A 56,511-nucleotide genomic window follows, 5' to 3' on the forward strand; every position below is an offset into this window, starting at 1 on the left:
CTCGGCAAGTGGCAGCAAATGCGCGTACAGGCGCGTATCGGCAGGTTCCTGTTCAAGGTTCACCGAGAGCTCGGGCAGGTCCGAGTGGATGGGTAGCAGCGGTGCGATGGCACTGACGGCTTCGATCAGTTGCGCCTTGCCCGATTGCGGTACGCGCAGGCCGTCGCCGATGATCCTGGCGATCTGGCGCAGATCGCTGTTGACCGGATAGAGCTGCAAGCGGGTCGGTGTCTGCTGATCAATGTAGAAGGTCTCGGCGGTGACGACGCCCGGAGGCTCGAGACGCAGATGGATCTGTCCGTCCTCGGCCTGAAGGTGCAAGCTGGCTTCGCCTGCCTGGAGATCGATGCGTGTGTCAGGGGCATCTTGCCAGAACAACGCCGGATGACCGACCAACCTGGGCAGGGCCATGCCAAGCGGCAATTCGTACTCGGCGTGGTAGTAGGACTGGCTGACTTGAATCGCGCTGATCACCTGGCGGTCTTGCTCGCAGAGAAAGTCCAGGCTGTCGCCCTCGTCCATGAGGCGTTTGAGTGCCACTGGGCGGCCCTTGCTCCATTGTCCCTTGGCCCCCAGTTTCTGCTCGCGCGGCTCAAGCTGGTTGCCGTAGCGATGAAGATTCAACAACCACGCCAGGCGGGTGCTCTTCTTGCCAGCCGCGGTGACCGGTGCATTGGCCGGTTTCAGCTGACTCAATGCGCTAAGGGCATGCTGCCAGGCTTCCTGGCGCTGAAGCAGCGCAGTCAGTGGTTTGAAACCTGCATCGTGATGCAGGTCGTGAAGTTGCCGGGGCACGCCGAATTGCATGGCGATCAGGGCGTCGAATTCTGCCGCCAGCCAGTTGTAACCCTGTTGATCGAGTTCGCCTCGGTAACCTTCCAGCTTCGCGCGCCAATCGGGCCCACGCGCGAGTGGGGCATCCAGCCAGTACAGTGCCAGGGAGAGCATCAGCCCATCCAGGCCATTGAGGGTGGTTGACCGTAGGTAGGACAAGTCCGGCGTGTTGCCTTGCAAGCGCTCGAACACTTGATAGAGCGCCGGATAAGCGCTGCCGTAGTTTTCCTTTGTGCCTAGAGCCAGTGCCTGTTTGAGCGCAGCGTAGTGCTGGCTGTCGTTTTCAGCGATCAGCGCCAGGCAGTACAGTGCATTGTTCAAGGGTGGCAGGTCGATTTTGCGCTTCTTGGTCTGTTTGCGCTGGTCGGTGAGCCAGGCTCGCAGCAATCGCAGGGTCTCGTCGGGCTGGCCGCGCAGCAGCGACTGCAGGCACTGTGTCGTCAGCGGCAGCTCTTGCTCGCCATAGTGTTGCAGCGCCGCCCAGTCGCCACGCCAAAGCGCCTGTTGAACCAGTTGCAGGCGCAATGCGAGAGAGGGCTTGAGTGCCATCTCCTGCTTGGCCAATGCATAGCTCTCGTCTGCCGGCCCAAGCAGGTCGTTGTTCAGGCGCAGGTGATCCTCGATCAGCAGCCTCCGCACCGTCTCGTCCAGTTGGCCGATCACTTCCCGCCCGGCCGGATCGCACTGCAGCAGGCGCATAGGGTGCTGGGCATGCCACTCGCTCACCGGGAGCAGCCTGTACGACAGGTACAGCGAGTCGGGCAGTCGCTGACTGTCGCCGCTAAGCAGGCGTAGCCAGAGTTCTTGCAGTACTCGGGGTCTGCCAGGCATTTGCCATTGCCCAAGTGCAGGCAAACTGGCGTTGATCTGATGCAAGCGCAGGCTCCCCTCGGCTGTGCCCAGCAGGCTGAGGAGCACGCTGTTACGACACTGTGCCGTCACGCAGAAATATTGCCCTTCGTTGCGCTGCTCCACTTCGACCCAGCCCTGGCTTTGCAACCACTCCAGCAAGGCGGGCAAGGTCGTGGCGTCAAGCAGCCTGCCACCATCGTCACGGATCTCCATGGCCCGCAGCAGTTTGAGCAGCGAGGTCTTACCTTTGCCAGGAACCGAGGTTACCAGCGCATAGAGAACAGCCTTGCAATGATCAGGCAGCGAATGGGGGGAGAGGGTGCTAAGGGACATCCTGGATCTCTTTGATGCGGTTGTGGCACGGGTGCCCTGGGTCAAGTCGCCTGGTGATACCCGCGCTGAGGTCGGCCTTGGCAGCAACTTGGCTCTGTATCTACCTGGTGCAGTACTTGATTCGGAATGCGAAAAATCCGGTGAAAGAGGATAGCACCAGGCATCGCTTCAATGCGGGCGTTTGGACGGTGACTTGGCCGCACGCTTGCGGGGCTGAAATCGCCGGGACCGCTTTGCGGTCCTTTCGCGACGCAAGGCCGCTCCTAGAGGGGGCGGCGTATGTCTTGGGTTAGGCTATTGGTAGTAGTTCATAGTCGAAAGGCAGGTTCGGGCCTGTTCGGGAGCAGGTGATTGCTGCGGCATGGATTGCGTAGGCGAGGATCGCATCGATGGTTTTAGGGGGGAGCATCGCTACACCGGCCGGGCTGTCGGCTCCTAGGCGAGCCAGATAGGCGAGCATGGCGGCTTGGAAGGTGTCACCGGCGCCGACGGTATCGCATACCGGCAATGAGGTATCCGCTGGGCGCTGCCATGAACCATGTGCGCAATGCACGCTGGCTCCGTCTGCTCCATGGGTGATGAAAACGAGTCGGCAGCGATCGTTCAGCCAGCCTCGGGCCACGTCACGAGTCTCCCGGTCCGGATAGAGCAAGGCAATGTCTTCCTCACTGGCCTTGATCACATGCGCATGCCCGGCAAAGGCTTCCACCTGCCGCCGCCATAGCGCCACATCCGGCTGCGGATTAAGCCGCACATTCGGATCAAGGCTGATCAACCGCCGGTCCCGTTCGCGCTCCACCAGCGCCATCAGCGTATCGGCCACGGGTTGCACCACCAGGGTGTACGAGCCCACATGCAAGCCCCGCACACGCTCATCCAGCACCGGCAAATGCTCCAACATCACCTGCCGATCCGCACACCCTTCACCGCGAAACTGATACTGCGCCGAGCCATTGGCATCCAACCCAACCATGGCCAAGGTGGTCGGTGCATCGCTGGTCACCACATAGCGGCAGTCCACCCGTTCCTCTTCCAGCACCCGGCGTAGCCGCGCACCGAGGTAGTCGCTGGACAACCCGCCAAACAACGCCGATTCCACGCCCAGCCGGCGCAGGCCGACGGCGACGTTGAACGGCGACCCGCCGGCAATCGCGGTAAACCCCAGCTCGCTGCTGCGGGTGCTGTTTTCCAGGCTGAAGACATCGAACAGGGCCTCGCCACACACCAGGTACATGCAGTTCTCCAGAACGATAGATAAGGGCAGGATACCTGTGCTCAGTGCGCAGGCAGTTGATCCCGGTAGCGTTGATAGGCGACCTCGTACTCGGCCTGTTGCGCCGGGCGGGGCAGGGTTCGGGTGCTTTCGTCGAGGGCGACGCAGCGGTGGCACAGGGTTTCGAGGCTGTCGCCCTGGCCCAGCTGGCGGCCGAGGCTCCAGGCGGCCTGAATTGCGGCGCCGAGGGCGGCGGCTTCGGTCTGTTGGGGGCATACCACCGGCAGGCCGAGCAGGTCGGCCAGCACCTGTCGCCACAACGGACTTTTCGCCGCGCCGCCGACCAAGCGGATTTCGCTGCCTGGCAGGCCGCTGGCGCGCAGCAGGTCGAGGCCGTAACGCAGGCTGAAGCAGGTGCCTTCGAGCACGGCGCGGCAGAGGTTGGCGCGGGTCAGGTTGGCGCTGGTCATGCCGTGCAGGCTGGCCGTGGCTTCGGGCAAGGCGGGCACGCGTTCGCCGTCGAAGAAGGGCAGCATCAGCAGGCCGTCGGAGCCGATCGGGGCTTGGGCGGCGAGCTCAGTGAAACGGTCAAGGTCGAGTTCCAGCAGGTCGCGCACCAGGGCGCAGGCACTGGTGAGGTTCATGGTGCAGATCAACGGCAGCCAGCCGCCGCTGGAGGCGCAGAAGGTCGCCACTTCGCCCAAGGCGCTGACGTGGGGCTGGTCGGCATGGGCGGCCAGGGTGCCGGAGGTGCCGAGGCTCAGGGTGATCATGCCGGGGGCGATATTGCCGGTGCCGATGGCGCCGAGCATATTGTCGCCGCCGCCCGTGGCTACCCAGGTCTGTGGGCTCAGGCCGAGTGCCGTGGCGGCCTGTTCGCGCAGGGTGCCGATGCAATCGCCGGATTCGACCAGCTCGGGTAGCGCGGCCAAAAGACGTGCGCCTGGCTCGATGTGCTGAAGGATATCGGGCGCCCAGGTGCGTCGGCGTACATCGTAGTAGCCGGTGCCGGAGGCGTCGCCGGGCTCCGTGCAGGCGCGACCAGTCAGCCAGTAATTGAGGTAATCGTGGGGCAGCAGGATATGGGCGAGGCGGGCGAACATCTCGGGATGTTGGCGCTGGGTCCACAGCAACTTGGACACGGTATAGCCCGGCGCGATCACCAGCCCGAGGCGTTCGAGCGAGCCCTGGGCGCCGCCGAGGGCATCGAGCAACTCCGCGTTATCAGGCGCGCTTTCGGTGTCGCACCAGAGCTTGGCCGGGCGCAGCACCTGGCCTTGGGTGTCGAGCAGCACCAGGCCGTGTTGTTGGCCGGACACCGCCAATGCGCGAATGGCCTGGCCATCCACGCCGGCATCGCGCAAGGCAGCGGACACCGCCGTGCGCAGGGCTTGCAGCCAGTCGGCCGGGTCCTGTTCGCGCCGGCCATCGCGACCTCGGGGCGGCGCATGGGCGGCGCTGCCCAGGCCCAGCACCTGGCCGCTGCCGGCGTCCAGCACCAGGGCCTTGGTGCCCTGGGTGCCGCAGTCGATGCCGAGGAACAGTCCGTCCATTTCGAAAACCTCCGTGTCAGTCGCCGAGGACCTGGCGCAGGGTTTCACTCACGCCGACTTCGCGCAAGCTGTCGTACAGGCGCTCGAATGCGCTGACGAAGGCTTTGGATGCGGGGATTGCACTGCCGAAGATCGCCTCGTCGCCGAGCACCCGGGCGGCCAGGCCGTCGCGCTGCGCCACCCGGGCCTGGCAGTCGGCGGCGCGGGGGTCGGGGATGCTGTAGCGGGTGCCCTGTTCGTCCTCGCCGCGCAGGTACAGGGCCCAGGCGGCCACCACCAGGGCCACGCGCTCCAGGGGCTTACCGTCGGCGATCAGGCGGTTGGCGGTGGGCACGATGAACTTGGGGAACTTCGACGAGCCGTCGGAGCACACGCGCTCCAGCTGGTCGGCGATGGCGCGGTTGGCGAAGCGTTCGGTGAGGCTGTGCTTGTAGCGCGTCAGGTCAATGCCCGGTACCGGGGCCAGTTGCGGGGTTACGTCCTGGTCCATGAAGGTGCGCATGTAGCGCTGCAGCAGCGGGTCGGCGAGGGTTTCGTGGACGAAGCGGTAGCCCTGTAGAAAGCCCAGGTAGGTAAGGGCCAGGTGGCTGCCGTTGAGCAGCTTGATCTTCATTTCTTCATAGGGCGTGACGTCGTCGGTGAACTGCACGCCGACCTGCTCCCAGGCCGGGCGGCCGGCGACGAATTTGTCTTCCACCACCCATTGCAAAAACGGCTCGCACACCACCGGCCAGGCATCGTCGACGCCGTGGCCCTCGAGCAGCTGCTGGCGGTGGGCGGGGCTGGTCATCGGGGTGATGCGGTCGACCATGGCATTGGGGAAGCTGACGTGGCCGTCGATCCAGCGGGCCAGGTCGTGGTTCTGCAGGTGGGCGAAGGCCAGCAGGGCCTTGCGGGCGACGTCGCCGTTGTGCGGGAGGTTGTCGCAGGACATCACCGTGAACGGCCCACTGCCGGCCTCGCGGCGGCGGCGCAGGGCTTCGCAGAGGAAGCCGAACACGCTCTGCGGGGCTTGCGGGTTGGCCAGGTCGTGCTGGATCTGCGGCAGGTCGGCGCGGAATTCGCCGGTGCTGTCGTCGATGCAGTAGCCGCCTTCGGTGATGGTCAGCGAGACGATGCGGATGTCGGGTTCGGCCAGTTTGGCCAGCAGCGCTTCGGCGCCGTCCTCGGCCAGCAACATGCCGTTGATCGCGGCGATCACGCGGACCTGGGTGTCGGGTTGGTCGCCCAGCTCGAACAGGGTGTAGAGGTGGTCTTGCGCGGCCAGGGCATCGCGCATGGCGCGGTCTTCGCGGCGCAGGCCGGCACCGCAGATGGCCCAGTCGAGGCCTTCGCCCAGGTTCATCAGGGCGTCGGTGTAGGCAGCCTGGTGGGCGCGGTGGAAGCCGCCGACGCCGATGTGCACGATGCCCTGGCGCAATTGGCTTGGGTCGTAGCTGGGGCGGGCTACCGCCAGGCGGGGGAGGTTGTGTTGGTTGAGTTTCATCCTGAAGGTCCTTAGGCCGCCTGTTGCAGGCGCTTGTCGAGGGCTTGGCCGTTGCTGTCGAACAGGTGGCAGTGGGCGGGGTCGAAGGTCAGCTCCAGGGCCTCGCCGAAGGTCGGCGCAAAGTCCCCGCGCACGCGCACCGTGAGCATCTCGCCGGACGCGGCGCGCACATGGCAGTAGCTGTCGCTGCCCAGCCGCTCGCTGACATCGGCGGTCACCTGCAGCGACCCCGGCGCGCCCTGGCACACCGGGCTGATGCTCAGGTGCTCGGGCCTGATCCCCAGGGTCACCTGGCTGCCGGTATGTAGCTCGCCCGCGCACAGCGGCAGGGCGATGCGCGCACCGCATTCGAGTGCCACCTCGCACTGGTTGCCCTGGTTACGGCTCAGGTGGCCACGCAGGAAGCCCATCTTTGGCGTGCCGAGAAAACCCGCGACGAACAGGTTGGCCGGATGGTGGTACAGCTCCAGCGGCGAGCCCACTTGCTCGACGCGCCCGCCGTTGAGTACCACCACCTTGTCGGCCAGGGTCATGGCCTCGACCTGGTCGTGGGTCACGTAGATCATCGTCGCGGCCAGCTCCTGGTGCAGACGCGCCAGCTCCAGGCGCATCTGCACGCGCAGGGCGGCGTCGAGGTTGGACAGCGGCTCGTCGAACAGGAAGATCTTCGGGTTGCGCACGATGGCGCGGCCGATCGCCACCCGCTGGCGCTGACCGCCGGAGAGCTGGCGCGGCTTGCGTTCGAGCAGCGGTTGCAGCTCGAGTATGCGTGCGGCGTTGTCGACCTTGGCGGTGACCTCGTGCTTGGCGACGCCGGCCAGGTCCAGGGCGAAGGACAGGTTCTTGCGCACGGTCATGTGCGGGTACAGCGCGTAGGTCTGGAACACCATGGCCAGGTCGCGCTTGGCCGGGGCGGTGTCGGTGATGTCGGCGCCGTCGAGGGTGATGCTGCCGCTGCTGACCTCCTCGAGGCCGGCGATCAGGCGCAGCAGGGTGGACTTGCCGCAGCCGGAGGGGCCGACGAACACCACGAACTCGCGGTCGCGCACGTCCAGGTCGATGCCCTTGATGATGGCGTGGCCATCGAAGCCTTTGTGCAGGTTGCGGATTTTCAGGTCAGCCATGGCTAGTCACCTCTGTGGTGGCCGGTTGATTGAATGTGGGTCTGTGGGGATCACTGGCTTGCAAAGGGGCCGCTTTGCGGCCCATCGCTGGCAAGCCAGCTCCCACAAGGGAATTGCAAAGCCAGGTCATTTCACGGCACCGAAGGAGAGCCCGCGAACCAGCTGCTTCTGGCTGATCCAGCCAAAGATCAGGATCGGTGCGCAGGCCAGGGTCGAGACGGCCGAGAGCTTGGCCCAGAACAGCCCTTCGGGGCTGGAGTAGGAGGCCACCAGCGCGGTCAGCGGGGCGGCGGCGGACGAGGTCAGGTTGAGCGACCAGAACGCCTCGTTCCAGCACAGGATCAGCGACAGCAGCAGGGTCGAGGCCAGTCCGCCGCGGGCGATCGGCAGCAGCACGCGGACGATCTCCTGCCAGGTGCCAGCGCCATCCAGGCGCGCGGCTTCGAGGATGTCCACGGGGATGTCCTTGAAGTAGGTGTACACCATCCACACCACGATCGGCAGGTTGATAAGGGTGTAGACGATAACCAGCGCCAGGCGCGAGTCGAGCAGGCCGAACTGCTTGGCCAGCAGGTAGATCGGCATCAGCACGCCCACCGGCGGCAGCATCTTGGTCGACAGCATCCACAGCAGCGTGCGCTTGGTGTGGCGGGTTTCGAAGAAGGCCATCGAATACGCCGCCGGCACGGCGATCAGCATGCACAGCAGGGTCGCCGAGAACGAGATCAGCACCGAGTTCCAGGCGTAGGCGAAGTAGTCGCTGCGCTCGTTGATGTGCAGGTAGTTCTCCAACGTCGGCGCGAAGATGAACTGCGGCGGCGTGGCGAAGGCGTCCAGCTCGGTCTTGAAGCTGGTCAGCAGCATCCAGAAAATCGGGAAGAAGATCACCAGGGCGATGGCCCAGCACAGCAGGCCGAGCAGGGCGTTCTTCAGGGTGCGGGTTTGCTTGAGTGTCAGCATGGCGGGCTCCTCAGCTGCGCGCGGTGAGGTTCTTGCCGATCATGCGAACCAGCACGATGGCGGCGATATTGGCGATCAGCACGGCGATCAGGCCACCGGCCGAGGCCATGCCGACGTCGAACTGCAGCAGCGCCTGGTTGTAGATCAGGTAGGCAAGGTTGGTGGACTCGTATCCGGGGCCGCCGCTGGTGGTGGTGAAAATCTCGGCGAATACCGACAGCAGGAAGATGGTCTCGATCATCACTACCACGGCGATGGGCCGCGCCAGATGCGGCAGGGTCAGGTGCCAGAAGATCGCCAAGGGGCCTGCGCCATCCAGGCGCGCGGCTTCCTTCTGTTCCTGGTCCAGCGACTGCATGGCGGTCATCAGGATCAGGATGGCGAACGGCAGCCACTGCCAGGAGACGATCAGGATGATCGACAGCAGCGGGTAGTGCGCCAGCCAGTCCACCGGTTGCGCGCCGAACAGGCGCCACACGGCGGCGAGGATGCCCGACACCGGGTGGAAGATCAGGTTCTTCCACAGCAGCGCGCTGACAGTGGGCATGATGAAGAACGGCGAGATCAGCAGCACCCGCACCACGCCGCGACCCCAGAACTCGCCGGCCTCCAGCAGCGCGGCGATCAGCACGCCGAGCACCACGCTGATCGCCAGCACGCTGCCGACCAGGGTCAGGGTATTCAGGGCGCCGGGCATGAAGCCGGCGTCGATGACGAAGAAGGCGAAGTTCTCCAGGCCCACGAACTGGTTTTCGCCGGGGTACAGCAGGTTGTAGCGGATCAGCGAGAAATACAGGGTCATGCCCAGGGGCACGATCATCCACAACAGCAGCAGCGCCACCGAAGGGCTGACCAGGAACCAGCCGGGGCCGACGCGGCGTTTGCCGGGGCGCGCGGTGGCGAGGCTCGGGGTGTCGAGGGCCGATGTGTTCATGGCGACTCCGTGTGCGGCAAAAAGGGGCGGTCACCGCGCCGGGGTTCGGCGCGGTCGGGGGGCGCTGCGGGTTACTTGGGGTAACCGGCGCGCTTCATCTCGCGTTCGGTGGACTGCTGGGCCGAGGCCAGCACCTGGTCCACTTTCATCTGCCCGGTGAGGGCTGCGGCGAACAGCTTGCCGACCTGGGTGCCGATGGCCTGGAACTCGGGGATGGTCACCAGCTGGATGCCGACGTAGGGCACGGGCTTGAGGGTGGGGTGGTTGGGGTCGACGCGCTTGAGTGATTCGAGGGTGACCTTGGCGAATGGCGCGGCGGCCAGGTACGCGTCGTTGTAGGTCGAGGCGCGGGTGCCGGGCGGCACGTTGGCCACGCCTTCTTTCTCAGCCACCAGCTTGCCGTAGGCCTCGGAGGTGGCCCAGGTGGCGAACGTTCTGGCGGCGTCCTTGGATTTGGAACTGGTGGGGATCGCCAGTGCCCAGGAATACAGCCAGCTGGCGCCCTTGTCGGTGACTTCCTTGGGCGCAAAGGTGAAGCCGACCTGGTCGGCGACCTTGCTCTGGGTCTTGTCGGTGACGAACGAGCCGGCGACGCTGGCGTCGACCCACATCGCGCACTTGCCGCTGTTGAACAGCGCGAGGTTTTCGTTGAAACCGTTGCTGGAGGCGCCGGGCGGGCCGTATTGCTTGAGGGTGTTCACATAGAAGTTCAGCGCGCTCTTCCACTCGCTGCCGCTGAACTCGGGTTTCCATTGCTCATCGAACCAGCGCGCGCCGAAGGCGTTGGCCACGGTGCCGATCAGCGCCATGTTCTCGCCCCAGCCGGCCTTGCCGCGCAGGCACAGGCCGTACTGGCCCTGGTCGGGGTGGTTGAGCTTGGCGGCGAACTCACCGAGCTGGGTCCAGGTCGGTTGCTCGGGCATGCTCAGGCCGGCTTGCTGGAACAGGTCCTTGCGGTAGTAGGTGATCGAGGCTTCGGCGTAGAAGGGCAGGGCGTACAGCGTGCCATTGGCCGAGAGGCCGTTGCGTACCGAGGGGAACACGTCGTCGAGGTTGTAGTCGGCGGGCAGGTCGGTCATCGGTGCCAGCCAGCCCTTGGCGCCCCACAGCGCGGCTTCGTACATGCCGATGGTCAGCACGTCGAACTGGCCGCCCTGGGTGGCGATATCGGTGGTCAGGCGCTGGCGCAGCACGTTCTCTTCGAGCACCACCCACTTGAGCTGGATGTCCGGGTGCTGCTGCTCGAACACCTTGGCCAGGCGTTGCATGCGGATCATGTCGTTGTTGTTGACCGTGGCGATGGTCAGGGTGTCGGCGGCCTGGGCATGCAGCGGCAGGCTGAGGCAGGCGGCGGCCAGGCAGGCCTTGATCGAGTCGTTCATCAGTGAACTCCCTTATTGTTTTTGTATCGCTCGGCGCTGATTACACCCGTGCACGGCGATGCCGACAAAGCCTTGCCTGCACCTTGGCTGATACTTTTTTGCAGTGCTTGCACAGAGGCCGATGCGCGCCCCATCGCCGGCAAGCCGGCTCCCACAGGGATGGCGCTGGCTTGAAGGCGCTGCGGTCGGGGTGGGAGCCGGCTTGCCGGCGATGGGCTGCAACGCAGCCCCAAGGCTCAGGCGCGGTTCTGCTCGGTCAGCCGCTGGGTCACCAGGCTGCGGTAGTCGGAAGGGGTCATGCCCTTGAGTTGCAGGAAGCGCCGGTTGAAGTTCGACAGGTTGCTGAAGCCCGATTCGAAGCACACCTCGGTCACCGGCAGCTCGCCCTTGGCCAGCAGCTCGCACGACTTGCTCACCCGCAGCCGGTTGACGAACTCGACGAAGCCGCGCCCGGCAGCTTGCTTGAAAAACCGCGAGAAGTAGGTCGGCGTCATGCCCAGGTGCTCGGCGACCTGGTTCTGGGTCAGGTCCTGTGCGTAGTGCTGGAAGATGTAGTCCACCGCCCGGTTGATGCGCTCGACGTTGTGTTCGTCGGCCAGCTGCGAAGAGGTCACGGTGGACAGCAGTTGGTAATCCTCGCAGGCGGCGAGCTGTTCCATGAGGATAAAAAAGTATCCCAGGCGGGTCATGCCGCGGCTGTCGGCGATGCGTTGCAGCAGTTGGCGGCTCTCGTTGATCAATGCCGGGTCGCGGAACTCGATGCCATAGCGCGCCCGGGCCAGCAGCGGGGCCAGCTGGTTGAGCTCGGCGAACACCTGGCTGCCGTGTTCAAGTACCTGGTCGGTGAAGTTGACCAGCATGTCGCGCTTGCCCACCACCTCGTCGGGGCCGACCTGGCTGATCCAGTTGTGCGGCAGGTTGGGGCCGGTGAGGAACAGCGTGTCGGGGGCGAAGTTGCCGATGTAGTCGCCGATGAACACCTTGCCGGCGCTGGCCACGATCAGGTGCAGCTCGTATTCCTTGTGGAAGTGCCAGCGCACCAGCGGGCTGGGGAAACCGTGCTGGCGGTAGATCAGCGAGGCGCCTTCGTGGTCGTCCATCAGCTCGTAGGACGGGTCGGTGACTTTACTTGTTCTGGGCATGGCGGTGGCTGGGCCTGGAGGGGCGAGGTGTCATCCTAGCCTGAAGTGGCGAAGCAGGGCAGCGCACAGTTCTGTAGGTGCGTGCCTTGCGATGGACTTATGCGGCCGCTTGCTCAGGCAGATTTTGTAGGTCCTACAGCCATTCTTCCGTTGTTCGTGTAGTCCTTTTCCTAAAGGTACCTTTTCCACTCGCCGGGCCGTTGTAGCGAGTGGGTAGGCCCTTTAGTCTCGCCCTGCTCGTCGTGTTTCGCCGTCCGGGGTTGGCCGGGCCTTTGGGCAGAGCGCCGCGCAAGGATCGCGCGGTTTGGCCCGCTGGCCCCGGGCGGTGAGACGCGGCGGGCTCTTTCATTTTTCAGGGGGTGGGTCATGGACAAGGACGAACAAGCAAAGGGCAGCGGCGAACTGAAAATCGTCAGCCTGGTCGGCCGTACCCGACGCCGGTCGGTACGCGACTGGGTGCAGGCGATACCGGGGTTGCCGACGGCCGAGGTGCTGCAGGAAACGTCGATCATCCTGGGCTGTATCACCGCGCTCACGTACCAGGCGTTGAGCCAGCCGAAACAGGCACAGACGCTGATGCGCGCAACGTACTACCTCAGCGGGATGGCCAAGGCGATGATCGACGGGCAGTTGCCGGCAAGCAAGGAACAGGGTGACAGTTGAGCAGGGCTGCAAACGCAAGAGCCGCTTTCGAGCAATCGAAAGCGGCTTTTTGTTTACTGCAGGCAAGCGATCAGCCGTGCAATCAACTTACCCCGGCCAACCGCTTGATCTGCTCGGCGAAGTCCTTCTCGGCAATCTTCACCTCCACCAGTACCGGCCGCTGCACCACCATCAGCAACTGCGGCAGCAAGCGCTCCAGCTCGTCCACCGTTTCCACCCGATACCCCAGCGCGCCATACCCGCTGGCCAGCGCGGTGTAGTCCAGCGCTGGCAGGGTATCGAACGGCGCGAATTCACCTTCGGGCGTGAACGCATCAGGGTCGACGAAGGCCTGCTCGATCGCATACACCTGGTTGCTCATCACGAACACCACGGCATTGACCCTGTTGCGCGCCAGCGCCGCCAGCGACTGGCTGACCATCATGAACCCGCCATCACCGGCCACCACCACCGGGCGCCGGCCACTGCCCAGCGCCACGCCCAGGGCGCAGCCGGTCTCGTGGCCGAGCGAGCCCCAGATGGCATCGGAGATGAAGCTGCCGCGGGGCATGCCGTTGATGTTGCTGGCCACGTACAGCGACGAGCTTTCGCCGAGGATCAGCGTGCTGGTCTGCCACAGGCGATGCTCCTGGGCGAAGTTCACCAGGCTGTCGAAGAAGCTTGCATAGCTCAGCGCGCTGGGCACCGCGCCGCTGCCCAGCAGCGGGCGCGAGGCGGCCAGGGCCGTGCCTGGGCGGGGGAACTGGGTATCCACCTTCAGGGCCTTGAGCAGGGCGTCGACATAGTCGGGCAGGCGCACGTTGGGGTAGTAGTCGGCGCCGGCGCGGGCCAGCTCGCAGTTCACCTGGACGATTTCGCCATAGCGGGCCTTGAGCAGGTCCAGGTAGTCGTCGGTGAAGATCACGCCGATGGCCAGGATGCAGTCGCAGGCATCCACCTGGGCCGAGGTTTCCGGGCGCGAGGCGGGGCCGGCGTAGGTGCCGATGAACGGCGCCTGGCTTTCGTCGAGCACGGTCTTGGCGTCGAGGGTGGTGGAGAAGGGCAGGCCGCAACTGTCGATCAGGCGCTGCACGGCGTCCTGCAGGCCGTAGCGGATGATTTCCACGCCCAGCAGCACCAGCGGCTGGCGCGCCGTGGCCAGACGTTGCACGGTGGCCTCGACCAGGCTTTGCAAGGCTTGGGGGTTGGACGGACGCGGGGCTGGGGTCAGCTGGCCGTGGGGGCGGCTGACCTCGGCGCCCCAGATGTCCTGGTAGGCTTCCAGGTAAATGGGCTGGCGGTGGGTGAGGGCGGCGATCAGCGCGTTGTCGATCTGCCAGGGCGCGCGGTGCGGGTCGGCGAGGATCTCGCAGGCCACGGTCACCTGCTCCAGCACGTTGCGGTCGGCTTCGAAGTTGCCGGTGGAGTGATGGAACAGCACGTTCTGGGCATTGGCCTTGAGCCGGTCGCTGGTCGAGGGGCTGGCGGAGATCACCACCACCGGGTTGCGCTCCACGTAGGCGCCGGCGATGGCGTTCACCGCGCTGAAGGTGCCCACGCCGTACTGCAGCGACACCGCGCCCAGGCCGTGCACCCGGGCGTAGCCGTCAGCGCTGTAGGCGGCGCCCATCTCATAGACTTCGCCCACGGCGTCGATGCCGTCGAAGGCGTCCAGCGCGCTCATGAACCTGGAGCAATAATCCCCCGGCACCTGGAACACCTTGTCCAGGCCCAGTTCCTTGAGCCGGGTCAGCAGGTAGTCGGCTACGGTGAAGGTGCTCATGGCTTGACCCCCGCACAGATGGCCTGGGTGATTGCTTCGAGCACCTGCGGCGCGTGGCCGGGCATGGGCGGGGTGGCGTAGTCGATCTCTTCCGGTGCTGGGGTCGGTAGCAGCTGGTAGCTGGCCGGCAGCCAGTTGGGGCGCGGCAGTTCGAAGAACTCCTGCAAGGCGGACTCGGCGGTGGTCAGCGCGCCCTCGACCCAACCCTGGCCATAGGAATAGGCCTCGCCGACGATGAACACCTGCTGGTCCTTCACCGGGTGGCGCATCTTCTGGATGATCAGGTCCAGGCGGTAGTTGGCCTTCCACTCGTGCCAGCCGCCACCGTAGGGGTCGGCATCCCAGGCGTGGTACACGGCGCTGTAGGGTGCCGGCAGCTCGACCTGGGCGTGCAGCTGAGTGACCTGGCGCTGGGCGATGCGCACCATCTCGTCGCTGATCTGGAACTGCGTGCGCGGCACCACCGCGTCACTGGCGATGCGCCCTTCGAGGCTGCGCGGGGTGTAGCCGATGAATTCGGGGCCGTCTTCCAGGCCTTTCCAGAACGGTACGGTGCCGATGTCGTTGTAGGAGGCCATCAGCAGCGAGTTGAAGGTGTTCTCGCCACCTGCCTGATCGCACTCCGTGCCCATGTAGTAGCACTGGCGGATCGGCAGGTCGGTGACCGAGCGCCCGGCCACCAGGCCCAGGTTGCGCCACCAGGGTTGCTCGTAGGCCAGGAACAGCTTGAACGCTGACTGCACCAGCACCGAGCCGAGGTTGTCCTTGAGCCATGGATCGTCGAACAGCGGCGAGTCGATCAGCTCCAGCGCGCGGCGCGGCAGGGCGAGGATCACCTGGCGGGCGTGGACGATGTCCTCGCCTTCGAGGTCGTGGGTCTTGCCGTTGACGGTTTCGGTGTGGCGCAGGTGCAGGCGGTAGGGGTACTCGGTGTCGTCGCTGTAGCTCAGGGCGGCCAGGCGGCGGTTCATCTGGATGCGCTGGTCGGCGGGCACCAGGCCGCCGGCCTGTTCGCTGAAGCGCTGGGCCAGGGTCAGCGGCAGGCTTTGGAAGCCATCCTTGAGCGTGCGGAACACGGTGGCGTCGCTGTATTCGGTGGCGGGCAACTGGGTTACCGCGCTGGCGTTGGCGACGTTGGCCTCGTAGCCACCGGCGTCCTTCATGAACTGGTAGCCCTCGTTGCTCAGCACGCGGTAGAGCAGGTCCCAGAAGCCGTAGCGCCAGATCGGTTTGCCGAACACCTGCACCTGCATCTGCTCGGCCAGGCCCAGCTTGTCGAAGCCGGGGTAGATACTGTTCATCACGTTGACCTGGAGGTCTTCGGGGTTGTAGCCGCGCTCGGTCCAGCCCAGGTCGTAGGGAATCTTGTGCGGCGCCTCGACGAAGTCGCGGAAACGGAAGCGCTGGCCGCGCAGGTAGAACAGGTTGTCCTGGGCGCCGATGGGCGCGTCTTTGGGCAGTTCGTTGCCCATGGGGAAGTCCTTGCTCGGCAGGCCCAGGTGCTGCACCAGGGTGTCGACCATCACATGGCCGTCGGCGCCGGGCATGTAGCGCATGCCGCCCACCTCGGCGACCACGTTGGGCAGGCCGGGCAGCTTGACGCTGAACAGCCGCCCGCCGATGCGGTCGCCATATTCGAATAGCTGGATACGCTGGCTGTCGCCGTGGGCCTGTTGCAGGCGCCAGGCGCTGTAGGTACCGGAGACACCGCCGCCGATGATGGCGACGTCCAAGGGTTGGGGCTGGCTCATCGCAAATTCCCTTTTGTTGTTGTGGGCAAGGAATCCATGTGACGAGCCAGTATTGTCGAGGTTTGGCGGAATGCCAGTTTGCCATCATCGATTTTTCAACGTGGTCCCGGCGCTGTTACAACGAGATGTGCGGGGACCCAGGCGATGGTCATCTCGGTGTAGAGGTCGTTGGGGTAGGCACTACGGTGGCGTGGTATCGTTTTGGCATTATTTGTTGCCAGAAGCCTGCCAAGGCATGCGATTTTGATGAGGATGGGTATGGACGTGCTGGAAACGCTGTTGCTGGCAGCGGTAAGGGAATGCTGGGGAGAGCAAGTCGACTTTGTTGGCGTTACCCGGGATGTGCTGGCCTGCGTGCTCGATGAGCGCGAGCTGTTCGAGGCGTTGCCTGAGCGTATGGCTGTTGAAGTCATTCCAATAGAAGATTGCGAGCCGGGCTCCCCCCGTACCCATTCAATGGAAGAGTTTCACCCCTCCAGGGCGGTCCTGCTGTTCGATGGCCTGACGGGGGCTGCGTTCGGCAGGAAATCCTATATCTACAAAAGCAAAGGGCTTCGGGTCTATCTATTCGAGTCAGGTGAAGTCTGCACGCTCACCCCACGTTGTACGATCGATGACCGAGGTTTCTCGCTGAGCAACGAGCTCTGGGATGCCCCTTACGATTTTCATGTCCCCACGCTACGCACTGTTGAACCGGTCGCGGATCTCTTCGAGATGATCAGCGATAATTTCCCGACGTTTTTACCTGAAACACGTATCGGCCTCGGGTTGATAAAGATGATCACCACCCTGCGCAGGACATTCCTTATCGATTACTGCCTGGAGTATGTGATTGTCCCGCCGGATGTCGACATCCTCTCCGACTTTTCCCAGTGGGCCAGGCGAGAGCTGTGGGATGTGTGTCTTTCCCGCAGGTTCGAGCGGGAGGCCGGGCATGAGGGGCAAACGCGAGCTATTGCCTTGCTCATGGAGGCCGGCATAAGCCCGCAGCCTGACCAGATACTGGATTATCTGCAGAGAATCGGTAGGTCATCGTCTTCCGAAAATCTCCTCCAGCGCATGGATGAACTGAAACTCGCAGTCCTTGGTCGCATCGATCAGCTCACCGAAGACTTGAGTAATCCGCTGTTCTGGAAACGGCTTGGCAGGGAGCAGCGTCGCTTGCTTGACGAGGTGGTGGAGCAGTTCCGGGACGACCCCTGCATACGCACGATGGGTGATGTGGTGCTTGAGATTCTTGAAGTATTCAAGGCGCAGATCGAAGTGCACGGACTGTGGACTGAGCTTTGGGATCGAGACCAGCCCAAGCACGAGCGCACCGTGCAGAAGCTGTTCTTCAGCAGTGCCGTGAGTTTTTGCCGTGCGTACGACCTGGATATTTCGCCTGAATCGGACGGTGGAAGTGGGCCGGTTGATTTCAAGATATCTGCCGGCTGGCATGACAAGGTCGTGGTGGAGTTCAAGCTGTCGACCAACACCAGAGTCGTGCATGGTTATGAGTGCCAGTTGGAGCGCTACAAGGATTCGGAAAACACCGAGCATGGGATTTTCGTGCTGGTGGATGTTGGAGAACTGGGTGGAAAGCTTGAGGGGGTCCGCTCGTTGCAAGCTGCCAAGGGCGACAGGGCATCCGATATTGTCTATATCGACGCACGGCCCCGGGTGTCGGCCAGCAAGAAACGCTGAAATCCAGCAATGCCCCGCGCTTGCGCAAGTGCGGGGCAGTCTGCCCATTGTGGCTTGATGTCAGCGCATTTCGGCTTCGAATTGCATCAACAGTCGCATTTTCTCCAGGATCGTGTCGATTACCACGCGTTCGTCGAAGCTTTCCAACTTCCATTCGAAACCGATCACGCGCCGGCCTTCGATCCACGGCTGTCTTGTGGTATCCACGAACAGATGGCGGCCAAACTCCATCTGGCGCGTGTCGACGTTGATCAGGTACACGCGGATGATCGGCCGCAGTGGCGCCTGGCTGCCGTCCAGGTAGAGCACCACATCCGACCACTCGACCCAGTCGTTGCAGGCGTAACGTAGCGCCGGCCCGTCCACCCAGGTTTGCCGGCGAGTGTAGGTTTCGAAGCCGTCGATCTCGGCCTGCAGGTGGGCGATGATCTTGCTATTCAGTGCCTCGAGCGCCTGTTCGCGTAGCTTGTTCAGCGCATTGATCTGCGGCAGGTGTTCGAAGATGAAATCAATGCTTTCAGGGTTCATGCCACGCTCCACGGTGATGTTTTCCAGATGCAGCAGGAACTCGTCGGCCAGCACGCGCCATTTGTTCAGGCGGCTGTGCTCGACGTTTTGCGACAGGGCTGTGCGCAGGGCGCCGAGCAGGTCGGCATAGCTGAGCCCTGTCCAACCATCGGCGACGTTGCTGCCCGACGGTGACAGCACCGTGAACAACACGCGTTTGTCGCGGCCACCCACCAATGTTTCGGCATAGAGTTCGTAATCGGCGAACGGGTTGACCTGGGCGTGGAAGATCTTGTTCTCGAGGATCAGCAGCCAGTCCTCGCCCTGCAGCAGCAGGTCGATGCGTTTGCCATTGGTGGTAGTCACTTCACGTTGCGGAGGCAGACGTAGGGTTGGCTCGGGGGGCGACTCCTTGCAGATGCAGCCCAGCAGGGCGCTGAGGAAGCAATCACCAAAACCATGGACCTGATTGGGGTCGAGAAAAAATGCGAGCAGGTCAGTGGTGGGGTTTTCGTAGTAACCGCGCCCTCCCAGGGCAAAAATGCTTGGCTCATAGGCCGGCTGGTGATGCCGTTCAGCCTCGGCAAGCAGGGCGCGTGCCTGATCCAGATCCATGGTATTTCTCCGTGTGTTCGCCTTGCGGGGGTATCAAAGTCGGCGACATCGATGTGCCGCCAATTGCGGCAGCTTCAGGTACGCCCTTTCAACAGGGTTGCCAGGGCGATGGTCAGGCCAACGGCGATCGCCATCGCAACCAGCATGGTAATGGCGACGCCCGCCTGTTCGAGCAACCCCGCCATCGCCAGGTAGAACGCAATCACCCCCAGCGCACCGATGGCATTGCCCCGCACCATTGCCGCCATCCCGGCGCGGCCGCCCTGCATGTGAGCGAACACCACCAAAGGCCAGGCGATCACCGGGATTGGTGCCAGCATGCCGCTGGTCGCCGGCCCCAGCCAACTGGCCAGGCCGGTGGTGAGCATCAGCAGCGAGGTGGCGGACACCATGCGCAGCGGGATCTCCCAGTAGCGATGCCGGGGCCGGGTGAAGGTGTCGGGACTGGGCTCGCGGCCGCTGACGCGGATCAGCACGCCGATCAGCAGCAGCGCCATGCCGATCGACAGGTACAGCTCACCCCAGTGGGTGAAGGCATAGGCCGCGAGGCCATAGAACAGGATCGCCAGCGATACCGCCGCAGCGATGCCGAGCTTGCGCGTGGCGAACAGGTAGAACGCGTAGGTGGCCTGCACCGCGGCCAGGCCGCCCAACGCACCCGGCACCGCGCCCAGGGCGAAGGCCGTGCCTTGCTCCAGGCACAGGAAGGTCATCACCAGCGCCGAGGTGATCGGCAGGCCGGACAGCAAGCCGCCGAGCAGGCCGCCCCAGCGCCGCGAAGCGAGTGAGATGGCCCACATCAGCAGCGGGGTGACGAGGAGTTTCAGGTAGAAGAGGGTCATTGCGCGCAGTTCCGGTTCTGCAAGGGGGCGCCCGCCGTCGGTATTGGGTGGGGCGCGGGTGGATCAGCCGCGGCTGGCCTCCAGGGCCTGGGCGAGGTCGGCGATGATGTCATCGCTGTGCTCGATACCAATCGACAGGCGCACCATGTCTCGCGGCACACCGGCCTTTTCCAGCTCGTCGTCGTTGAGCTGGCGGTGGGTGGTGGAGGCGGGGTGGCAAGCCAGCGACTTGGCGTCGCCGATGTTCACCAGGCGCACCACCAGTTGCAGCGCATCGATGAAGCGCGCCCCGGCGGCCTGGCCGCCCTTGATGCCGAACGACAGGATCGAGGCCGGCTTGCCGCCGGTATAGCGCTGGGCCAGTTGGTGCTCGGGGTGATCGGGCAGGCCTGCGTATTTCACCCAGGCCACCTGGTCGTGTTCCTGCAGGTAGCGGGCAACCTTGAACGCGTTCTCGGTATGGCGCTCCATGCGCAGGGCCAGGGTCTCCAGGCCTTGCAGGATCAGGAAGGCGTTGAACGGCGACAGCGCGGCGCCGGTGTTGCGCAGCGGCACCACGCGGCAGCGGCCGATGAAGGCGGCGGGGCCGAAGGCTTCGGTGTAGGTGACGCCGTGGTAGGACGGGTCGGGGGTATTGAGCAGGGCGAAACGTTGCGTGTGATCGGCCCAGGGGAATTTGCCCGAGTCGATGACGATGCCGCCGATGCTGGTGCCGTGGCCGCCGATGTACTTGGTCAGCGAGTGCACGACAATATCAGCGCCGTGCTCGAACGGGCGGCAGAGGATTGGCGTGGCCACGGTATTGTCGACGATCAGCGGCACGCCGTGGCGGTGGGCGGCCTCGGCCAGCGCCGCGATATCGACGATATTGCCGGCAGGGTTGCCGATGGACTCGCAGAACACCGCCTTGGTGCGTTCGTCGATCAGCGCCTCGAGGGCGGCGATGTCGTCGTGGGCGGCGAAGCGGGTGGTGATGCCCTGGCGCGGCAGGGTATGGGCCAGCAGGTTGTAGGTGCCGCCGTACAGCTTGGCTACCGAGACGATGTTGTCGCCGGCCTCGGCGACGGTCTGGATGGCATAGGTGATGGCGGCCATGCCCGAAGCCACTGCCAGCGCGCCAACCCCGCCTTCGAGGGCGGCCATGCGTTGTTCGAGCACATCGTTGGTGGGGTTCATGATGCGCGAGTAGATGTTGCCGGCCACCTTGAGGTCGAACAGGTCGGCGCCGTGCTGGGTGTCGTCGAAGGCGAACGAGGTGGTCTGGTAGATCGGCACGGCCACCGCCTTGGTGGTCGGGTCGGGGCTGAAGCCCGCGTGGATGGCGAGTGTTTCCAGCTTCATGCAATCGTTCCTTGAGCGTGGGGTGGAAGCGGTCGAGCATGGAGTGGGCTGGACGCGCTGGTCAAGGGGTCAAGGTGGGGGGACCTGGCAGTTTTGCCAGTAGTTGCCGGAGGGAAGCCTGCGCCATCATCGGCGCACGCACCTGGCCATGTGGGCGGTGCACGCTCAGGAGCCATGCTATGTCGACCCTGATGGTCGCTTCATCGTCTTTCTACGGCGCTGCCTTGCTGCTCGTTCTGTTTGTGGGCGTGGTCTACAGCACGCGCAAACAGTTCATGCCCTATCACAGCGTGGCGCTTTCACGCAGTTGGCGCGATCTGGATGACGCTCAGCGGCTACTGCTGCTGGCATTGATCCACTTGGTTGGCTGGGGCTGGATGGTCATTGCCTTCGCCGGTTTTGCCTTGTTGGGCGCCTGGCATTACCAGCCCGCGCAACCTAGCCTGCTTATGGCATTGCAGGCGTTGATCACGCTGGGCACTGCGCCGGTCATCAGGGTGTCCAGCGGGGTCAGGCAGCGTACGGGCGCCGCGCCGCCCATTTATATCGGTTGGATCATTCTGTGCCTGAGCCTGGCCGGTTTTCTGCTCGCCTGGCCGCTCTTGTCGCAATCGTGATGGTGTGGAGTGCCATCGAGCGCGCATCCCTCTGGATGCCGGACACAACGCTTGGCAAGCGCTGCAGGCTGGTTGCCAGCAGGCATTTACTGCCCATTCAGCCGCGTGGTTTCTTCGTCCAGATACCCCAGTAAGGCGGCCACCTCCGTTTCTCCCAATCGCATGTTGGGCATCGCCAACTGGTTGTACTGCGCGAACAGCAGCATCGCCAACGGGTCTTTCTCCGCCAGCATCCTGTCGGGCTCCATCAGCCAGCGCTTGAGCCAGGCCTCGTCCCGCTGCCGGGTCACCCCCAGCAGATCCGGGCCGATGCCGTGGGTGGCGCCTGGCTCTGCGTCGCCCAGGGTATGGCATGACGAGCAGCGGGTCCTGAACAGTTGCTCGCCTTTGCTCGGCGGGCGGATGTCGGGGGCCTGGGTGTAGTCGCGGTGCTGGGCGCTGGCGGTTTTCCAGTTGTGCAGGCTGTTGGCCAGGCGGTCGGCGAGGATGTACGGGCTTTCGAAGGGCGAGGCTTTCATCCAGCGGCCGGTGGCCTGGTTGCCGATTATCAGGCTGAGGTTATGGTCCTTGCTGCGGCCATTCTCCAGGCCTTCGATGTACAGGCCCAGGCTGCGGCGCAGCTGTTCGATGTCGGCGGCCTCGCCGGTGAGCAGGGTCCAGCCGGGGCCGATGGCGAATTTTTCCGCGTAGCGCTTGAGGGTGGCGGGGGTGTCATTGTAGGGATCGATGCTGATCGAGTAGATGAAGATGTCCTGGCCGACGCGTTCGCCCAGCAGCTTCTGTACCTGGCGCAGGCGGGCGGTCTCCACCGGGCAGGAGTCGCCGCAGCCGGTGAAGATGAAGTTGATGGCCACCACCTTGTCCTTGATCAGGTCGTCGAAGAAATGCACCTGGCGGCCGTCCTGGGTGAGCAGGGGGATGTTGGGGAAGTAGTTGGCACCCCAGGGGGTGGAGGGCGTTGCGCGGGTGCTGGGGGGCAGCGACCAGGCGAGGCTGAGGGTGAGCAGCAACAGGAGCAGCAGGCGGAGGAGGCGGGGCATGGTTTTACCCTCTGGTCAGGGGCAGGCCAGGGCAGCGTGGGAGCGGGCTTGCCCCGCGAACACCGGCAGAGCCGGTGCCATGCGGTGCGTTCATCGCGGGGCAAGCCCGCTCCCACGCCAATTCCCTGTCGGGTCTTGGCGATATCAACGTATGCTCAACGGTACCGTCACGCTCTGCCCCAGCGCTGACTTGACCGTTACCGCCGGCGGCGAGGCCGGGCCGCTGCCGGTAGTGGTTACCGATAGTTTCCAGCGCGCCCCGGAACCGCTGGCGCTCAGCGCTGCCAGGCCCAGGTCGAGCGGCCCGCTGGTGGTGTTGGTGGTCACCCGGATGCTGTTGCCGGCGGCTACCGAGGTGGTGCCGGAGATCTCCCAGGTCCAGCGGCTGTTGCTGCGCAACTGCACCGAAGCGCTGCTGACCTGGATCTCGTCCATTGGCACTGCGGGCGAGACCGCGATGCTCACCGTGGCCGGGGCCACGGATTCGAGGCCTTTGGCGTCGCGCGCGGCGTAGGTGAAGCTGGCGGTGAACGCCGTGGCGACGGTGGCCGGTGGGGTGTAGGTGACCTGGGTGCCGTTGCTGCTGACCGTGCCCTGGCCGGAGTCGGGCTGGGCCAGGCTGCTGACGCTCAGCGGCAGGTTACCGTCGGGGTCGGTGTCGTTGGCCAGCACGTTGAGCACGATCGGCCTGCCGGCCATGGTCGCGGCGCTGTCGTTGACCGCCACCGGCGGCTTATTGCTGTCGTTGCCCGGGCCGCTGCTCGAGGTGCGGAAGGTCGGCAGGGCTGCGGAGTTGACATACTCCACGCCATCCCAGCCAGGCAATGGCGTCGGCATCATCTGGAACTGGCCGGGGTGCTCGAGGTCCCATCGCAGCAGCATCGAGGTGTCTTCGTGCTGGGTGTTGTGGCAGTGTTCCATGTAGGTGCCGGCGAACTCGCGGAAGCGAATGGCCATTTCCACTTCTTCCGAAGAGTCGCTGTCCGGGCCGATGCGGTAGACGTCCTTGCGCGCCCATTTTTCCCATTCCGGCGGGGCCTTGCCGTCGCGGCTGAGGATTACCCCTTCCTCGAAGTGCACATGCACCGGGTGGCTCCAGCCATTGCCACCGTTCTTGATCTTCCACACTTCCAGGGTGCCGTCGCCGCTGAAACCGCCGTCGGTGGCCTCGTTGGCCAGTTGCGGTGCGGCGCTGATACGCCGTGGGTCCATGGTGTAGCCGAAGCCGCCGTCGGTCTTGATGGTCCAGGGGGTGCTGTCGGTGCCGTCGGAGCGGCCGAAGATGAACTCGCGGTGGCGGGCGGCCTTGATCTTGACCTGGTCACTGGCGCTGTTGCGGTCGATCGGCAGGGGAATCATCACCAGGCCAGCAGCCTTGCCGGGCTTGGCCGGTTCATACAGGCTTGGGTCCATGCTGAGGTCCTGGCCGGCGTAGGGCTGCACGATCAGTTGCATGAACTTGCCGACCACCGGGTCGCCGCCATCCCATTCCGGGCCGTTGCTGGTCTGCTTGATCACGGGCTTGTACTTGCCCGACAGCACGTCGGCCAGGGCGATGGGTTGTTTCGGGCCCTTGCCGGTCTCGTGTTCCATGAGGTTGACGAAGTAAAGCTTGTCGCCGACCTTGATCCCGTTCCTGGCGAAATTGATGATGATGTCGTAGCGCTCGGCGATGCCCTGCAGCGGCAGGATGGCGTTGTTGTCCTGCAGGCTGCCGTCGCCGTTGAGGTCGAGGGTGCCGTCGAACGGCACGGCGTGTTCCATGATATTGCCGTCGTTGGCGATCATGTGGAACGGCACGCGGGCATAGGAGACGTTTGAGCCGCTCGGGCCTTTGAATTCGCCGCTGTTGCCGGCGATTTCACGCACCACGGCAAACTTGAAGTAGCGCGACACCGAGCCGTTGAGAATGCGGAACCGATAGCTGCGTGCGCGCACCTTGAGCTTGGGTTGGTACTGCCAGTTGACCAGGATCTGGTCGCCGAGGAAGCCGTCGGTGTTGAACGGGTTGAACCACAACTGGCCGTTGGCGTCCCACGCCTTGTCGGCGATCACCAGGTTGACGTCGTAGTCGCGGTTGCCCCACGGCATCGCCGCGCCGCTGGGGAAGCGCAGGTTGACGCCGTCCTGCAGGGCCTCGTTGCCACGGTCGATGGCCGAGTAGTAGTTCATCATCACCGCGTTGCCCTTGTAGACGTTCTGCGCGGTGAAATCGAGCATGTGGTCGTGGAACCAGTGGGTGCTCATGGTCTCGCGCCAGTCGCCGCGGATCTTGATGCTGCCGTTCTCGCAGGTCTTGAGGCCCGGGGAGGCATCGTTGACGTACAGGGTTTCGCCCGGCGCGCAGGGGAAGGCGGCGCGCGGGTCCTGGGCGTGGGTGTTGATGGTGTCGTAGCCGGCCAGCTGGATTGGCCAGCGGTAGTCATAGTACTGGCCGGGGAAGAAGTAGGCGTTGGCGAAGCCGTCGCTCTCGGCCGGCGAGTGGCCGTTGTGCTCGTGGGTGGAGATGGTGTGCAGGCCGAAGCCGTTGTTGGCCGAGGGGTCGATCGGCAGGGCGTTGTAGTGGCGCATCAGCACCGGTTGGCCATAGCGCACCATCAGCAGCTTGACCGGGAAGGTGCCGTCGAAGGTCCACAGCGCCTTGTGGCCCTGCAAGGGCATCTTCGGATGGAAGCGGGTATCGATGCCCTTGGTGGTGCCCAGGGTGGTGGGGATGTCGGAGGTCTGGTAGTACAGCCCGCCGGGGGCGAATTCGCCCTTGGCGTAGTTGTGCAGTTGCTTGCGGTCGCGCAGGCCCTGGTTGATGCGCGCGCCGGCCTGCGCGGTCTTGAAGGCGGCCTGTGGGTAGAACTCGTTCCAGCGCTGGTGCGACCAGCCTTTTCCTGGCGGGCGGCCCTCGGCGGGCGAGCCGACCCCGCTGCGGTTGAGGAACATCTCGATCTGCGCCTTCCACGGGTTGCGGTCGAGCACGTTGGCGTACTGCGACGGGAACGGTGTCAGCCCCGGCTGGGTGAGGAACGCCTCCAGGGCATTGCCGTTGGGGCTGCTGCGCGCGGCGTAGTCTGGGTCCTGCGCGGGCGCGGCACCGATCACGGGGGGCGGGAAGGTCAGGCTGTAGGGTGGGGTGGCCGGGTCGAGTTTCTCCGGGCCGAATTCTTCGAACAGCAGCAGTTGCTGGGTGAACGGCTCGGCGCCGAACAACGGGCTGGGCTTGCCGTTGGTGGGGTACTTGCGTGAAGTCTGCAGGGTAGGGGGCAGCACGTTGTTGCTGGTCACCGTGGCGCGGGTGCCGTAGGCACCGTTGCTCAGTTCCAGCGACCCTTCGTTGGCCTCGGGCATCGATTTCAAGGCTTCCAGGGCGGCGGCCTGGGCCACTGGGTCGGCGGCCGGGTCGCTGAAGGCGGAAGGGTCGGTGGGCGGTGGTTGGCTCACGTCGTCAAGCGACCCAGCGAACACGTTGGCCATCCCCAGGCTGAGCAGCAGCGCCGTGAGGGAGGACAACCTGAACACCTGGGTCGATGTTGCAACTGGTTTCTTCATTGCCGTATGCCCCGTGTTGTGCAGGTTGGCATCTGTTGCCACTGCGATAAGTGGCGATGTGCCTTGAACAGGGGTCAGCAACCGCTGTGCCAATCGGCAAATGGCTAAACGCCACGTGTTTCAAGATGTTGCAAGAGTGCGAATGAGACACGCTCGGGCAACTGCCACAAACCTGGGGATAGACACCCAGGGCTGGGTGGGGAATGCTCCCCACTTCACGAACACCAGGTGGGCTAGGCTCCTGTCGCGGGCTTGCCCCGCGATAGTGTCGCCACAGGCAGCCAGGCCTTGCCCGAAACCGGTGTTCTTGGCACCCTTGCCTGCCTTGCGTCTCGTCACGCCCATCAAACAAGGAACCTTCAAGGTGAGTTGGGAGAAAGTCGGTAAATCCCTGGTGGGCCTGCTGGCCCTGGTTGCCGTTGCCGCCACGCTCTATATGACGTTGCGCGACGACGACCGCCTGCAGGCGCGCCTGACCTACGCCCATCTCACCTACCCGGGCCAGTTCAACGAGCGCATCAGCCAGGCCAACGACCTGCTCAAGTACGAGCGGCTGCATGCCCAGATCAGCGAGATCGGCACAGGCGCGCTCAGCCACCCGCAGATCGACAAGCTGGTCGACCTGGCCCAGGCGCCGTATCTGCACCTGTTCGCCAGGCCCTTCGAGGCCGGCCTGGTGGACCACCGCACCGGTCTGCTCATCGAGCTGTCCAATCCCTCCCGTGTACCGCTCAAGGCCGTGCACATTCGCCTGCCGGCCAAGGGGTTGGTGCAGGTACGCGATGCGGCCGGCAACGACACGCTGGTGCCGACGCCGACCAGCAGCATCGACCTGCCGGCTATTGACGGGGTGAACGAGAGCAAGGTCTGGGTGTACTTCGACGCCGACTACTCGCAGATCCGCCAGGGTGGGATCAGCATTCGCGATGCCGATGGCAGTGCCGATATCCAGGTGGTTCGTGAAGTGACGGGGTTCCCGGCGCTGCTGGCGCGTTACAGTCAGGTGGTGGTGGCGGTGTTCGCCGTGCTGGGGCTGGGGTTACTGGCGCTGGCGTATGTCTGGTTGGGGCGGGCACGGGTTGCCGGGGTATCACATAGCCTGTAGGCGATAGACCTATGGCACGCCGGCTTGAAAAAGACCTGAATTCAGACCAATCTATGGCTCTTGAATGAGGGCGATCGATATGCAGAACATCTTTGCCGACGTGACCGTCAGCGTCTCGGAACTAAAGAAGAATCCTACGGCGGTGATGGCCGATGCGCAGGGGAAACCGGTGGCCGTTCTCAACCATAATCGCGTCATGGGTTACATGGTGCCCGCTGAACTCTACGAGGCGATGATGGAGCGACTGGAAGACATGGAACTTGCGGCATTGGTAAAGGCGCGTGCGGGAGAGAAAGGCATCCCGGTCGAACTGGATGACTTATAAGCTCGAGTTTCTGCCTTCGGCGCTGAAAGAATGGAAGAAGCTTGGGCACACCGTGCGCGAGCAAGCCAGGAGAAAACTCAAGGAGCGTCTGCTCTCCCCCAGGGTTGGGGCGGATGCAATGCGTGATTTGCCTGACCATTTCAAGATCAAGCTCAAGGCCAGCGGCTATCGGGTGGTCTACCGCGTCGAGGATGATCGGGTGGTTGTCGTGGTCGTGGCGATAGGTAAGCGCGAACGTGGGCAAGCCTACCGCTCGGCCGCTGATCGCCTATAGGATTGCCGCTAGATCACAGATGTGGCGGCCGACAGCAAGGTCTCGATAAACAGGCTTTCCGCTCGACTCATACGCTGGTCCTTGTTCCACAACAGGTGGATGTCGACGTCGGCGATGCCCTCCTGCGGCGGCAGTTTCCACAACAGCCCCGCGTCGACATCCGGCGCCACCACATGCTCGGGCAGGCAGCCGATGCCGAAGCCGGCGATCACCAGGCGGCGCACCTCTTCCAGGCTCGGCGACGAGGCGACGATGCGCCCGGCGAAGCCCTGCTGGTCGCGGAAGATGGTCAGCGGCGAGAGCATGCCGCCAATCTGGTCGCTGGTGAAACTGACGAAATTCTCCCGCTGCAGGTCGCCTTCGGCCTGGCCGAACAGCGCGTGGTGCTTGCCGCAAAAGAACGCGTAGCGCTGGCGCAGGAACAACCGCTGCTCCAGCCGTGGCTGGGGCCGGCGGTTGAGGCTGAGGCCGGCGGTGGCGGTTTTTTCCTGCAGGGCGGCGACGATGTCGGAGCTGCGCATCACGTCGATTTCCAGCTCTACCCGCGGGTGCTGGCGGTGAAAGTCGGCGAGGAAGTCGTCGAAGCGTTCGCTGACGATACGGCTGATCATCAACAGCCGCACCTTGCCTACCAGTTCGTCCGCCGGCTGCTCCAGCAGGCCGCCGATCTGCGACATCTGCCCGTACACCTCGCCGGCCAGCTGGAACAGCTGCTCGCCCACCTCGGTCAGCACGAAGCGCGGTCCACGGCGGGCGATGAGCTGGCGCCCGAGTTGCTCTTCAAGGCGCTTGAGCGCCTGGCTCACGGCGGGCTGGGTAAGGTGCAGGCGGGCGGCGGCGCGGCTGATCGACAGTTCCTGGCCGATGACGCGGAAGGTGCGCAGCAGGTTCCAGTCGAGGCGGTCGTTGAGCAGGCGGTCGGGCATGGTCGGGCTCGATGATAAGCGTGGTTAATAATTCGAATAATAAATAGAAAATTGAATTATAGGCGCCCGCGATGAATGATCTCCAGCAGTGCGGGCCTCATCGCGGGGCAAGCCCGCTCCCACAGGTGCCTCCAGGTCTTGATGGAGACACAGGCCTGGTGGGAGCGGGCTTGCCCCGCGATAAGGCCGCCCAGGCGCCGCCAGAGCGCCACCGTGACCCGACAACTCCTGCCAGAAAAACAACCAAAGGAGCCACCCCATGAAGCCCGCCGCTTCGCCCCAACCGCGCCGTGCCGCCGCCGCCGCGTTCATCGGCACCATGATCGAGTGGTACGACTTCTACATCTATGCCACCGCCGCCGCGCTGGTGTTCGGTGCCTTGTTCTTCCCCTCGGACAACAGCCTGTTCAGCACCATGGCTGCTTTCGGCACCTTTGCCGTGGGCTTCTTCGCCCGGCCCTTGGGCGGCATCATCTTCGGCCATATCGGCGACCGCATCGGGCGCAAGAAATCGCTGATCATCACCTTGCTGATGATGGGTGTGGTCACCGTCGCCATCGGCCTGCTGCCGACCTACGCGCAGATCGGCGCCAGCGCGCCGGTGCTGCTGGTCCTGTTGCGCGTGGTCCAGGGCATCGCCGTGGGTGGCGAGTGGGGTGGGGCGGTACTGATGGCCGGGGAGCATGCGCCCAAGGGCCGGCGCAACTTCTTCGCTTCGTTCGCCCAGCTGGGTAGCCCGGCAGGACTGATCCTGTCGTTGCTGGCGTTCAGCGCGGTCACCCGCCTGCCGGAAGAAGACCTGATGAGCTGGGGCTGGCGCGTGCCGTTCCTGGCCAGCGCGCTGTTGCTGCTGGTGGGCCTGGCAATCCGCCTGGGGGTCAACGAGTCGCCCGAGTTCCTCGCCAGCCGCGAGCACGCCGAACAGGCCCGGCGCAAGGAGCAGGCACCGGTGCTGGAAGTGTTGCGCAGCGCCTGGCGGCCGCTGCTGCTGTGCATCGGCGCCAACACCCTGGGCATCGCCGGGGTCTATTTCACCAATACCTTCATGATCAGCTACACCACCCAGCAGTTGCACCTGGAGCGTTCGCTGATCCTCGAATGCCTGTTCTTCGTGGCGATCATCCAGTTCTGCGTGCAGCCGTTGGCGGCGTGGCTGTCGGAGCGACTCGGCGCCACGCGCTTCCTGGCCCTGATGGCGCTGCTGGCGATGGCCTCGCCGTACCCGATGTTCGTGTTGGTGAGCAGCGGCGAAGGCCCGCTGATCGTGCTCGGCATCGCCCTGGCGGCGGCGTGCATGGCGTCGTTCTACGCAGTGATCGCCGGCTATGTCAGCGGCATGTTCGCCACCCGCGTGCGCTACACCGCGATCTCCCTGGCCTATCAGGTGTGTGGCGCCATCGCGGGTGGCCTGACCCCGCTGATCGGCACCTGGCTGGCCCACAGCTTCAGCGGCCAATGGTGGCCGATGGCGGTCTTCTACAGCTTGATCGCCTGCACTTCCCTGGTCTGCGTGCTGGCGCTGGCGCGCCGCTACGCCCTTGGCCGGCAGCTCGAGCTGGCCTGAATCTGGAGTATCCGCAATGTTGAAAAGCAATGGCGATCGCCTGTGGGCGAGCCTGATGGCCATGGCCGAGATGGGCGCCACCGCCCGTGGCGGCAGCTGCCGCCTGGCCCTGAGCGACGAGGACAAGGCCGGGCGTGAACTGTTCGGCCGCTGGTGCCGCGAGGCCGGGCTGAGCCTGAGCGTGGACGCCATCGGCAACCTGTTCGCCCGCCGCGAAGGCAGCGACCCGCATGCCGCGCCGGTGATGATGGGCAGCCACCTGGACACCCAGCCCGAAGGCGGGCGTTTCGACGGCGTCTACGGCGTGCTGGCCGGGCTGGAAGTGGTGCGCCGCCTGAACGACCTGGGTATCCGTACCCGCAAGCCGCTGGAGATCGCGGTGTGGACCAACGAGGAGGGCGCCCGCTTCACCCCGGCCATGTTCGGTTCGGCGGTGTTCACCGGCACCTTGCCGCTGGCCCAGGCCCTGGCGATCCGCGATGCCGACGGCATCAGCGTCGCCGATGAACTGGCGCGCACGGGTTATGCCGGCCAACGCCCGCTGGGCGGCAAGGTGGACGCCTATTTCGAAGCGCATATCGAGCAGGGCCCGATCCTCGAGGACAACGCCAGGAGCATCGGTGTGGTCAGCGGCGGCCAGGCGATCCGCTGGCTCGACGTGACTGTCGAGGGCATGGCCGCGCATGCCGGCACCACGCCGATGAAGTTGCGCAAGGACGCCTTGTACGGCGTGGCACGGATGATCCAGGCCATCGAACAGCTGGCCAGCGACTTCGCCCCCGAGGGCCTGACCACAGTGGGTGAGCTGAGCATCGCCAAGTCGTCGCGCAACACCATCCCCGGCCAGGTGCGCTTCACCCTCGACCTGCGCCACCACCGCGACGAGGCCATCGACGCCATGGAGCGCGATATCAGCCTGCAGTTGCAGGCCATCGCCGGCCAGCGTGGCCTGGCGGTGCGCATCGAGCGCCACTGGGTCAGCCCGGCCACGCCGTTCGACGCCGACTGCGTGGCCGCCGTGCAGCGGGCAGTGGATGGCCTGGGCTACAGCCAGCAGTCCATCGTCAGCGGTGCCGGCCATGATGCGATCCTGCTGGCACGCTACTGCCCCACGGCGATGGTGTTCATCCCCTGCGTTGGTGGGCTGAGCCACAACGAAGCCGAGGATGTGCTGCCCGAGGATGCCCGCCAGGGCGCCGATGTATTGCTCAACGCCGTGCTGGCCCGTGCCGGCCAGGTTGTCGAAGGAGAAGCCTGATGCGCTGCTATTTCCACCCTGAACAGTTGCTCCACCATCCGCGCAGCTACTATTCGCGCGGCGCCATGCGCACCCCGCAGGAAGTCCCCGAGCGCGCCCAACGCCTGCTGCAGGCCGCCAAGGCCCTTGGCTTCGATATCCGCAAACCCGAAGATGCCGGCCTTGCACCGCTCAAGGCCGTGCATGGCGAGGCCTACCTCGCGTTCCTCGAAGAAGCCCATGCGCGCTGGAAGGAGGTGCCCGAGGACTGGGGCGACGAGGTGATGTCCAACATCTTCGTCCGCGAACCCAACGCCCTGCGCGGCATCCTTGCCCAGGCCGGGCGCTACCTGGCCGATGGCAGTTGTCCGGTGGGCGAGCATACCTGGCGCTCCGCCTACTGGTCGGCACAGAGCGCCGTCGCCGGGGCCCAGGCCATCCTTGACGGCGAACCCGCCGCCTATGCCCTGTGTCGTCCGCCGGGGCACCATACCCGATACGATGCTGCTGGTGGCTTCTGCTACCTCAACAACGCCGCTGTCGCGGCCCAGGTGTTGCGCGGCCGCTACCAGCGCGTAGCGATCCTGGATACCGACATGCACCACGGGCAGGGCATCCAGGAGATCTTCTACGAGCGGGACGACGTGCTGTACGTCTCGGTGCATGGTGACCCGACCAATTTCTATCCAGGAGTGGCGGGCTTTGCCGACGAGCGCGGCAGCGGAGCGGGTGAGGGCTGCAATCTCAATCTGCCGATGGCCCACGGGGCGAGTGAAGCGGACTTCATGGCGCAGCTGGAGGTTGCGTTGCAAGCGCTGAAGGACTTCGGCGCCGAGGTGCTGGTGCTTTCGCTGGGCTTCGATATCTACGAGCTGGACCCGCAGAGCAAAGTGGCGGTGACTACCGAAGGGTTCGCCCGCCTTGGTGAACAGATTCGTGGGTTGCGTTTGCCGTGCCTGATCGTGCAGGAAGGCGGGTACCACCTGGAGAGCCTGGAGGCGAATGCCCGGGCATTCTTCGGCGAAGAGCGCGATTGGCGTTAAGCCTGTCGCGGGGAAAGCCCGCTTCCACAGGTTGTATCGCAACGGTGGGAGCGGGCTTGTCCCGCGATTACGTTGGTACGGGTATCACACCCCGCACCTGCGTACATGCTTCACTAGCACCTTCTCCAGCAACTCCCACATCGCCGGGTCGGTACTGAACGCTACATTGAAGCGCATCCAACCGGTGGCCTTGGCATCGACCATGAACAACTGCCCGGGCCCGAGCATGATGCCTTTCTCCAGCGCATCGTCCAGCAGCGCGGCGCTGTCGGGGATCGCCGGATGGCGGGTCCAGATGTACATCCCCTCATCCGATTCGATGAACAGCTCGAAACCCAGCCGATGCAGGTGCCGGCCCACTTCCTGGTGCGCCTCGGCCAGGCGCTGGCGCAGGCGCTTGAGGTGCTTGCGCCAGCGGCCGTCGATGATCGCGGCGTACACCACCCGCTCCATCACCTGCGAGGTGGTCAGGCCCGATCGCATCTTCAGGTGCAGCAGTTGCTGGGTCAGCTCGGGGCTGGCCAGCAGGTAGCCGACGCGCACGTTGGGCGAGATGCTTTTCGAATAGCTGCCCACGTACACCACCTGCTGCAGGTGGTCGAGGCTCGCCAGGCAGGGCAGCGGGTCGGCGATCATGTCGGCGTAGAGGTTATTCTCCACCAGGCGGAAGCCATGCTGGCTGGCCAGCTGCAGCAGGCGGTGCAATTGCGCCAGCGGGGTGCGCGAGCAGGTCGGGCTGTGCAGGTGCGGCTGGGTGAAGAACGCCGTGGGGCGGTGGTGGCCCAGCAGGCGCTCGAGCTGGTCGAGGTCGTAGCCGGCCGGGGTGCGTGGCACGCCCACCAGGGTGGCGCCCTGGGTGCGCAGGATGCTCATCAGGTTGGGGTAGCCGGGGTCGTCCACCAGCACTACATCGCCGGGGCGCACCAGGGTGCGCACGGCCAGGTCCAGGGCCTGGCTGGCACCGTGGGTGAGCATGAGTTGCGCCGGGTTGGCGACGATCGACAGTTCCTGCTGCAGGTTCTGAGCGGTCAATGCGCGCAGCTCCGGCAAGCCCATGGGGTCGCCGTAGCCGGACAGCTCCAGCGGGCTGCCGGCGACCTGGCGCAGGCCACGGCGCAAGCCTTCTTCGTACATCCAGTCGTTGGGCAGCCAGCCGCAACCCGGTTTGAACGGCAGCTGGCGGATCTCGAAGATCTGCTGCAGGTACCATTCCGAGTTGAACGTGGGGCGGCTGGTATCGGCCTCGACGGAGTGCTTGTCCAGCAGATCGTTGGCCGCACGATTGACGAAGAACCCCGCATTGCCCTTGCTCACCAGCAACCCCTGGGCCACCAGGCGGTCGTAGGCCTCGACCACAGTGAAGGTGCTCACCGAGTAGGTCGAGGCGAACGCCCGGATCGACGGGACCTTCGCCCCGGGCTTGAGGGTCTGGTCGTCGATCAGTGCGCGCAAGCCGTCGATGATCTGGTTGACCAGCGGGGTGGAGGAGTCCGGATGTAGCTGGAGCATTCGGGGGCCTTCAGGTGTGCGGGACGCCAGGCGCCTGCGGGGCACAGCGGGTGTATTGCATCGGCGGCCTGTACAGTGCAGTGCGTTTTTCATGCTGCTGTGCATGGCTCAATGTGTTCGACATTTTTACATTACGTGTCAGATATAGCCAACACAGCACATGACAGCGCCATGAATAATCACAACATCGCTGCTTTACCGTCGAGGTCCGCCTCGCACCTTCTTCCCGCCTGGCCGGACGCTGCTCGTCCGTCCCCAGCATGGTTCAGTTCGTCCAGAGGGTCGCCTCTGGCCGCGTAAGCAGGCCGCCACGGATGGCCTGCGTGTGCTCGCGCACACCTCCCTGCCCGCAGTAGCACTGATGTACAGGTGAGACCGATAACCATCGGGGTTTCACAGTTTTTCCTTGGATAAAAAGAAGCACGGGGTAAATAACTGATGGACGCAACATCCACATCCACCACCGCGAAGGATGGGCACGAGAGCAAGCTCAGTGCCTCGCTCAAGTCGCGCCACCTGACGATGATGTCCATCGCCGGGGTGATCGGCGGCGCCTTGTTCGTCGGTTCCGGCAGCGTGATCCACAGCGCCGGCCCGGCCGCTGTCCTGGCTTACCTGGCCGGCGGCATCCTGGTGGTGCTGATCATGCGCATGCTGGGTGAAATGGCGACTTCGTCGCCGGACACCGGCTCGTTCTCGACCTACGCCGACCGCGCCATCGGCCGCTGGGCCGGTTTCACCATCGGTTGGCTGTACTGGTGGTACTGGGTGATCCTCATGGCCTGGGAGGCCTACGTGGCGGGCAAGATCCTGCACGGATTTTTCCCGGACGTGAGCGTCAACGTGTTCGTGCTGGCCACGACCCTGCTGCTGATCACCGTCAACTTCTTCAACGTCAAGCACTACGGCGAGTTCGAGTTCTGGTTCGCGCTGATCAAGGTGGTGGCGATCGTCTGCTTCCTGGTGGTGTGCACCGCCGCGGTGATGAACGTCTGGCAGTTCGGCGAGGTGCGCGGCATCAGCCACCTGACCGCCGAAGGCTTCATGCCCAACGGCATCACCACGGTGATCGGCGCCTTGCTGGGGGTGATGTTCGCCTTCCTCGGCGCCGAGATCGTCACCATCGCCGCCTCCGAAGCGAAGGACCCGGCCACCCAGATCGTCAAGGCGACCAACTCGGTGGTCTGGCGGGTGTGCCTGTTCTATGTCGGCTCGATCTTCCTGATCGTCTGCCTGGTGCCGTGGAACGACCCGCACCTGGGCGTCTCCGGTTATGGTGCCTACCGTCGCACCCTGGAGCTGTTGGGCGTGCCCTATGCCGAGCTGCTGATGAACTTCGTGGTGCTGACCTCGGTGAGCAGCTGCCTGATCTCCGGCCACTACACGGCTTCGCGCATGCTGTTCTCCCTGGCCCAGCGTGGCGATGCGCCGCGCCTGTTCAAGTTCACCCGCACCGGCACCGGCGTACCGGTGAACGCGATCATCGGCTCGTGCCTGGTGGCGGTGTTCTGTGCGCTGATCAACTTCAGCGACACCCTGCGCCCGAAAGACGTGCTGGAAACCCTGATGAACACCACCGGCATGATCGCCCTGCTGGTGTACCTGGTGATCGCCTTCTCGCAGCTGCGCATGCGCCGCAAGCTGGTGGCCGAGGGCAAGGAAGTGCGCCTGAAGATGTGGTTATTCCCGTGGCTGACCTACCTGGTGATCGTGTTCATCGTGGCGGCGCTGGTGACCATGGCCTTCATGCCTGACTACCAGATCCTGGTGATCTCCACCGGTATCGCTGCGGCGATCGTGGTGGCCATGGGCGTGGTGCACCAGATGCGTACCGCCAAGCGTCACTGACTGCGGTAGCGCCGCGCGCAACGGCCGGTACCCGTCAAGGGACCGGCCGTTTCCGTTTTCGCCTGCGCCAATCGGATCATCCCTACGCTGTGGGGTGCCGACATGGCTTATGCTGCACGCAATTGCCCTACAAGGAGTGTCCCATGTCCTGGTCCGCCACCCAGTATTCGCTGTTCGAAGACGAACGCACTCGCGCCGTACGCGACCTGCTTGCCGCCGTGCCGACGCGCCCGGTGCGCCAAGCCACCGACCTTGGCTGCGGTCCGGGCAACTCCACCGAAGTGTTGCTGCAACGTTGCCCCGATGCGCAGGTCGTCGCCCTGGACAGCGATCCGGACATGGTCGACAAGGCCCGGCAGCGGCCACGGTTGAGCATTCCACGGGTGCGTTGCGAGATTGGCGAGATCGCCGGCTGGGCGGCCCAGGTGCCCCAGGATCTGATTCTTGCCAACGCTTCGCTGCAGTGGGTGCCGGACCATGCCAGCCTCTATCCGCATCTGGTACGGCAGCTGAACGAAGGTGCGAGCCTGGCCGTGCAGACGCCGGACAACCTCGACGAGCCGGCTCATCGCCGCTTACGCGAGATTGCCAGCCAAGGACCTTGGGCTGACAAGTTCGCTGACTTCAGCCTGCCGCCGCGGCACAACGCAGGTTTCTATTACGACCTGCTCAGCCCTTTGTGCGCGCGGGTGGATGTGTGGCGCACCACCTATCACCACCCCTTGATCGGTGGCGCCGAGGCGGTGGTGGAGTGGTTCAAGGGATCGGCGTTGCGGCCTTACCTGGCGCGGCTCGATGAGCAGGAACAGGCGGGTTTTCTGCAGTTGTACCTGCAGGCCATGCAGCATGACTACCCGGCGGCCAGCGACGGTCGGGTGTTGTTGCCGTTCCCGCGGCTATTTGTGGTGGCCACGCGTTAGGCGCCAGAGCACCCAGGCATAGATGCCGAGGTTGAGCGCCAGCACGATGGTGCCCAGCCACAGTTGGATCTGTGGGGTCAGGCCGGCGGGGTAGATCACGGGCCAGATGTAGTATTCGACGAAACCGCCGTGGTAGCCGGCGTCGCCGGCGGCTTTACGCAGGTGGTTTTCCCAGTCGGTCAGAGGGCACTCCAGGTGCAGGCCTTCCACGGCCAGGCCCCAGGCTAGGGCGGGGAGGTGGATCAGCAGGGCGCGGCGGCGCCAGAGCACCAGCAGGCCGCCGAACAGGACCAGCAGGATGAACGAGAGGTGGAACAGGACCAGGGTGTCGGCGGCCAGGCGGTGGAACATGGTGGGTGGGGCCTTGCTGGGGGAGATGGTTTAGTTTGTCATGGTTTTTCGGCTTTTTGTTTCTGAGTTTGGTTAATTGTTTTGATAGTTGTATGCGCATTCATTTGCGATGTCGACGCATAGTCACCTTTCCGCCCTTACGGCGGGTCCCTTTTTGAAGGATCAAAAAGGAACCAAAAAATCCTCGCTCCATTCATCCGGCCCTCCGCTTCGCTCCGGGTTCCCTCACTCCGGCCTTGCTCCCGGGAGGACCGCGCTGAACGCCCCATCCTGGGGCGCAGCGCTTGACGGGCATCCATGCCCGTCACCTCCCTCCGCAAGCCCTGCGTTCGGCCTCCTGAAGTCGCGAAGTTACGGGCGGCGCCTGAACTAACGCAGCTAGTCGCTAGTTGCCATCGTGGGAACTCTAGATCAACATTGCGGGGCAAGCCCGCTCCCACGATAGTTTAACTATTTCATTTAACGTGGGAGCGGGCTTGACCCGCGATGGCGTAATGAAGAACAACACTTCATCCACTAATAAACCAAAATATCTGCTCTTGATCTTGCTTCTAAGCGCGCGATAGTTCAGGCGACACAAATTGCGACTTCAGGAGGCCGAGCGCAGGGCTTGCGCAGGGAGGTGACGGGCATGGATGCCCGTCAAGCGCCGATCAGGCCATGGATGGCCCGTCGGCGCGTCCTCCCGGAGCAAGCCCGGAGCGAGGGAACCCCGGAGCGAAGCGCAGGGGCCGTATGAACGGAGCCGAACGGTTTTGCCTACTTTGGCCAAGACCAAAGTAGGCCGCCGTAAGGGTGGAAAGGTGACTAAATGTCAGCATCGTCTACGAATGCGCATAAAAGTCCCAAAACAATCACCCAGACCCAGACCCTAACCCCCCTCCAAAACCATCTCCAAAAACGTAGCCACCACCCGCCGCATCCGCTGTTCCTGCAAACACACCAACGTCTCCGTCAAATGCCGCTGACAATCCACAATCGGCAAAGCACAAACCCTCGCATCGGCCCCGAATTCAGCCGCGGACACCACCCCCACACCAATCCCCACGACCACCGCCTCCCGCGCCGCCTCCCGCCCTTCGACCTGGATCGCCGACCGAATCCGCAACCCCGCCCGCTGCATTTCCTCCTCCAGCGTCTGCCGCGTCACCGACCCCGGCTCACGCAGCACCAGCGGCGTATCGTCCAGGTCTGCCAGGCTGATCTGCCCACGGCTGGCCCAGGGATGCTGGTGCGAAACGAACGCCACCATCGGGTCACGCCGCATCGGCACGCAGAACAGCCGCTCGTCATCGACATCGCGCCCGAGCAGGGCCAGGTCGGCCTGGTAGCTGAACAACCGCGCCAGCGACTCATCGGTGTTGCCGGTCTCGATCTTCACCTGGATCCCCGGATAGCGCTGGCAGAACCGGGCAATCTGCGGCAGCACATGCACTGGCGCGTCCACCGCCAGGGTCAGGCTACCGGTGTGCAGGGCGCGTGAGTCTTGCAATAGCTCCTGGGCCTCGGCCTCGCAGGCGAACAGGCGCTGGGTGACGCCAAGCAGGCGCTCGCCCAGGTCGGTCAACTGCACCGAGCGTTTGTTGCGGTGAAACAGCAAAACGCCAAAGCGCTCCTCCAGTTTGCGCACCTGGTCGGACACCGCCGGCTGGGTGAGAAACAGCTTTTGCGCCGCGCGGGTAAAGCTGCCTTGCTCGGCAACCGCGTGGAAGGCCTTGAGTTGAGCGTGGGAAACCGACATCGAACACTCCGCTTAAAAGCTGGGCTTATGTGTGAAATACGATAAATCGATTTTATTTATCAGTCAGCAGCTGTTTCCATGTGTTTCAACCCGACGCCTCTGCCACGAGCAACGGCATGTCGGCCATGGCGGCACCACCGCCATCTGACCAGGTGACGTCCCTCCGTCACGCAGTGCGCAACACAACAACAAGACAGGCGTTTCTTCACATTCTGCCGGCACACTCAAACAAGAGGTCAGAGTCAAATGAACCAATCCCTGGGCGCCATCAAGCGCTGGCGCGTGCAGATTTTCGCGATCACCTGGCTGGCCTATGCCGCCTTCTACTTCACCCGCAAGGCCTTCTCGGTGGCCAAGCTCGGCATCGGCGAAGACCCGAGCTTCATGCTGGACAAGGCCGCCATGGCCAACCTCGACGCCATCTACCTGGCCGCCTACGCCGTGGGCCAGTTCACCTGGGGCATGCTCGCCGATCGCTTCGGGCCGCGCGTGGTGGTGCTCGGCGGGCTGCTGATCTCGTCGGCCGCCGCGGTGGTGATGGGCAGTTACGCAACCTTCCCGATCTTCGCTACCTGCATGCTGGTCCAAGGGCTGGCGCAGTCCACCGGCTGGGCGGGCTTGTGCAAGAACATCGGCAGTTTCTTCCCGGCGTCCCAGCGCGGACGGGTACTGGGGCTGTGGAGTTCGTGCTACGCCTTCGGTGGCCTGGTGGCCTCGCCGTTCGCCGGCTGGTGGGCCTACACCCTGGTCGGCACCTGGCACGCGGCATTCTTCTCCAGTGCCGTGGTGGTGGCCGTGGTGGCGGTGCTGTTCTTCATCTTCCAGCGCAACAAGCCCGAGGACGTCGGCCTGCCGGCGGTGGAGCCCGAGCCACAGAGCATGGCCCCAGGGGCGAACCTGTGCAGCGTGTGGGCGCCATTGCGCGAGATCCTGCGCAACCGCACGGTGCTGACCCTGGGCCTGGCCTACTTCATGCTCAAGCCGGCGCGCTACGCCATCCTGCTGTGGGGGCCGGTGATCGTTTTCGAGCAGATGCCCTCGGTGGGCAAGGTCGGCGCGGCGATCATTCCCACGGCGTTCGAGCTGGCCGGGCTGCTCGGGCCGATCCTCATCGGCCTGGCCTCGGACAAGCTGTTCGGTGCCCGGCGCATGCCGGCCTGCGTGATCAGCCTGGTGCTGCTGACCCTGACTCTGGCCGGCTTCATGGCGGCGATGCACAGCGGCAGCGTGGCGCTGGTGGTGGCCTTGCTGTTCGTCATGGGCCTGACCCTCTACGGCCCGGACTCGATGATCAGCGGCGCCGCGGCCATCGACTTCGGCACGGCCAAGGCCGGCGCCACCGCGGCTGGTTTCGTCAACGGCTGCGGCTCGGTGGGCGCGGTGCTTGGCGGCTTGCTGCCGGGCTACTTCGACAGCGTCACGGTATTCATCGTCTTCGCCGGCACCGCGCTGTTCTCCGCCCTGGTGCTGCTGCCGCACTGGAACAGCCGGCCGGCGACGGCACCCCAGGCCACCGACGTGGCCCCCAATACCGGCATGGCGATCAAGCCACTGCGTACCTAGAGGAAAGCGAGCAGATGAGACCCTTCTGGCTGCAACAGGCCCTGGACCAGGAAGACGAGGCCCTGTGCCCGCCGCTCGCCGGCGATGCGCGCTGCGACGTGTGCATCGTCGGCGGTGGCTACACCGGGTTGTGGACTGCCTTGATGATCAAGGAACAGGCGCCGCAGCTGGAGGTGCTGCTGATCGAGGCCGACATCTGCGGCGCCGGGGCCAGCGGGCGTAACGGTGGCTGCGCGCTGTCCTGGTCGGCCAAGTACTTCACCCTCGAACGCTTGTTCGGGGTGGCCGAGGCGGTGCGTCTGGTGGGCGAGTCCGAACGCAGCATCGGCGCCATCGGCGAGTTCTGCGCGGCCAATGGCATCCGCTGCGACTTCCGCATGGACGGCACGCTCTACACCGCCACCAACCAGGCCCAGCTCGGCGGCACCGATGCGGTGATCGCCGCGCTGGAGCGCCACGGCATCAACTCGTTCCAGCGCCTGGCGCTGGAACAGGTGCAGCGCCTGGCCGGCTCCCAGCGGCATCTGGAGGGCTGGTACTCGCCGGCCGCGGCCACGGTACAGCCGGGGCGTCTGGTGCGCGGCTTGCGCCGGGTAGCCTTGCAGCGTGGCGTGCGTATTCACGAGGGCACGGCGATGACCGGCCTGGAGCATGGCGCGCCGGCACAGGTGCGCACCCGGGCCGGCACCATCCGCGCCGACCGCGTGGTGTTGGGCCTCAATGCCTGGATGGCGCGGGCTTTCCCGCAGTTCGAGCGCAGCGTGGCGATCGTCTCCAGCGACATGGTGATCACCGAGCCGTGCCCCGAGCTGCTGCGTCAGATCGGCCTGGACAGCGGCGTCAGCGTGCTCGACTCGCGGATCTTCGTGCACTACTACCACAACACCTCCGACGGTCGGCTGATGCTCGGCAAGGGCGGCAATACCTTTGCCTACGGCGGGCGCATGCTGCCGGTGTTCGACCAGCCGTCGCCGTATCAGCCGTTGCTGCGTGACAGTCTGGCCGAGTTCTTCCCGGCGCTGGCCGAGGTGCCGTTGGCGGCGAGCTGGAACGGGCCGTCGGACCGCTCGGTGACCGGCCTGCCGTTCTTTGGCCGGCTCGATGGGCAGGGCAACGTGTTCTATGGCTTCGGCTATTCAGGCAGCGGGGTGGGGCCGTGTCACATGGGCGGGCAGATCCTCTCGTCGCTGGCCTTGGGGCTGGACAACGCCTGGACCCGCTCGCCGTTGGTCAAGGGTCCGCTGGGGCGCTTCCCACCGGAGCCGGTGCGCTACCTGGGGTCGCTGATGGTGCGCAACGCCATTCGCCGCAAGGAGCGCGCCGAAGACCGCGGCGTGCGTCCGCGCGGGCTGGATGTGCGCCTGGCAAAGTTCGCGGCGGCGGCGGGGAAGGCCGACAAGGGCTGAAGCTGATGCGATTTCTTGTCGAACCCGGTGCGCAGGGCGTATAAACTCTCCCCACTTTTTGGCCGGTCGCTTCCTGAACCGGCCGCTGAAACAAAGAGAGTCGATATGGGCGCACAGTGGAAAGCCAAGCATAGAGAAACGGCGGCCAACGCCAAGGGCAAGATCATGGGCAAGCTGGCCAAGGAGATCCAGATCGCCGCCAAGTCCGGCGCCGACCCGGACATGAACCCGCGCCTGCGCCTGGCCATCGTCCAGGCCAAGAAAGCCTCGATGACCCGTGAGACCCTGGAACGCGCGATCAAGAAAGGCGCCGGTCTGGACGGCGAGGCCGTGCAGTACCATGCCGTCAGCTATGAAGGCTTCGCGCCGCACCAGGTGCCGCTGATCGTCGAGTGCCTGACCGACAACGTCAACCGCACCGTGGCGCAGATCCGCGTCCTGTTCCGCAAGGGCCAGCTGGGTGCCAGCGGCTCGGTGGCCTGGGACTTCAACCACGTCGGCCTGATCGAGGCGACCCCGGAAGGCGACGCCGACCCGGAAATGGCAGCCATCGAAGCCGGTGCCCAGGACTTCGAGGACGGCGAGGAAGAGGGTTCGACCCTGTTCATCACCGACACCACTGACCTGGATGCCGTGCAGAAGGCCCTGCCCGAGCATGGCTTCACCGTCACCTCGGCGAAGATCGGCTACACCCCGAAAAACCCGGTGAGTGCGGCCAGCCTGAGCGCCGAAGCCCTGGCCGAGGTCGAGGCCTTCCTCGAGGCTATCGACGAGAACGAAGACGTGCAGAACGTCTATGTCGGCCTGACTGACTGATCCGCGCGTTATCCTCGCGGGGCAAGCCCTCTCCCAGCGCGTCTTTGGGAGCGGGCTTGCCCCGCGATCATTTCCGGACCTGTGCCATGCACCCCACCTTCGCCTCCCTCAGCCTCGCCCACCTGCGCACCCTCGACTGCCTCCTGCAGCTGAAGAACCTCAGCCACGCCGCCGAGCGCCTGGGCTGCAGCCAATCGGCGCTGAGCCGCCAACTGGCCAGCCTGCGCGAGGCTTTCGACGACCCGCTGCTGGTGCGCCAGGGGCGTGGCTATGTGCTCAGCGAACACGCCGAAACGCTGGTCGAGCCATTGCGCCAGGTACTGGACGAGCTCAACGCCCTGCGCCAGCCCGCAGCGTTCGACCCGGCGCGCTGCGAACGGCGCTTCTGCCTGGCGGCCTCGGACTACGTGGCCGAACATATGCTGCCGCAGCTGGTGAAAGCATTGGAGCAGGAGGCGCCGGGGGTGTCGCTGGAGTACCGCACCTGGCAGGCCGGGCAGTACGCCTTGCTCGCCAGCGGCGAGATCGACCTGGCCACCACGCTGTTCGACGAGTCGCCACCCAACCTGCACGGCCGGCTGCTGGGTGAGGACCGGGCGGTGTGCCTGATGCGCCATGACCATCCGCTGAGCGCCCGCGGCGAACTGAGCCAGGACGACTACCTGGCCTTCAAGCATGTGCGGGTGTCCGGTGGCGGCGACAAGGACAGTTTCATCGACCGCCATCTGCGTGCCCAGGGGCTGCAACGGCGCGTCAGCCTGGAGGTGCCGTTCTTCAGCGCGATGGTCCAGGTGGTCGGCAACGGCCAGGCGCTGGCCACGGTGCCCGAGCATATCGCCCGGCAACTGGCGCGGTTGCATGGGCTGAGCTGGCGGCCGATGGGCTTTGTCGAGCACACCCAGCGTTACTGGGTGGTATGGCATCAGCGTCTGCAGGCCTCGGCCGAACATCGCTGGCTGCGTAACCGGGTGTTCGAGGTGTGGCGCCAGTCGCAGTTCGGCGTGCAGGGTGGGCATGCGCCTTTGCCATAGCAGCTATGCGTGAAGCGGGGTTATTCGGCGGGTGATGGAGGCCTAGACTGCGAGGCATTGTCAGCCAGGAGACCGCCCATGACCCCCGAACAATTCCGCCAATACGGCCACCAACTGATCGACCTGATCGCCGACTACCGCCAGACCGTCGGCGAGCGCCCGGTCATGGCCCAGGTCGAACCCGGCTACCTCAAGGCCGCGCTGCCCCAAGGCGCGCCGCAGCAAGGCGAGCCGTTCGAGGCCATCCTCGCCGACGTCGACAAGCTGGTGATGCCCGGCCTGTCCCACTGGCAGCACCCGGACTTCTACGGCTACTTCCCCTCCAACGGCACCCTGTCGTCGGTGCTCGGCGACTTCCTCAGCACCGGCCTGGGCGTGCTCGGCCTGTCGTGGCAGTCCAGCCCGGCCCTCAGCGAACTGGAGGAAACCACCCTCGACTGGCTGCGTCAGCTGCTGGGCCTGAGCGGGCAATGGAGCGGGGTGATCCAGGACACCGCCTCGACCAGTACCCTGGTGGCGCTGATCTGCGCCCGCGAGCGTGCCACCGACCATGCCCAGGTGCGCGGCGGCCTGCAGGCCCAGGGCAAGCCCCTGGTGGTCTACGTCAGCGCCCATGCCCACAGCTCGGTGGACAAGGCCGCGCTGCTGGCCGGATTCGGCCGTGAAAACATTCGCCTGATCCCTACCGACGCGCACTACGCCATGCGCCCGGAGGCGCTGCGCGAAGCCATCGCCCAGGACCTCGCCGCCGGCAACCAGCCTTGCGCCGTGGTTGCCACCACCGGCACCACCACCACCACCGCGCTGGACCCGCTGCGCCCGATCGGCGAGATCGCCCAGGCCAACCAGCTGTGGCTGCACGTGGACTCGGCCATGGCCGGTTCGGCGATGATCCTCCCGGAATGCCGCTGGATGTGGGACGGTATCGAGCTGGCCGACTCGGTGGTGGTCAATGCCCACAAGTGGCTGGGCGTGGCCTTCGATTGCTCGATCTACTATGTGCGTGACCCGCAGCACCTGATCCGGGTGATGAGCACCAACCCCAGCTACCTGCAGTCGGCGGTCGATGGCGAGGTGAAGAACCTGCGCGACTGGGGCATTCCCCTGGGGCGTCGGTTCCGCGCCTTGAAACTGTGGTTCATGCTGCGCAGCGAAGGTGTCGAGGCCCTGCAGCAACGCCTGCGGCGTGACCTGGAAAACGCGCAGTGGCTGGCCGCGCAGGTGGAGGGGGCGCCCGCGTGGGAGGTATTGGCGCCGGTGCAGTTGCAGACCTTGTGCATCCGCCATTGCCCGACAGGTCTCGAGGGCGAGGCGCTCGATGCCCACACCCGCGCCTGGGCCGAGCGCCTCAACGCCTCGGGTGATGCCTACGTGACCCCGGCGACCCTGGACGGGCGCTGGATGGTGCGGGTCTCGGTGGGGGCGCTGCCCACCGAGCGCGAGCATGTCGAGCGGCTGTGGGCGCGGTTGCAGGGGGTGGTAGCTGAACAAGCCTGAAGCTATCGCTATAATCTTTACGCTATAGCGAATGGGCAAAAAAGGGCGTGGGGCGCAGGCCACGCAAGAGCAGCTCGGCCTGGGCCTGGGTCGAGGCGCGGGATGGCTTGATCTGCCCTGAGCTGCCGGGGGCCATGCCAAAGCGGAAGGTCGCCAGGGACGTAGACCACAGGTACAGCAGCAGGTGCTCGGGCGTGGTCCGCACGATCAGCCCGCGCTCCATCCACTGCGCCAGGCAGGCCAGCGTCTGCCTGGCACTGCCGCGCAGCAGCTCGGCGCGTTCACCGGGCAGTTGCCGGGCGCCATGCAGCATTTCCTTGAGCCAGACGCGCACCGCGCCGGGGTGTTGGCGTGCCACCTCGGCCTTGGCCTTGAAGTAGCGGGGCAGGGCCTGTTCGGGGTGAGCCTCCGGCACCAGGCTGCGCGAGGCGCGCAGCAAGGGTTCCATCACCAGGTCGAGCACTGCGGTGTAGAGCAGGCGTTTGTTGCGGAAGTAGTAGAACACGTTGGCCCTGGGCAGCCCGGCGCGGGCGGCGATAGCGTCGACCCGGGCGGCGGCGAAACCATGGTGGGCGAATTCCTCGCTGGCGGCGGCGAGGATCAGTTGCAGGTTGCGATCACGGATACTGGGCATGGCAAACACGTACTTCTGAATCGATATGTTCAAAAGTATATAGCGGTAACGTGTTCGCCGACAGCTGCCCAGGCTCGTGTTCAAGCGAGCCTGTGTCGGATCAGCAGGCTTCGCGCCAGGCGCGGATCTGCTCCAGTGTTGCGGTGGCGCCACCGCAGACGATCACCAGGACATTGCCAAAGGCCGCCACTGCGTCGGGGTGTTCGAGCAAGGCCAGCGCCGCGCCGCAGGCCGGCTCCACCAGCAGGCGGTGATCGCGCAGCAGGCGTTCGCAGGCGTCGAGCGCCTCGCGATCACTCACCAGGTGGCTGACCACCGGGTGCTGGCGGGTGCAGGCCAGCGCCTGTTCGGCCACCCGCTTGGCCCCCAGTGAAGTGGCTACCGAGGTGATCCCCGGCAGTTCCACGGTGTGCCCGGCAGCCATGGCCGCGTGCATCGACGCCGCGCCTTCGGTTTCCACGGCCAGCACCGGCACATCCTGCCAGCCATTGCGCTGCAACCCTTCGACCACGCCGCGCAGCAGGCCGCCGCCGCCGACCGACAGCACCACCGCATCCGGCTTGCAGCCGGCCTGGGCCACTTCATCGATCATGCTGGCGTGGCCGGTCCACAGCAGCGGGTCGTCGAACGGGTGGATGAAGGCGTCACCCGCGCCCAGCAGGGTCTGCGCGTGCTCGTTGGCTTCCTGCCAGGAGCTGCCGCGCACCACCACGCTGGCGTCTTCCAGGCGCAGCAGTTCCTTGGCCCGTTCGGTGGTGGTCTCGGGCACCACCACGGTCACCGGCACGCCGAGCTTGCGGCCGGCGTAGGCCACCGCCAGCCCGGCATTGCCGCCGGATGAGGAGACGAAGTGACGGGCGCCGCGAGCATGGTGCACCTCGCAGGCGTGGCCGACGCCGCGCAGTTTGAACGAGCCACAGGGTTGCAGGGCTTCGAGCTTGAGCCACACCGGGCGGCCGGCGCTCAGCGACTGCGGACGGGATTCGATCAGTGGGGTAGGGATATGCAAGGGCATGGTGGGCTCCGTGGCTCAGTCGCGGGCAGCCGCGGCGGGCTCGCCGCGCAGCTGTTCCAGGTAGTTGTAGACGGTGTAGCGGGTCACGCCGAGGGCCTCGGCGGCTTTCTCGACGCCGCCCTTGACGATGAACAGGCCGCGCTCCTGCATCACGCGCACGGCTTCGACCTTGGCCTGCTTCGTCATCCGTCCCTGGCCGCTGCGCTGCAGCGCGTCCTGGATGATCCCGGCCATCAACGCGGTCATGTCCGCTGGCTCGTCGCCTGGCACCGTCGCCGGTGTGGCGCCCAGCGGCTGCAAGTGCCGCAGGAACGCCATGGCGGCGTCCAGGCCGGTGACGTCGGTGTTCACGCACAGGCTGGCGAAGGGCTGTCCGGTGCTGTCACGGTAGATCGCCGTGGCGCTGCGCAGGCTGCGCCCCTTGAGGGTGGTGGGGTAGTCGGGCAGTACCACAGGGTCGCAGCCTTGCTGGTCGGCGGCGGCCTGCATCAAGGCCTTGAACCCTTGATCCTGTTCGGGAGCGGCGAGTATCGGGCTGCCGACCTGGCGGCCGGAGAGCTCGCCATTGACGATCGCCACCACCGAGCGTTCCGGGTGTTCGAGGTCGTGCAGAAGGATTTCCACATTACGCGGGACGACGCTGCCCAGCGCCTGCAGGGCGGTCTTGAGCACGTTCAGGGTGAGCTGGCGTTCGTGGGCGAGGGTGAGCATGGTCGGCACCAGATTCAATATTGTGTTGAATATTACACAAAAAGTTGAATTTGGCGAGAGTTTCGAATGCTCAAAAGCAACCGCGGGGCCATCTCGCTCCTACTCAAGGCAGGAGCGGGATGACCCCGCGATCAGGTGCGTCAGCCCAGTTTCGGCGTACGCGGCGGGACAATGCGGCGCGAGCCGGTGGACTCGAAGGCGGCGGCGAATTTCAACAGATTGTTGTCGCTGTACGCCTTGCCCGCGAAGGTCAGGCCCACCGGCATGCCGATGTCGGCCATCACGCCCATCGGCACGGTCACGGTCGGCACACCGAGGTGGCGGATCGCCAGGTTGCCGTTGGCCACCCAGATGCCGTTGCTCCAGGCGATGTCCGCCGAGGCCGGGTTGACGTCAGCATCCGCCGGGCCGACATCGGCCACGGTGGGGAACAGCACCGCGTCCAGGCCCTGGGCGTCCATCCAGTCTTCCAGGTCGAGCTTGCGGGTGGCTTCCAGGCCGCGCAGGCCATCGGGCACGGTGGCGATCTTGTCCCAGCTCTTCAGGCCGCGCTTGGCCATGTTGACGTACTCGTCCATGCCGGCGGCGAGGTCGTCTTCACGGTTGGGCAGGGTGCCGGGGTCGTGGGGGAAGATCTGCGGGCCATCGACATCGGCCAGGCGGTTGAGCTTGGGATCGTCGTTGGCGCGCAGGAAGTCGTCGAAGGCCCAGCCGGACAGTTCCCACAGTTCGTCATGCAGGAACTCCTTGCTGACGATCCCACGGGTGAACACGGTCGGCGCGCCGGGGCGGTCGCCCTCGCAATTGGAGACCAGCGGGAAGTCGGTCTCGACCACTTCGGCACCGGCCGCTTCCAGGGCCTGGCGGGCTTGCTGCCACAGCTCGATCACGCTGGCACGGGTATTGATGCGCTGGCCGGTCGGGCCGCCGATGCCGGGCTTCTCCGAGGTGCCGGCTTCGGCGTCGGCATTGATGTACATGCGTGGCACCGCGAAGCGCTTGCCCTTGAGCGACTCGGCGCCCACGGCCAGGTCCAGGTACGAGGCAGGGCGCACGCTCGAGGCGGCCGGGATCGGCACCCAGGGTTGCAGGCGCCACAGGTCGCCGCGCTTGTCGGCGTCGTCGGCCACCACCACGTCGAGGATCTCCAGCAGGTCGGCCATGGTCCGCGCATAAGGCACGACCACGTCCATGGTCGGCGTCAGCGGCCAGTTGCCGCGCACCGAGATCACCCCGCGCGACGGGGTGTAGGCGCACAGGCCGTTGTTCGAGGCCGGGCCGCGGCCACTGGACCAGGTTTCCTCGGCCAGGCCGAAGGCGCTGAAGCTGGCGGCGGTGGCGGTGCCGGCACCGTTGGAGGAGCCGGAGGCGAAGGGGGCGGTCAGGTAGGCGGCGTTGTACGGGCTCTCGGCACGGCCATACACGCCACGTTGCATGCCGCCATTGGCCATCGGCGGCATGTTGGTCTTGCCCAGGCAGATGGCGCCGCCGGCGCGCAGGCGCTCGACGGTGAAGGCGTCGCGCTGGGCGACCAGGTCCTTGAATGCCGGGCTGCCGGAGGCGGCAGTCAGGCCCTTGACCAGGTAGCTGTCCTTGGCGGTGTAGGGGATGCCATCCAGCGGGCCGAGGGTTTCGCCACGGGCACGGCGGGCATCGGAGGCTTCGGCCTCTTTCAGGGCCTCGGGGTTGCGCACCACCACGGCATTGAGCCGCGTGGCGGTGTCGGCGCCGTCGTAGGCGTCGATGCGGGCCAGGTACGCCTTGACCAGCTCGACGGCCGTCGTGCGGCCGGACTTGAGCGCGTCGCGCAGCTCGGCAATGGAAACCTCGGTTACCTCGATCATGCTGTCACCACAGTTGTGCAGGTGGAAAATCATGGCGGCGAGTGTAGCAAGAAGGTCCCGATGGGCGCAGGCATGCAGCGGGGAAATGGTTGGTTGCAGCCAGGCAATCGAACGGCAGGTCGGTGTGCGCAGTTGCCTATGCCCCTCGAGGCATAGGCAACACGAATGAGGCGTAGGCGTCGCTATGTGCGGGGTGACTGGGTCACTCCAGGTCGCTGGCCGCGTGGCGCTCCGCCACCTGGCTGGCTTCCTCGCCCCAGGTGCGGTTGATGCGGGTACCACGCTGCACCGCCGGGCGCTGGGCGATGGCCTCTGCCCAGCGCTGCACATTGGGGTATTCGTCCACCGCGAGGAACTCGGCCGCGCCGTACAGGTTGCCGCGCACCAGTTGGCCATACCAGGGCCAGACGGCGATGTCGGCGATGCTGTACACGTCGCCGCCCAGGTAGGCGTTTTCAGCCAGGCGCCGGTCGAGCACGTCGAGTTGGCGCTTGGCTTCCATGGTGAAGCGGTTGATCGCGTATTCGAACTTTTCTGGCGCGTAGACGTAGAAGTGGCCGAAACCACCGCCCAGATAAGGTGCGGCGCCCATCTGCCAGAACAGCCAGTTGAGGGTCTCGGTGCGTGCGACCAGGTCCTGGGGCAGGAAGGCGCCGAATTTTTCCGCCAGGTACAGCAGGATCGCGCCGGACTCGAACACCCGCACCGGCGGTTCGACGCTGCGGTCGAGCAGGGCGGGGATCTTCGAGTTGGGGTTGACCTGCACGAAGCCGCTGCCGAACTGGTCGCCTTCGCCGATACGGATCAGCCACGCGTCGTACTCGGCGTCGCCGTGGCCGAGGGCCAACAGTTCTTCCAAGAGGATGGTGACCTTGACCCCGTTGGGCGTGGCCAGGGAGTAGAGCTGCAGCGGATGCTTGCCGGTGGGCAGCGGCTTGTCGTGGGTGGCGCCGGCCACCGGGCGGTTGATACTGGCGAACTGGCCACCGGAAGGGGCCTCGAAGGTCCAGACCTTGGGCGGGACATAAGGGGGCTTGCTCATGGAGATCTCCTGGAGGGCGCGATGCGGCCGGGTAAGGACGTGGACAGCCTTTCTATGCCATGGGTTCGCCGTGCAGGGCAAATGCAATGCGTGCCCGCAGCGGATGCATGGCGCCTACAGGGACCGCGCCGAGGCCGGAATCGGTGCGGTTGGCGCCTCTGGCTTTTTCGCCGGTTTCAGCCGCGATACCCCGAACAGCACCAGGACCAGCCCGGCCACCTGGTACAAGGAGATCGCCTCGCTGAGGATCAGCCATGAGGCCAGCATCGTCAGCACCGGCCCCAGGTTGCCCACCGCCGCCGTGTGCGTGGGCCCGAGGCGCTGGATCGCCAGCGCCACCCAGTAGATCGGCAGCACCGTGGAGAACAGCGCCATCAATGCTGCGTTGAGCCACACCGTGCCGGGCAGCTGCAGCAGCGGCGCGACATCGGCCACCAGCAGGTAGTGGGCCAGCACCATCAGCGAGGAGGCGGTGCCGCACAACCCGGCCAGGCGCATCGAATTCATGCGTTTGAGCATCATGCCGGTGCCCGAGTAGTACAGGGCATAGGTGACCGCGCTGGCGAACACCCACAGCGAGCCGACCAGCACCGCATTGCCGCCGCCCGAGGCGCCGATGTCGTGGACAAAGGCGATGCCCAGCCCCAGGTAGCACAGGCCCATGGCCGCCAGGGTGCGCAGGGTCGGGCGTTCGCGCTGGACGATGGCCTGGATCACCAGCACCAGGGTCGGGTAGGTGAACAGGATCAACCGCTCGAGCCCGGCACTGATGTATTGCAGGCCGTAGAAGTCGAACAGGCTGGCCAGGTAGTAGCCGAACAGGCCGAGCAAGGCCACGCGCAGGCCGTCGCCGGCGCTCAGCGGCGCGCCGCCCTGGCCACGGCTGGCCCACACCAGCCAGGCGAACAACGGCAGCGACAGGGCCATGCGCAGTGCCAGCAGGCTGATGGCGTCCACCGGGCCTGCGGCATAGGCGAGCTTGACGAAGATGGCCTTGAAACTGAAGCCCAGGGCGGCGAGTACGGCGTACAGGCTGCCGTTGGCAAGGGCGCGCTGGAGCGGGGCGGGCAGGCGGGTCATGGCGGGTCCGTGGCACAGAAGAAGTGCGGTTCATTCTGCGCAGAACGCAACCGCGCTAGAATCGCTTTTTCTCGAACATGGCGTTCTGATTTGGAGAAGTCTTGATGCACTTCGACCTGGCCGACCTGCGGCTGCTCGCCGCCATTGCCGCCACCGGCAGCCTGAGCAAGGCGGCGGCCACCTTCCCGGTGGCGGTATCGGCCGCCAGCACCCGCCTGCGCCTGTTCGAGGCGCGCAGCGGGTTGACCCTGTTCCTACGCAAGGCCGACGGCATGCAACTGACCCCGGCCGGGCGCCTGGTGCTGGAGTCGGCGCGGGGCGTGCTGGGCGAGGCGCAGAAACTGCAGGACACGCTGCGCGAACTCGCCGGCCAGCGGCGCATCACCCTGCACCTGGCGGCGTCCACCGTGACCAACAGCACCCTGTTGCCGGCCGTGCTCGGGCCGTTCCTGGCCGACTACCCGGAGGTGGACCTGCAACTGGTCGAGCACAAGAGCATCGATGTGCTGCGGGTGGTGCTGGCCGGGGAGTGCGAGATCGGCGTGTACGACGGCAACCTGGTCAACGAGGGCGTGGTGTCGCTGCCGTTTCGCACCGAGCGCCTGGTGCTGCTGGTGCCGCTCGATCACCCGTTGGCCGGGCGCGGCCAGCTGCGCCTGGCGGACGCGCTGGGCTTTCCCTTCGTCTGCCTGCCCGCCGAGCGTGCCATGCAGCGCTTTGTCGAGGAGCTGGCGATGAACCTGGCCATGCCGCTGAAGGTGCGGGTGCGCGCGCCCAGCTTCGAAGCCATCGCCCAACTGGTGGCCCAGCACGCGGGTATCGCCATGCTGCCGGAAACGGCGGCGCTGCGCGCCGAGCAGGAGCTGGCGGTGCGCCGTGTGGCGCTTGAGGAGCGTTGGGCGACCCTGGAACTGCGTATCTGTTTCCGTAGCTGGGAGGCGCTCAGCTCGCACGGGCGACAGCTGGTGAGTTTCCTCTCCGGGCAATGACAGGTGACTGTCGTCGAGTATTCGGATGAGTTGGTTGGCCGTCCAAGCGCCATCATTTGGATATCATTTATGCCTGTGCAATGGCCCTTGAACGCATACAATCACCGTTCTGAACGGTAACCCAGATACAGGCCACTTCCACCCATGGCGTTCGACGCTTCCACCATGCTGACCCTCACCATCGCGCTGGCCGCCGCCGCCGCGCTTTATCTGGCCGTGGAGTGGCGCAGCGTGCGCGAGTCCTCGCTGTTGTGCTGGAGCGCCAGCTTCGCCACCATCAGCGTCGGTTCCTCGCTCGCCTTGCTGCGTGGCAGCGGATATCTGTTCATCGGTATCTGGTTCGCCAACGGCATGCTGGTGGCTGCCCACTGGCTATTCCTGCTGGGGGTGTCACGCTTTACCGAAACCCGCCTGTCACGGCTCTGCTACCTGGCCCCGCTGGCCTGGCTGAGCCTGTTGCTGCTGCCGCAGTGGCCCACCTGGTCGAAGACCTTCCTGGTGGCCAACTCGCTGCTGGTCGCCGCGTTCACCCTGTACGCCAGCGCATTGTTGCGCCCGCACGGCAAGTCGTTCAGTGTCGGCGCGGTGCAGCTGCGCTGCATCCTGCTGCTGCACGGGCTGTTCTACCTGGCCAAGACGCTGCCAGCGCTGCTGCCGGGGACACTGATCGACCTGACCGTGTTTCGCGGGCAGATCATCCAGGTGTCGCTGGTGGAAGGGGCCATGGCGATCATGCTGATTGCCCTGTCGATGACCGGCACCGTGCGCTACCGCCGCGAGGAGCGCATCGAGCGCCTGGCCGCGCGCGATCCGCTGACCGCGCTGTACAACCGCCGTGCCCTGGAAATGCGCGCGGCGAACCTGTTCAACGAGGTTTCCCCGGCAAACCCCGGGGCCTTGCTGCTGATCGACATCGACCACTTCAAGCTGGTCAACGACCTGCATGGGCATGCCGCCGGCGACCGCCTGCTGGTGGCCTTGAGCGAGATGATCCGGGCCATGCTGCCGGAGCGGGCGATCGCCGCACGGCTGGGCGGCGACGAGTTCGTGATCCTCCTGGCCGGGGCTTCGCGCGAAGCCATCCAGCGCCTGGCCGAGGCCCTGCGTCAGCAGTTCCAGGGCACCGCCGAACAGGCGTTCCGCACCCCCGAGGCGGTGACCCTGAGCATCGGCGCCAATCTGTTCGACCGCCCGCCGGCCAGCCTGGCGGCGTTGATCGAGCAAGGCGACGTGCTGCTGTACGCCTCCAAGCGCAGCGGGCGCAACAGCCTGCAACTGGTGGACGGGCTGCGCGGCTGAACTACTTGTTGTTGATGCACTGCGACTGCACCGCGTAGCGCACGGTGCGCAAGGTGCCCTGGCTGTCTTCGAAGGTCATCAGCCGTGGCACCACCTCGCAGGTGCGCGGGTCGCCCGATTGGCGCACGAGGCGGGCAACGTCGAGCTTCATGCCATAGCGGTAGTCGACGATCTCCGGCATGGGCTTCGCCCGCTTGGCCGCATAGGCCGCCACGGCCTGCTGGTGGTCCGCCAGCAGCTGTTCGCTGTCCAGCCTGGAAAAGCCGCTGGCCTGGGTCGAGAGGGAAAGCACCAGCAGGGCGGCGGTGAGGGTCGGTCGTAGCATGGTCGTGCCTCCGAAAAGTTCGTTTCGCAGACCACGCTAGCGATGCCCGGCCAACAGGGGCATGACGGCCGGGTTACAGATCTGAAAGCTGGGCGCGCACGCAGCTTCCCCGGCTGCGCATGACACGATTGTAATGCCCGCATCACCTTCCCGTTATCCGCCAGCAGCGAGCATCAGGCTCGGCCAATGGGGCTGGGTGCGTGCGCATCTGGCCAGACCAGGGAGGCTCCAGCGCCAGGGCCTGACAACAAGAACAGCCGCAATCGAAGGAGCAGTGGATGAAGAGCAATCCGACACTTTCCCTGGCCGCCCTGGTGGCGCTGGCCGGCTTCGGCCCGGCGGCCTGGGCCGCAGAAGAGCAGAAGGAAGGGTTCATCGAGGGCAGCCGCCTGAGCGTGCTCAACCGCAATTACTATTTCAATCGCGACCATCGCGATGGCCCGGCCCCCACCTACAACAGCGGCAAGGACAGCGGCAACGGCTACTCCGAAGCCTGGGCCCATGCCGTGATCACCCGCTTCGAGTCCGGCTTCACCCAAGGCACGGTGGGCGTCGGGGTGGACGCCTTCGCCATGCTCGGGCTCAAGCTCGACACCGGTGGCGGGCGCAACGGTGGGCGCAGCTCGTTCGACGTGCTGCCGGTGGACCGCGATGGCCAGGCTCGCGACGAATACACCAAGCTCGGCGGCGCGGCCAAGGTGCGCCTGTTCGACACCGTGCTGCGGGTGGGCGATGTGTTCCCGGTCAACCCGGTGGTGGCGGCCGGCGACTCGCGGCTGTTGCCGGAAAGTTTTCGCGGCGTGACCCTGGAGAACACCAGTGTGCAAGGCCTGACGCTGCAGGCCGGGCGCCTGCACGCCATGAGCCAGCCGGTGTCCAGCGACTTGCGCGACAACTTCGTGACGTTCTACGGCGGCCCGGTGGATTCGCCGTGGATCGCCTACGGCGGTGGCGACTACGCGATCAACGAAAACGTCAGCGTCAGCCTGTTCGGCAGTCGCTTGAAGGATGTGTGGAACCAGTACTACGCCGGCACCAGCGTGACCTGGCCGTTGTCGGATGAGCTGGCGCTGATCGGCGGGTTCAATTTCTACAACGCCAGGGACGAAGGGCGTCAGCGCCTGGGCCAGTTCGACAACGACATCTGGAGCGCCAAGCTCGGCGTGCGCTACGGCGCCCATACCCTGGCCCTGACCCACCAGCGCAACAACGGCGACGACGACTTCGACTACCTGCGCCAGTCCGATTCGATCTTCCTCGACAACTCCATCCAGTACAGCGACTTCAACTCGCCGAAAGAGCGCTCATGGATGCTGCGCTACGACTTGAACATGGCCGCCTACGGTGTGCCGGGGCTGTCGTTCATGACCCGCTATGGCCGTGGCAGGGACGCCGACTACAGCCATGCCAACGCCTACTACATGCGCCGCGACGGCAACGGCGACCCGCTCACCGACCAGAAGCGCTGGGAGCGCGACATCGAGGTCAAGTACGTGGTGCAGACCGGCGCGGCCAAGGACCTGGCACTGCGCGTGCGCCAGGCCACCACCCGGGCGACAGCCTTCGAGTCGGACCTGGACGAGGTACGGGTGATCGTCGAGTACCCGTTGTCGATTCTCTGAACCACCCGGATTCACCTTGAGAAGCCCCTGTGCTCCTTTGGTTGCGGGGGAATGTCTTGACGCCTCTGACGAGGCGTCTTTCTTTCGGCACCGCCGATGTCAGTGGCCGAACGCTTTCAGGTTGCCCTTGCGGCTCGCTTCATAGGCTTCCCGCGCCATGGGTCGTGCCTGCGGGTTGCCCAGGTCTTCCATAGCCAGCCGGTGGGTTTCCGGTGCCAGGTAGGCGGCCAGCGCGCACACGCAGGTAATGAGGAACGCCAGCCCGCCGACCACCAGCGGGATATTGTCCGAGCCCGGCGGCGCGACTGCGGCGAACAACGCCGGCAGCATGGCAGTGATCATGGTGCCGAGGTTCTGCGCGATGGCCATGGCCGAGACCCGGTAGCGGGTGTGGAACAGCTCTGGGTAGAAGCTTGGGAACACCGCGTTGTAGCCCTGGTAGACCATGCCCCACATGATGATCGAGGCGGCGAAGGCCAGCGGCACGTTCTGGATGCTGATCGCATACAGGTAGACGAACGCCAGCAGGCCCGAGCCCAGGCAACCGGCGATCATGGTCGGGCGCCGGCCGATCCTGTCGCTGAGGTTGCCGACGAAGGGGATCACCAGCACCGCGA

General features: G+C 65.3%; 47 protein-coding genes (2 of these 47 only partly in view). 19 read left to right on the top strand and 28 right to left on the bottom strand.

The features are described from left to right. From ACVWY1_RS12325 to ACVWY1_RS12365, 9 genes are all read right to left on the bottom strand, one after another. Nucleotides 1–2,019 carry the 5' end (the start) of a DEAD/DEAH box helicase gene (locus ACVWY1_RS12325; RefSeq protein ID WP_457378327.1) on the bottom strand. Its footprint begins 2,073 nt before the window's first position, so only the first 2,019 of its 4,092 coding nucleotides appear in the window; its start codon is at nucleotides 2,017–2,019; its stop codon lies beyond the left edge, outside the window. Nucleotides 2,020–2,308: 289 nt separating this feature from the next. Beyond that, complete coding sequence (locus ACVWY1_RS12330) at nucleotides 2,309–3,253, bottom strand: carbohydrate kinase family protein (RefSeq protein WP_457378328.1); 945 nt, start codon at nucleotides 3,251–3,253, stop codon at nucleotides 2,309–2,311. A gap of 41 nt (nucleotides 3,254–3,294) precedes the next feature. Then, complete coding sequence (gene xylB / locus ACVWY1_RS12335; RefSeq protein ID WP_457378329.1) at nucleotides 3,295–4,785, bottom strand: xylulokinase; 1,491 nt, start codon at nucleotides 4,783–4,785, stop codon at nucleotides 3,295–3,297. 16 nt (nucleotides 4,786–4,801) lie between these two features. Beyond that, entirely contained in the window at nucleotides 4,802–6,271 is a 1,470-nt protein-coding gene (locus tag ACVWY1_RS12340) for a mannitol dehydrogenase family protein (protein ID WP_457378330.1), read from the bottom strand. 11 nt (nucleotides 6,272–6,282) lie between these two features. Beyond that, nucleotides 6,283–7,395, bottom strand: a complete 1,113-nt coding sequence (locus ACVWY1_RS12345; protein ID WP_102685029.1) for an ABC transporter ATP-binding protein — start codon at nucleotides 7,393–7,395, stop codon at nucleotides 6,283–6,285. A gap of 126 nt (nucleotides 7,396–7,521) precedes the next feature. Further along, the gene (locus tag ACVWY1_RS12350) at nucleotides 7,522–8,355 is read right to left on the bottom strand and encodes a carbohydrate ABC transporter permease (RefSeq protein WP_046856056.1); all 834 of its coding nucleotides are present in this window, start codon (nucleotides 8,353–8,355) and stop codon (nucleotides 7,522–7,524) included. 10 nt (nucleotides 8,356–8,365) lie between these two features. After that, entirely contained in the window at nucleotides 8,366–9,289 is a 924-nt protein-coding gene (locus ACVWY1_RS12355) for a carbohydrate ABC transporter permease (protein WP_457378331.1), read from the bottom strand. 71 nt (nucleotides 9,290–9,360) lie between these two features. Continuing rightward, nucleotides 9,361–10,671: an ABC transporter substrate-binding protein gene (locus ACVWY1_RS12360; RefSeq protein ID WP_457378332.1), complete on the bottom strand. Its 1,311-nt coding sequence runs from the start codon at nucleotides 10,669–10,671 to the stop codon at nucleotides 9,361–9,363. 236 nt (nucleotides 10,672–10,907) lie between these two features. Next, a complete protein-coding gene (locus ACVWY1_RS12365) occupies nucleotides 10,908–11,813 on the bottom strand; it encodes an AraC family transcriptional regulator (RefSeq protein WP_139671506.1) in 906 nt (301 codons plus the stop codon). 366 nt (nucleotides 11,814–12,179) lie between these two features. Between ACVWY1_RS12365 and ACVWY1_RS12370 the strand changes: the two genes are divergently transcribed. Further along, nucleotides 12,180–12,476 carry a DUF3077 domain-containing protein gene (locus ACVWY1_RS12370; RefSeq protein ID WP_102685025.1) on the top strand — a complete coding sequence of 99 codons (297 nt, stop codon included), beginning with the start codon at nucleotides 12,180–12,182 and terminating at the stop codon, nucleotides 12,474–12,476. Between the two features lie 82 nt (nucleotides 12,477–12,558). On the opposite strand, the gene ACVWY1_RS12375 is transcribed toward ACVWY1_RS12370, so the two are convergent. After that, entirely contained in the window at nucleotides 12,559–14,238 is a 1,680-nt protein-coding gene (locus ACVWY1_RS12375; protein WP_102685024.1) for an alpha-keto acid decarboxylase family protein, read from the bottom strand. Then, a complete protein-coding gene (locus ACVWY1_RS12380) occupies nucleotides 14,235–15,989 on the bottom strand; it encodes a flavin monoamine oxidase family protein (protein WP_457378333.1) in 1,755 nt (584 codons plus the stop codon). The genes ACVWY1_RS12375 and ACVWY1_RS12380 overlap by 4 nt, the downstream gene beginning before the upstream one ends. Nucleotides 15,990–16,247: 258 nt before the next feature. Here ACVWY1_RS12380 and ACVWY1_RS12385 point away from each other — a divergent pair, with 258 nt between their 5' ends. After that, the gene (locus tag ACVWY1_RS12385) at nucleotides 16,248–17,675 is read left to right on the top strand and encodes a hypothetical protein (RefSeq protein ID WP_457378334.1); all 1,428 of its coding nucleotides are present in this window, start codon (nucleotides 16,248–16,250) and stop codon (nucleotides 17,673–17,675) included. 60 nt (nucleotides 17,676–17,735) lie between these two features. Here the strand turns inward: ACVWY1_RS12385 and ACVWY1_RS12390 are convergent, their stop codons facing one another. The 3 genes from ACVWY1_RS12390 to ACVWY1_RS12400 all read right to left on the bottom strand — a co-directional run bounded on the left by ACVWY1_RS12390 (nucleotide 17,736) and on the right by ACVWY1_RS12400 (nucleotide 20,980). Then, entirely contained in the window at nucleotides 17,736–18,797 is a 1,062-nt protein-coding gene (locus tag ACVWY1_RS12390; RefSeq protein ID WP_277503488.1) for a PDDEXK-like family protein, read from the bottom strand. Between the two features lie 74 nt (nucleotides 18,798–18,871). Further along, nucleotides 18,872–19,639, bottom strand: coding sequence for a hypothetical protein (locus ACVWY1_RS12395; protein ID WP_277503489.1), 768 nt, complete (start codon nucleotides 19,637–19,639; stop codon nucleotides 18,872–18,874). 63 nt (nucleotides 19,640–19,702) lie between these two features. Then, nucleotides 19,703–20,980, bottom strand: a complete 1,278-nt coding sequence (locus ACVWY1_RS12400) for a bifunctional O-acetylhomoserine aminocarboxypropyltransferase/cysteine synthase (RefSeq protein ID WP_102685020.1) — start codon at nucleotides 20,978–20,980, stop codon at nucleotides 19,703–19,705. 179 nt (nucleotides 20,981–21,159) lie between these two features. Here ACVWY1_RS12400 and ACVWY1_RS12405 point away from each other — a divergent pair, with 179 nt between their 5' ends. Further along, the gene (locus ACVWY1_RS12405; protein WP_457378335.1) at nucleotides 21,160–21,597 is read left to right on the top strand and encodes a hypothetical protein; all 438 of its coding nucleotides are present in this window, start codon (nucleotides 21,160–21,162) and stop codon (nucleotides 21,595–21,597) included. 86 nt (nucleotides 21,598–21,683) lie between these two features. Here the strand turns inward: ACVWY1_RS12405 and ACVWY1_RS12410 are convergent, their stop codons facing one another. Both ACVWY1_RS12410 and ACVWY1_RS12415 read right to left on the bottom strand, forming a co-directional pair. Beyond that, a complete protein-coding gene (locus ACVWY1_RS12410) occupies nucleotides 21,684–22,637 on the bottom strand; it encodes an SCO family protein (RefSeq protein ID WP_457378336.1) in 954 nt (317 codons plus the stop codon). Nucleotides 22,638–22,781: 144 nt separating this feature from the next. After that, nucleotides 22,782–26,177: an Ig-like domain-containing protein gene (locus ACVWY1_RS12415; RefSeq protein WP_277503492.1), complete on the bottom strand. Its 3,396-nt coding sequence runs from the start codon at nucleotides 26,175–26,177 to the stop codon at nucleotides 22,782–22,784. A gap of 364 nt (nucleotides 26,178–26,541) precedes the next feature. On the opposite strand from ACVWY1_RS12415, the gene ACVWY1_RS12420 reads away from it, so the two are divergent. From ACVWY1_RS12420 to ACVWY1_RS12430, 3 genes are all read left to right on the top strand, one after another. Next, a complete protein-coding gene (locus tag ACVWY1_RS12420) occupies nucleotides 26,542–27,282 on the top strand; it encodes a hypothetical protein (protein ID WP_277503493.1) in 741 nt (246 codons plus the stop codon). A gap of 79 nt (nucleotides 27,283–27,361) precedes the next feature. Further along, nucleotides 27,362–27,607 (top strand): type II toxin-antitoxin system Phd/YefM family antitoxin, encoded by a 246-nt coding sequence (locus tag ACVWY1_RS12425; protein ID WP_046857823.1) that lies wholly within the window; start codon nucleotides 27,362–27,364, stop codon nucleotides 27,605–27,607. After that, complete coding sequence (locus tag ACVWY1_RS12430) at nucleotides 27,597–27,881, top strand: type II toxin-antitoxin system RelE family toxin (protein WP_046856044.1); 285 nt, start codon at nucleotides 27,597–27,599, stop codon at nucleotides 27,879–27,881. The genes ACVWY1_RS12425 and ACVWY1_RS12430 overlap by 11 nt, the downstream gene beginning before the upstream one ends. A gap of 8 nt (nucleotides 27,882–27,889) precedes the next feature. Here ACVWY1_RS12430 and ACVWY1_RS12435 read toward each other — a convergent pair whose 3' ends face one another. Further along, on the bottom strand, nucleotides 27,890–28,807 hold the full coding sequence (locus tag ACVWY1_RS12435; protein ID WP_277503499.1) for a LysR family transcriptional regulator: 918 nt from the start codon (nucleotides 28,805–28,807) through the stop codon (nucleotides 27,890–27,892). Nucleotides 28,808–29,066: 259 nt separating this feature from the next. On the opposite strand from ACVWY1_RS12435, the gene ACVWY1_RS12440 reads away from it, so the two are divergent. From ACVWY1_RS12440 to ACVWY1_RS12450, 3 genes are read left to right on the top strand one after another with little or no spacing between them, the layout of a single operon-like run. Beyond that, entirely contained in the window at nucleotides 29,067–30,371 is a 1,305-nt protein-coding gene (locus ACVWY1_RS12440) for an MFS transporter (RefSeq protein WP_139671477.1), read from the top strand. Between the two features lie 16 nt (nucleotides 30,372–30,387). Then, entirely contained in the window at nucleotides 30,388–31,629 is a 1,242-nt protein-coding gene (locus tag ACVWY1_RS12445; RefSeq protein ID WP_457378337.1) for a Zn-dependent hydrolase, read from the top strand. Beyond that, nucleotides 31,629–32,651, top strand: coding sequence for a histone deacetylase family protein (locus ACVWY1_RS12450; protein WP_457378338.1), 1,023 nt, complete (start codon nucleotides 31,629–31,631; stop codon nucleotides 32,649–32,651). The genes ACVWY1_RS12445 and ACVWY1_RS12450 overlap by 1 nt, the downstream gene beginning before the upstream one ends. 84 nt (nucleotides 32,652–32,735) lie before the next feature. Here ACVWY1_RS12450 and ACVWY1_RS12455 read toward each other — a convergent pair whose 3' ends face one another. Then, nucleotides 32,736–34,160 carry an aminotransferase-like domain-containing protein gene (locus tag ACVWY1_RS12455; RefSeq protein ID WP_457378339.1) on the bottom strand — a complete coding sequence of 475 codons (1,425 nt, stop codon included), beginning with the start codon at nucleotides 34,158–34,160 and terminating at the stop codon, nucleotides 32,736–32,738. Nucleotides 34,161–34,598: 438 nt separating this feature from the next. On the opposite strand from ACVWY1_RS12455, the gene ACVWY1_RS12460 reads away from it, so the two are divergent. After that, nucleotides 34,599–36,008 carry an amino acid permease gene (locus ACVWY1_RS12460; protein WP_046856038.1) on the top strand — a complete coding sequence of 470 codons (1,410 nt, stop codon included), beginning with the start codon at nucleotides 34,599–34,601 and terminating at the stop codon, nucleotides 36,006–36,008. Between the two features lie 122 nt (nucleotides 36,009–36,130). Next, entirely contained in the window at nucleotides 36,131–36,928 is a 798-nt protein-coding gene (tam, locus tag ACVWY1_RS12465) for a trans-aconitate 2-methyltransferase (protein ID WP_457378340.1), read from the top strand. Here the strand turns inward: tam and ACVWY1_RS12470 are convergent. Both ACVWY1_RS12470 and ACVWY1_RS12475 read right to left on the bottom strand, forming a co-directional pair. Further along, a complete protein-coding gene (locus ACVWY1_RS12470; RefSeq protein ID WP_457378341.1) occupies nucleotides 36,905–37,279 on the bottom strand; it encodes a DUF2784 domain-containing protein in 375 nt (124 codons plus the stop codon). The genes tam and ACVWY1_RS12470 overlap by 24 nt on opposite strands. 871 nt (nucleotides 37,280–38,150) lie before the next feature. Beyond that, a complete protein-coding gene (locus tag ACVWY1_RS12475) occupies nucleotides 38,151–39,020 on the bottom strand; it encodes a LysR substrate-binding domain-containing protein (RefSeq protein ID WP_139670143.1) in 870 nt (289 codons plus the stop codon). A 246-nt stretch (nucleotides 39,021–39,266) separates the two neighbouring features. On the opposite strand from ACVWY1_RS12475, the gene ACVWY1_RS12480 reads away from it, so the two are divergent. The 5 genes from ACVWY1_RS12480 (at nucleotide 39,267) to ACVWY1_RS12500 (ending at nucleotide 45,333) form a co-directional block, all read left to right on the top strand. Then, nucleotides 39,267–40,583, top strand: coding sequence for an MFS transporter (locus ACVWY1_RS12480; RefSeq protein ID WP_430945070.1), 1,317 nt, complete (start codon nucleotides 39,267–39,269; stop codon nucleotides 40,581–40,583). Between the two features lie 14 nt (nucleotides 40,584–40,597). Next, nucleotides 40,598–41,989, top strand: a complete 1,392-nt coding sequence (locus ACVWY1_RS12485) for an FAD-dependent oxidoreductase (protein ID WP_258598240.1) — start codon at nucleotides 40,598–40,600, stop codon at nucleotides 41,987–41,989. 105 nt (nucleotides 41,990–42,094) lie between these two features. Further along, entirely contained in the window at nucleotides 42,095–42,805 is a 711-nt protein-coding gene (locus ACVWY1_RS12490) for a YebC/PmpR family DNA-binding transcriptional regulator (RefSeq protein ID WP_023631852.1), read from the top strand. Nucleotides 42,806–42,891: 86 nt separating this feature from the next. Then, on the top strand, nucleotides 42,892–43,836 hold the full coding sequence (locus ACVWY1_RS12495) for a LysR family transcriptional regulator (protein WP_457378342.1): 945 nt from the start codon (nucleotides 42,892–42,894) through the stop codon (nucleotides 43,834–43,836). Between the two features lie 78 nt (nucleotides 43,837–43,914). Then, a complete protein-coding gene (locus ACVWY1_RS12500) occupies nucleotides 43,915–45,333 on the top strand; it encodes a DOPA decarboxylase (protein ID WP_457378343.1) in 1,419 nt (472 codons plus the stop codon). 22 nt (nucleotides 45,334–45,355) lie between these two features. On the opposite strand, the gene ACVWY1_RS12505 is transcribed toward ACVWY1_RS12500, so the two are convergent. The 6 genes from ACVWY1_RS12505 to ACVWY1_RS12530 all read right to left on the bottom strand — a co-directional run bounded on the left by ACVWY1_RS12505 (nucleotide 45,356) and on the right by ACVWY1_RS12530 (nucleotide 51,659). Next, a complete protein-coding gene (locus ACVWY1_RS12505; RefSeq protein ID WP_102683773.1) occupies nucleotides 45,356–45,967 on the bottom strand; it encodes a TetR family transcriptional regulator C-terminal domain-containing protein in 612 nt (203 codons plus the stop codon). A 100-nt stretch (nucleotides 45,968–46,067) separates the two neighbouring features. Continuing rightward, nucleotides 46,068–46,982 (bottom strand): pyridoxal-phosphate dependent enzyme, encoded by a 915-nt coding sequence (locus tag ACVWY1_RS12510; protein ID WP_457378344.1) that lies wholly within the window; start codon nucleotides 46,980–46,982, stop codon nucleotides 46,068–46,070. 15 nt (nucleotides 46,983–46,997) lie between these two features. Further along, nucleotides 46,998–47,693, bottom strand: a complete 696-nt coding sequence (locus ACVWY1_RS12515; protein ID WP_367856344.1) for a helix-turn-helix transcriptional regulator — start codon at nucleotides 47,691–47,693, stop codon at nucleotides 46,998–47,000. Nucleotides 47,694–47,833: 140 nt separating this feature from the next. Then, nucleotides 47,834–49,537, bottom strand: coding sequence for an amidase (locus ACVWY1_RS12520; RefSeq protein ID WP_457378345.1), 1,704 nt, complete (start codon nucleotides 49,535–49,537; stop codon nucleotides 47,834–47,836). A 202-nt stretch (nucleotides 49,538–49,739) separates the two neighbouring features. Continuing rightward, complete coding sequence (yghU, locus tag ACVWY1_RS12525) at nucleotides 49,740–50,579, bottom strand: glutathione-dependent disulfide-bond oxidoreductase (protein ID WP_258598232.1); 840 nt, start codon at nucleotides 50,577–50,579, stop codon at nucleotides 49,740–49,742. 114 nt (nucleotides 50,580–50,693) lie between these two features. Continuing rightward, nucleotides 50,694–51,659 (bottom strand): DMT family transporter, encoded by a 966-nt coding sequence (locus ACVWY1_RS12530; RefSeq protein ID WP_110701603.1) that lies wholly within the window; start codon nucleotides 51,657–51,659, stop codon nucleotides 50,694–50,696. Nucleotides 51,660–51,763: 104 nt separating this feature from the next. Between ACVWY1_RS12530 and ACVWY1_RS12535 the strand changes: the two genes are divergently transcribed. Continuing rightward, nucleotides 51,764–52,648 (top strand): LysR substrate-binding domain-containing protein, encoded by an 885-nt coding sequence (locus ACVWY1_RS12535; protein WP_102683769.1) that lies wholly within the window; start codon nucleotides 51,764–51,766, stop codon nucleotides 52,646–52,648. A gap of 144 nt (nucleotides 52,649–52,792) precedes the next feature. After that, entirely contained in the window at nucleotides 52,793–53,947 is a 1,155-nt protein-coding gene (locus ACVWY1_RS12540) for a diguanylate cyclase domain-containing protein (RefSeq protein ID WP_457378346.1), read from the top strand. Nucleotide 53,948: 1 nt separating this feature from the next. On the opposite strand, the gene ACVWY1_RS12545 is transcribed toward ACVWY1_RS12540, so the two are convergent. Then, nucleotides 53,949–54,272 carry a DUF2790 domain-containing protein gene (locus ACVWY1_RS12545; protein ID WP_102683767.1) on the bottom strand — a complete coding sequence of 108 codons (324 nt, stop codon included), beginning with the start codon at nucleotides 54,270–54,272 and terminating at the stop codon, nucleotides 53,949–53,951. A gap of 278 nt (nucleotides 54,273–54,550) precedes the next feature. Between ACVWY1_RS12545 and ACVWY1_RS12550 the strand changes: the two genes are divergently transcribed. Next, nucleotides 54,551–55,894: an OprD family porin gene (locus tag ACVWY1_RS12550; protein ID WP_457378347.1), complete on the top strand. Its 1,344-nt coding sequence runs from the start codon at nucleotides 54,551–54,553 to the stop codon at nucleotides 55,892–55,894. 99 nt (nucleotides 55,895–55,993) lie between these two features. On the opposite strand, the gene ACVWY1_RS12555 is transcribed toward ACVWY1_RS12550, so the two are convergent. Further along, nucleotides 55,994–56,511 carry the 3' end of an MFS transporter gene (locus ACVWY1_RS12555; RefSeq protein ID WP_457378348.1) on the bottom strand. 856 nt of this gene lie beyond the right edge of the window, so 518 of the gene's 1,374 nt are visible here — the last part of the coding sequence; its start codon lies off the right edge, out of view; the stop codon is at nucleotides 55,994–55,996.

This window comes from Pseudomonas sp. TE6288 (genome assembly GCF_054062095.1).

What these genes read in the sequence shown, in the direction of transcription:
- ACVWY1_RS12330 (WP_457378328.1), bottom strand. Translation starts at nt 3,253, where the DNA reads ATGTACCTGGTGTGTGGCGAGGCCCTGTTCGATGTCTTCAGCCTGGAA.
- xylB (WP_457378329.1), bottom strand. Translation starts at nt 4,785, where the DNA reads ATGGACGGACTGTTCCTCGGCATCGACTGCGGCACCCAGGGCACCAAG.
- ACVWY1_RS12340 (WP_457378330.1), bottom strand. Translation starts at nt 6,271, where the DNA reads ATGAAACTCAACCAACACAACCTCCCCCGCCTGGCGGTAGCCCGCCCC.
- ACVWY1_RS12345 (WP_102685029.1), bottom strand. Translation starts at nt 7,395, where the DNA reads ATGGCTGACCTGAAAATCCGCAACCTGCACAAAGGCTTCGATGGCCAC.
- ACVWY1_RS12350 (WP_046856056.1), bottom strand. Translation starts at nt 8,355, where the DNA reads ATGCTGACACTCAAGCAAACCCGCACCCTGAAGAACGCCCTGCTCGGC.
- ACVWY1_RS12355 (WP_457378331.1), bottom strand. Translation starts at nt 9,289, where the DNA reads ATGAACACATCGGCCCTCGACACCCCGAGCCTCGCCACCGCGCGCCCC.
- ACVWY1_RS12360 (WP_457378332.1), bottom strand. Translation starts at nt 10,671, where the DNA reads ATGAACGACTCGATCAAGGCCTGCCTGGCCGCCGCCTGCCTCAGCCTG.
- ACVWY1_RS12365 (WP_139671506.1), bottom strand. Translation starts at nt 11,813, where the DNA reads ATGCCCAGAACAAGTAAAGTCACCGACCCGTCCTACGAGCTGATGGAC.
- ACVWY1_RS12370 (WP_102685025.1), top strand. Translation starts at nt 12,180, where the DNA reads ATGGACAAGGACGAACAAGCAAAGGGCAGCGGCGAACTGAAAATCGTC.
- ACVWY1_RS12375 (WP_102685024.1), bottom strand. Translation starts at nt 14,238, where the DNA reads ATGAGCACCTTCACCGTAGCCGACTACCTGCTGACCCGGCTCAAGGAA.
- ACVWY1_RS12380 (WP_457378333.1), bottom strand. Translation starts at nt 15,989, where the DNA reads ATGAGCCAGCCCCAACCCTTGGACGTCGCCATCATCGGCGGCGGTGTC.
- ACVWY1_RS12385 (WP_457378334.1), top strand. Translation starts at nt 16,248, where the DNA reads ATGGACGTGCTGGAAACGCTGTTGCTGGCAGCGGTAAGGGAATGCTGG.
- ACVWY1_RS12390 (WP_277503488.1), bottom strand. Translation starts at nt 18,797, where the DNA reads ATGGATCTGGATCAGGCACGCGCCCTGCTTGCCGAGGCTGAACGGCAT.
- ACVWY1_RS12395 (WP_277503489.1), bottom strand. Translation starts at nt 19,639, where the DNA reads ATGACCCTCTTCTACCTGAAACTCCTCGTCACCCCGCTGCTGATGTGG.
- ACVWY1_RS12400 (WP_102685020.1), bottom strand. Translation starts at nt 20,980, where the DNA reads ATGAAGCTGGAAACACTCGCCATCCACGCGGGCTTCAGCCCCGACCCG.
- ACVWY1_RS12405 (WP_457378335.1), top strand. Translation starts at nt 21,160, where the DNA reads ATGTCGACCCTGATGGTCGCTTCATCGTCTTTCTACGGCGCTGCCTTG.
- ACVWY1_RS12410 (WP_457378336.1), bottom strand. Translation starts at nt 22,637, where the DNA reads ATGCCCCGCCTCCTCCGCCTGCTGCTCCTGTTGCTGCTCACCCTCAGC.
- ACVWY1_RS12415 (WP_277503492.1), bottom strand. Translation starts at nt 26,177, where the DNA reads ATGAAGAAACCAGTTGCAACATCGACCCAGGTGTTCAGGTTGTCCTCC.
- ACVWY1_RS12425 (WP_046857823.1), top strand. Translation starts at nt 27,362, where the DNA reads ATGCAGAACATCTTTGCCGACGTGACCGTCAGCGTCTCGGAACTAAAG.
- ACVWY1_RS12430 (WP_046856044.1), top strand. Translation starts at nt 27,597, where the DNA reads ATGACTTATAAGCTCGAGTTTCTGCCTTCGGCGCTGAAAGAATGGAAG.
- ACVWY1_RS12435 (WP_277503499.1), bottom strand. Translation starts at nt 28,807, where the DNA reads ATGCCCGACCGCCTGCTCAACGACCGCCTCGACTGGAACCTGCTGCGC.
- ACVWY1_RS12440 (WP_139671477.1), top strand. Translation starts at nt 29,067, where the DNA reads ATGAAGCCCGCCGCTTCGCCCCAACCGCGCCGTGCCGCCGCCGCCGCG.
- ACVWY1_RS12445 (WP_457378337.1), top strand. Translation starts at nt 30,388, where the DNA reads ATGTTGAAAAGCAATGGCGATCGCCTGTGGGCGAGCCTGATGGCCATG.
- ACVWY1_RS12450 (WP_457378338.1), top strand. Translation starts at nt 31,629, where the DNA reads ATGCGCTGCTATTTCCACCCTGAACAGTTGCTCCACCATCCGCGCAGC.
- ACVWY1_RS12455 (WP_457378339.1), bottom strand. Translation starts at nt 34,160, where the DNA reads ATGCTCCAGCTACATCCGGACTCCTCCACCCCGCTGGTCAACCAGATC.
- ACVWY1_RS12460 (WP_046856038.1), top strand. Translation starts at nt 34,599, where the DNA reads ATGGACGCAACATCCACATCCACCACCGCGAAGGATGGGCACGAGAGC.
- ACVWY1_RS12470 (WP_457378341.1), bottom strand. Translation starts at nt 37,279, where the DNA reads ATGTTCCACCGCCTGGCCGCCGACACCCTGGTCCTGTTCCACCTCTCG.
- ACVWY1_RS12475 (WP_139670143.1), bottom strand. Translation starts at nt 39,020, where the DNA reads ATGTCGGTTTCCCACGCTCAACTCAAGGCCTTCCACGCGGTTGCCGAG.
- ACVWY1_RS12480 (WP_430945070.1), top strand. Translation starts at nt 39,267, where the DNA reads ATGAACCAATCCCTGGGCGCCATCAAGCGCTGGCGCGTGCAGATTTTC.
- ACVWY1_RS12485 (WP_258598240.1), top strand. Translation starts at nt 40,598, where the DNA reads ATGAGACCCTTCTGGCTGCAACAGGCCCTGGACCAGGAAGACGAGGCC.
- ACVWY1_RS12490 (WP_023631852.1), top strand. Translation starts at nt 42,095, where the DNA reads ATGGGCGCACAGTGGAAAGCCAAGCATAGAGAAACGGCGGCCAACGCC.
- ACVWY1_RS12495 (WP_457378342.1), top strand. Translation starts at nt 42,892, where the DNA reads ATGCACCCCACCTTCGCCTCCCTCAGCCTCGCCCACCTGCGCACCCTC.
- ACVWY1_RS12500 (WP_457378343.1), top strand. Translation starts at nt 43,915, where the DNA reads ATGACCCCCGAACAATTCCGCCAATACGGCCACCAACTGATCGACCTG.
- ACVWY1_RS12505 (WP_102683773.1), bottom strand. Translation starts at nt 45,967, where the DNA reads ATGCCCAGTATCCGTGATCGCAACCTGCAACTGATCCTCGCCGCCGCC.
- ACVWY1_RS12510 (WP_457378344.1), bottom strand. Translation starts at nt 46,982, where the DNA reads ATGCCCTTGCATATCCCTACCCCACTGATCGAATCCCGTCCGCAGTCG.
- ACVWY1_RS12515 (WP_367856344.1), bottom strand. Translation starts at nt 47,693, where the DNA reads ATGCTCACCCTCGCCCACGAACGCCAGCTCACCCTGAACGTGCTCAAG.
- ACVWY1_RS12520 (WP_457378345.1), bottom strand. Translation starts at nt 49,537, where the DNA reads ATGATCGAGGTAACCGAGGTTTCCATTGCCGAGCTGCGCGACGCGCTC.
- yghU (WP_258598232.1), bottom strand. Translation starts at nt 50,579, where the DNA reads ATGAGCAAGCCCCCTTATGTCCCGCCCAAGGTCTGGACCTTCGAGGCC.
- ACVWY1_RS12530 (WP_110701603.1), bottom strand. Translation starts at nt 51,659, where the DNA reads ATGACCCGCCTGCCCGCCCCGCTCCAGCGCGCCCTTGCCAACGGCAGC.
- ACVWY1_RS12535 (WP_102683769.1), top strand. Translation starts at nt 51,764, where the DNA reads ATGCACTTCGACCTGGCCGACCTGCGGCTGCTCGCCGCCATTGCCGCC.
- ACVWY1_RS12540 (WP_457378346.1), top strand. Translation starts at nt 52,793, where the DNA reads ATGGCGTTCGACGCTTCCACCATGCTGACCCTCACCATCGCGCTGGCC.
- ACVWY1_RS12545 (WP_102683767.1), bottom strand. Translation starts at nt 54,272, where the DNA reads ATGCTACGACCGACCCTCACCGCCGCCCTGCTGGTGCTTTCCCTCTCG.
- ACVWY1_RS12550 (WP_457378347.1), top strand. Translation starts at nt 54,551, where the DNA reads ATGAAGAGCAATCCGACACTTTCCCTGGCCGCCCTGGTGGCGCTGGCC.